Consider the following 57671-nt stretch of genomic DNA (forward strand, 5'->3'; position numbering starts at 1 on the left):
GAAACGTCTCGCGTCGCTGTAAAACGTAAGGCAAGTGGTAGCGCGTCGCGCTTTTTCCAAATCCCACAAAAGCACAGTTTATTTTCATGATGTCTCCTTCCGTTGTTGCCTGCATTTATGCGCTGACCTGCGCAGCATTAACCGGGACTGCGGCTTCTTACTGAGCCAGCTGTTTCTTTTCCATCAGCCGGAAGAAGGGATAATAAATGATTGTCGAAATAATAATCATGACGCCTGACCACAAAGCCGCCGGAATATTGCCGCCGGTGGCGAAATAACCGTTCAGCAAAGGCGGCATCGTCCAGGGGATTTGTAATACCGGGCGACCGATAATATTAAAGGTCATCAGAAAATAGGACATGGTGCATAACAACATCGGCGTGATAATTAACGGCAACATCATCAGCGGGTTAAACACCATCGGAACGCCGAAAATCACCGGCTCATTGATACAAAACAGCGACGGCGCAAATGACATCCGGCCCAGCGATTTGTAATAACGACTTTTCGACACCATCATCGCCAGCACCAGTCCCATTGTCGCGCCGGACCCGCCGGTACAGATGAAGAAGTTATAGAAGCCTTCGGCGAAGATATGCGGTATCGGCTGGTGGCTGAGATAGGCCTGGGTATTTTCCACAATAAACTTCAGGAATATCGGCGCGGTAATGCCTGACAGCACGTTGGTGCCGTGAATGCCGCAGCACCAGAGCAGTGAGATCAGAAAGACCAGTATTAACATGCCGGGCAGCGTGCCTAAGCCGATAACCAGCGGGCTGAGGATCAGCGTGAAGAATGCGTTGATATCAAAATGCAAAATTACCCGCACAAACCACACCAGCGCCAGACAGACAATCGCCGGTATGACGCTGACAAAGGATTGCAGCACGGCGGGTGGCACGTTGTCCGGGAGCCGGATATAGATCTTATGCTGGATAAAAAAGCGAATGATATAGACGGTGAGGATGGAAAGAATAATGGCGGAGAATAACCCCGCCGCGCCGAGATTATCGACGTTCAGCGTGTAGTCATCATTTAATTGCGCCATCAGGAACACGGCGACGGTAATCGCACAGCAGGTCAGTCCGTCGAGCTTATAATGTTTCGCCAGATTATAACTGATACCCATTGCCGAAATTAAACCAATAATTCCGAAGGTGACCAGCACCGGGGCATTTAATGCCTCACCAAAAGTGCCTAAATATTCCGTCCAGCCGGGAATGGGCAGATTGGCGATAATTAAGAAAATACTGCCGGAAATAATAAACGGCAGTGTCAGCGTAATGCCGTTACGCACCGCGACCAGAATAACGTTATCCCCGACCCTGACCAGACACGGCACCAGCCGTGATTCTATGAATTTCATCATGATGTTTTATGCCCGTTATTGTGGATATTGCGGCAGAAAAGGCCGGTTAACCGCCAGGTATTCGTCGAGAATTTTTTCAGCGATATTCACCGATGGCATCAGCGGATGCACCGAAAGCGCCATTAATGCGGTGGAATAATCGCCGGTCACGGCGGCTTCGATGGTGAGTTCCTCAAAGGCTTTTACGCTCTGGATCAGGCCACGGATTTTCACCGGCAAACGCCCGTAAGCCAGCGGACGCGCGCCCTGACGGTCAATCATGGCGTTGGTTTCTACCACACTGTTTTCGTCGAGATCCGGCGTTGCACCGCGATTGAGCGTATTGACGACGTGGATCTCCTGCTTGTTGTTATAAATTGCGCTGATGATTGAACAGGCGGTATCCGAGTAATATGCGCCGCCCCGGCTTTCCAGTTCTTTGGGTTTGCTCTCAAGTTGCGGGTTCTTATAGATTTCAAAAAGCTGGCGTTCAATTTCCCGCGTCTGTTCACCGCGGGTGCCGTGCGTCTGACTGTCTTTCACGCTGTGCGCCACCATTTCCCGGCGCAGATAGAAATATTTCAGGTAGGAAAGGGGATAAAGCCCGAGCGCGCGGAGAAAGGCCGGTGGCAGGCCGGTTTCGGGAATGTTTTTCAGTTGATTCTGGCCGTTGCCTTGTGCCAGTTTTTCGATAAATTCTTCCGTGACGTCATGGCCGCTGACGGCAATCTGATCGGCAAAAATCAGATGATTCAGCCCCATCACGCGGGCATACACGTCTTCACGCCGGACGTCATACACCTTCGCGATATCCATCATCATGCTGTTCGCACCGCTGCAAATGCCCAGCGTTTTAATGGACGAATATTTTTCGATGGCCTCAGTAACAATCCCTGCCGGATTGGTGAAATTGATCAGCCACGCATCCGGGCACAGTCTTTCCATATCGCGGCACAAATCTAACAGCACGGGGATGGTGCGCTGCGCCTTCATAAAGCCGCCCGCGCCGGTGGTTTCCTGCCCGAGAACGCCGTATTTCAGCGGGATCGCTTCGTCGTGAATACGGGCTTCCTGCTGGCCGACGCGCAGCTGAGTGGTGACGAAATCCGCATCACGCAACGCGGCTTCGCGGTCGGTGGTCAGATGCACCGTCATCGGCAGCCCGGCTTTTTTGACCATCCGCTGTGCCAGCGCACCGACGATTTTCAGCTTTTCCTCTCCGGCTGCGATATCCACCAGCCAGAACTCTGAGACCGGTAATTCGGCGTAACGGCGGATAAAGCCGTCGATCAGTTCCGGGGTGTAGCCTGAGCCGCCGCCCAGCGTGACAATTTTGAGTGTTTTCATTCCCTGCCAACTCCCTGTTTTGTAGAAAAACCATACTGGCGTATGCCAGATGACAGAAAGCTAGCACGAATAACCTTTCTGTAAACAGGGTTTACCGGGCGGGCACAGACAAAGATGAAAATTGCGAGGCAGGTCTTGCTGCAACCTGATAATTCGGACGTGAGTGATTGATAACGTGAATATCTGTGGCGGCCGGGGGAAATCGCCCTCAGCCATTGATTTCCCCGCAACTTGACCGCATGTTAGAAGTTACGTCATCTTTAAGACGACCCGAATTCACGGCGTGGTGCGCCACCGGCGCATCAGCCCCAAACGCTATTACGAAGGACTGGCCCTATGACTGAACAGCAAAACGCGTCGAATCCGCTCTTACAACCGTTCTCCCTGCCTCCTTTCTCTGCGATCAAGCCTGAACATATTGTCCCTGCGATGAAATCCGCGATCGAAGAAAGCCGCCAGACGATTGAACGTGTGGTCGCGCAGGGCGCGCCTTATACCTGGGAAAATCTGTGTCAGCCGCTGGCCGAAAGTGACGATCGCCTGAGCCGCATCTGGTCGCCAGTCGGGCATCTCAATGCCGTCAAAAACAGCCCGGAACTGCGTGAAGCCTACGAGCAGTGCCTGCCTATTTTGTCTGAATTCAGCACCTGGACCGGCCAGCACGCCGGTTTGTATCAGGCATACCGCGATTTAAAAGACAGCGAACATTTCAGCACGCTGTCGGTGGCACAGCAAAAAGCCATTGATAACGCGTTGCGTGATTTCGAACTGTCCGGCATTGGTTTGCCGATGGACAAACAAAAGCGTTACGGCGAAATTTCCGCGCGTCTGTCTGAACTGGGTTCGACCTACAGCAACAACGTGCTCGATGCCACGATGGGCTGGAGCAAATTAATCACTGATGAAAACGACCTGAAAGGTCTGCCGGAAAGCGCACTGGCGGCGGCGAAAGCGCTGGCAGAATCGAAAGAGCAGGAAGGCTGGCTGTTAACGCTGGATATCCCGAGCTATCTGCCGGTGATCACTTACGGCGAAAACCGTGAGCTGCGCGAAGAAATGTACCGCGCGTTTGCGACCCGCGCTTCCGATCAGGGGCCGAATGCCGGTAAGTGGGATAACAGCGAAGTCATGGCCGAAGAACTGGCGCTGCGCCACGAACTGGCACAGCTGTTAGGTTTTGAATCCTACGCGGATATGTCTCTCGCCACCAAAATGGCCGAAAGCCCGAAACAGGTGATCGACTTCCTGAGCGGTCTGGCAAAACGTGCGCGTCCGCAGGGCGAGCAGGAGCTGGCGCAACTGCGTGCCTTCGCCAAAGAACATTTCGGTGTGGATGAGATGGAAGCCTGGGATTTGCCGTTCTACGGTGAAAAACAGAAACAGCATCTGTTCTCCATCAACGACGAGCAGTTACGCCCTTATTTCCCTGAGCAGCGTGCGCTGGAAGGGCTGTTCGAAGTGGTGAAACGCATTTACGGCATCACCGCCAAAGAACGTAAAGACGTCGAAACCTGGCATAAAGACGTACGTTTCTTCGACCTGTTCGATGAAACCGGCGACCTGCGCGGCAGCTTCTATCTCGACCTGTACGCCCGCGAACACAAACGCGGTGGCGCATGGATGAACGACTGCGTCGGCAGTATGCGTAAAGCCGACGGCGAACTGCAAAAACCGGTCGCGTACCTGACCTGTAACTTTAACGGCCCGGTGGGCAACAAACCGGCGCTGTTCACGCATAACGAAGTCACCACGCTGTTCCATGAGTTCGGTCACGGCCTGCATCATATGCTGACCCGCATCGACACCCCGGGCGTTGCCGGTATTTCCGGTGTGCCGTGGGATGCCGTCGAACTGCCAAGCCAGTTTATGGAAAACTGGTGCTGGGAGCCGGACGCACTGGCGTTCATCTCCGGTCATTTCGAAACCGGCGAACCGCTGCCGAAAGAAATGCTGGATAAAATGCTGGCGGCGAAAAACTATCAGGCGGCGCTGTTCATCCTGCGTCAGCTGGAGTTCGGCCTGTTCGATTTCCGCATGCACGCGGAATACGATCCGGCGAAAGGCGCGCAAATCCTGCAAACTTTGGCTGAAATCAAGAAACAGGTTGCCGTGGTGCCGTCACCGTCATGGGGACGTTTCCCGCACGCCTTCAGCCACATTTTTGCAGGCGGTTATGCGGCCGGTTACTACAGTTATCTGTGGGCAGAAGTGCTGTCTGCCGACGCCTATTCCCGCTTCGAAGAAGAAGGGATTTTCAACCGCGAAACCGGTCAGTCGTTCCTGGATAACATCCTGTCGCGTGGTGGTTCCGAAGAGCCAATGGCGCTGTTCAAACGCTTCCGCGGGCGTGAGCCGCAGCTGGATGCTATGCTGCGCCACTACGGAATCAAAGGATAACCTCTGCCTGTGAGTGTGTGTTTACTGTGTGAAGAAGGCGCCGATGAAGGCGCCTTATCTGTTCTGGCGCAGCGCTGGAGCCTGACGTCTGATCCGGATGCCGTGATGGCGCTGGTGCTGACGCCTGAACGTCTGGAATTGCGCAAACGTGACGAGCCAAAACTCGGCGCGATCTATGTCGATTTCGTCGGCGGCACCATGGCGCACCGTCGCAAATTCGGCGGCGGGCGAGGTGAGGCGGTAGCCAAAGCCGTCGGCATCAAAGGCAGCTATCTGCCGGATGTGGTCGATGCGACCGCCGGACTGGGTCGTGATGCGTTTGTGCTGGCGTCGCTGGGCTGCAAGGTGCGGATGCTGGAACGCAATCCGGTGGTTGCGGCGCTGCTCGATGACGGGCTGGCGCGCGGTTATCGCGATGCAGAAATCGGTCCGTGGCTGCGTGAGCGCATGACGCTGCTGCACGCCTCCAGCCTGACCGCGCTGGCGGAACTGTCGCCTAAACCGGAAGTGGTGTATCTCGATCCGATGTATCCGCATAAACAGAAAAGTGCGCTGGTGAAGAAAGAGATGCGGGTATTTCAGGGATTAGTCGGCCCTGACGAAGATGCCGATGGCCTGCTGGAACCGGCACGCCGGTTAGCGACAAAACGCATTGTCGTGAAACGCCCGGACTATGCTCCGCCGATGGCCGACATCGCCGCACAGGCCGCAGTGGTGACCAAGAGCCACCGGTTTGATATCTATACGCCGTTATAGACAGCCGCTGTTGTAAAAATCACAACGAGATGAAACAGAAACCAGAACGCACTGCACATACGTTCTGGTTTCTAATTTTCATGCCTGATTACGCAAATCTTCAATAAACTCAGTGACTGGCACGGTTTTTTCGCGATCACGCTGTGCTTCGTCGATCTTGTTTAGCTGGTCAATCAGGATCTTTTTCATTTCCGCTTCTGCAAAACGCGTAAGCAAATCCCTGACCATTGGCTGGTAGCCAATCTGATGATGTGCCGCGATAGTTTTCAGGTTACTGAGCAGCGATTTTTGCAGCCTGATAGAGATCGCCTGAAGTTCCATCATGTCATCGAACTCAGCCGCAAGAGAGGGGGAGATTGCCTCTGCGTGTTCTTCGGATGCACCCAGATCGCGGTTATCCCACATGTCTGCATTATCCTGAGCGTCGTGGCGGGTTGTCATAATGTCTTCCTCTAAATTATGGGTGTTACTGCCGGTTTTCACAGAGCACCTTTACTGGCGTAAATTCGCCTTTCAATCTCGTTAGGTTCAAAAGCGGACTTCAGCTGTGCCGGAAGCCCGTTGTGGGGTGGGATAAAGCAGATTTTAAGCGTCCTTCCCCTGTTCGTTTCAGCAATAAACCACAAGGTGGGTGGCGTTGTCTGATGCTGCTCGCGGATATCCTTCAGATAATTGCCCTCGCGGTTTGCAAAGCATTCGAAGACTTCTTTTTCCACAACACTGTGTTTTACAAGCAATTTCTCTTTCACTGCCGGTGAAAACTGGATTTTCATAATACATCCTGTATGAAAAGCTTCGTCCGTATATACCCATTATTTTTATTTATTATTCATAATAAACAAATGGATGTGAATTATATCTGAATATAAAAACATACTGTATATACAGGCTACGCGCTTGCTCACAGATTAACCAGTTTTTTGCGGCTAAAAGACAAAAAAAAATGCCCGCCGGTTTTCACCTGCGGGCATTTTTATGTCAGCGTTAACGCAATAATACGTTTTACGCTTCTTCTTCCTCATCACGCAAAGGCACGATCAGCATGTCGATATGAACGGTGTTGATCAGCTGGCGTGCGGAAGACATCAGCTTGCTCCAGAAATCCTGGTGATGGCCGCACAGCACTAAGTCCACGCCATATTTGTTGATGGCATCGACCAGCACCTGCGCCAGATCACCGCTGCCGCTCAGGGTTTCTGAAATCGGATAGCCGGCATTTTGCGACAGTTCATTTAACGCGTGATGCGTTTCTTCGGAAATACGTTTCTGCATGTCACCCAGATTAACGTCGATCAGGCCGGTATACAGGTCTGAATAGTTCACATCGACGTGGATCAGGGACACTTTGGCGTTATACGGACGCGCCATGGAAACGGCTTTTTCGACCAGAACTTTGCTCTCCGGCGACAGGTCCACAGCAATAAGTATGTGTTTGTAAGCCATAAGAAAACTCCTTCCATAAGTCAGTAAATAGCAAGATCAGCATCATGCGAATGTCATGACTTCAGTATAGCGCCAAAATGGCCAAATAAATCAAGCATACAGATCCCATTTCCATATCTGAAAATCTATAGATGCAAATAATATGAACAGTTCCGCATTCATTTCCTACACTGAATAATGCAGGCTTCTCCTGCTTTGGCAATCTTCTGTGATACGAAAAGAGGGCGGGCGCAGGTTGTCCGGAGGTGTGAAATCGCGGAAAGGCAGGGCGAAACGTCGGGTGTGCGCCGGTAAGCAGAGGTGCATTGCGCGGGGTCAGTTCGCCTTGAGGGGGAATCATGATCAGTCCCGTTGCGCTGTTTTGGGCTTTATGTTTTGTGTGTGTAGTGAATATGCTGCGTTATTACTCTTCTTTGCGCGCATTGCTGGTGGTCCTGCGGGGGTGCGATCCGCTGCTGTATCAGTACGTCGATGGCGGGGGATTTTTTACTTCTCACGGTCAGCCCGGCAAGCAAATAAGGTTGGTGCGCTATATTTATGCTCAGCGCTACGTTGAACATCACGATCCTGAGTTTATCCGCCGTTGTGAACGGGTCCGCGGTCAGTTTATCCTGACAACTGCACTGGTCGGATTAATATTGATCAGTATGTTAGCGATGCTGATCTGGTATTAGCATACCCTTAGTACTTGAAGCTGCAGCGGCGTTAGCGGCTCTCGTTCACCCGAATCACTGACCTGTGTCAGCTCATCGGGATTCTCTCGCTTGCTGCCTTGCTGCAACTCCAATTACTTTGGTTATGAATTAGGGAGGATGTGTGGAAAAGGAAACAAAAAAGGCGACCTGCTGAGCAGAGTCGCCTTTTTAATGCCGGTCAGATAAGGATCAGATCAGCTTCAGCGCAATCCAGTACAGCACGCCGGAAAGGACAATCGACACTGGCAGGGTTAAGATCCACGCCATGGCGATGTTTTTCACCGTCTTCGACTGCACACCGCCGCCATCGACAATCATGGTACCTGCAACCGCAGAAGACAGTACGTGCGTGGTGGAAACCGGCATGCCGGTGTAACTGGCCACGCCGATAGACACCGCCGCCGTCAGCTGGGCAGACAGGCCCTGTGCGTAGGTCATGCCTTTCTTACCAATCTTCTCGCCGATAGTGGTCGCCACACGTTTCCAGCCAATCATGGTACCGATGGCCAGTGCGAGCGCCACAGCGATGATGATCCAGATAGGCGCGTATTCGACCGTCTGCAGAATGTCGGTTTTCAGCTCGCCGAGGAAGCGTTTGTCCGCCACGGAGGTTTCCGGCAGCTTCGCGACTTTATCCGCAGTATCAGAAACACACATCAGCAGACGACGCATATGGCTGCGTTCTTCCGGTGACAGGTCGCTGTAGGACTGCAAATTGGTCAGCAGGGTCTGAGCGCGCCCAATGGCGTCAAGTGCGTGGCTGCTGTCGCAGTGGAACACTTTCGGCTCGTCGGTAGGCGCAATGTTGACGTCCGGTGCAGGCACCAGCGGCGTCAGCGCAACGACGTGAGGCACGGCATCCACATGCTGCTGATAGTACTGACCGAGGTGGGTCACGGCATCGCGGGTACGGGTAATGTCGTATCCGGTCGCGCTCATGTTCACCACGAAACCTGCCGGTGCCACACCGATCAAGACCAGCATGATCAGGCCGATACCTTTCTGTCCGTCGTTTGCGCCGTGAGAGAAACTCACGCCGATAGCCGACAGGATCAGGCCAATACGGGTCCAGAATGGCGGCTTCTTCTTGCCGTCTTTCTTTTCACGTTCAGCAGGCGTCAGGTGGATACGGGCATGTTTCTTGTTGCCACTCCAGTAACGGCGCAACAGGAAAATCATGGTGCCTGCCATAATCATCCCGACCAGCGGTGAGATAATCAGAGATGCAAAAATGCCGATCATTTTCGGGATGTTTAACGCATCGACCACAGACGTGTGGGTCATTAATGCATTGGTCAGCCCGACGCCAATGATGGCACCAATCAGCGTGTGGGAACTGGACGCCGGCAGGCCAAAGTACCAGGTGCCGAGGTTCCAGATGATCGCCGCCAGCAACATAGAGAACACCATGGCGAGGCCATGTGCGGAACCCACGTTAAGCAGTAAATCGGTTGGAAGTAAATGGACGATGGCATAGGCCACACTCAAACCACCGAGCAGGACGCCAAAGAAGTTAAATACCCCTGCCATCACGACCGCTAATTGCGAACGCATTGCCCGGGTATAGATGACGGTTGCTACTGCGTTGGCTGTGTCATGGAAACCGTTAATGGCTTCGTAGAACAGAACAAACAGTAACGCGAGAATCAATAAAGAACCGGTATGAATATCCAATCCGGCAAATAGATGCAGCATAATTGTTACGCCAGTTAGTGGTCATGAACGCCGCGCATTATCTGCGAGAACAGGGGGACGGGAAAAGGAAAATATGACATTTTTTTGACTAAAAACAGTTCAATATTTGGCTTTGTTTCAATTAAATTTTTATTTATCAAAACGTTATTCCCTCTTTACTCACAGAAACATTTACTTACGACGTTCAGAAAGCGGACAGTCTGGCTGGTCTAAGCGGCGGCTGTCCCTTACAATCCGCGGCATCATGCGGCCTGAACGCCCATCGGTAAGGGGTAAACCCTATCTAAAACGTAGTTGAATTTTCATAAAGAGAGGCCAAAAGTGGAACAGGTTGATGTGGTAGTCATTGGTGCAGGTGCGGCGGGTATGTTCTGCGCAGCACAGGCCGGACAAGGTGGCTGCCGGGTTCTGCTGCTGGATAACGGGAAAAAAACCGGGCGTAAAATTCTGATGTCAGGCGGCGGACGCTGCAATTTCACTAACCTTTACGCCGAACCCGCTGCCTATCTTTCCGAAAACCCGCATTTTTGTAAATCCGCGCTGGCGCGTTATACCCAGTGGGATTTCATCGATATGGTCAACCGCTACGGCATCGCCTGGCATGAGAAAACCCTCGGTCAGTTGTTCTGTGATGATTCTGCCCAGCAAATTGTGGCAATGCTCGATAAGGAATGCGAACTGGGTCATGTCGATGTGCGTCTGCGCAGCGAGATTTCCGACGTTCAGAAAACCGAAGAGGGCTTTATTATCAAGGTGAACGGCTCAACTGTAAGTACTCACTCACTTGTGATTGCCAGCGGCGGACTTTCCATGCCGGGACTGGGCGCTTCGCCGTTTGGATACCGTCTTGCCGAACAGTTTGGTTTGAAAGTCCTGCCGACCCGCGCCGGTCTGGTGCCTTTTACCCTGCATAAACCGCTGCTGGATCACTTACAGACGCTCTCCGGCGTGTCAGTGCCTGCGGTACTGACGGCGGAAGATGGCACTGTTTTCCGTGAAAGCATCCTGTTCACCCATCGCGGCATGTCCGGCCCGGCGGTTTTACAGCTTTCAAGTTACTGGCTGCCTGGCGAGTTTGTGAGCGTTAACTTACTTCCTGATGTCGATCTGGCGGCGTTTCTGAATGAACAGCGTCAGGCACATCCGAACCAGAGCCTGAAAAATACGCTGGCGATGCAACTGCCAAAACGCCTGGTCGAATGCCTGCAAACCCTCGGTCAGTTACCGGATGTCACGCTGAAGCAGCTGAATGTGCCGCAGCAGGCCGAACTGGTTGAACAACTGCAAAACTGGCAGGTGCAACCGAATGGCACCGAAGGCTACCGCACGGCAGAAGTGACGCTCGGCGGTGTCGATACCAAAGAATTATCCTCAAAAACCATGGCCGCCGCGAAGGTGCCGGGTCTGTATTTCATCGGCGAAGTGGTGGACGTCACCGGCTGGCTGGGCGGTTATAACTTCCAGTGGGCCTGGAGTTCGGCGTGGGCATGCGCGCAGGATCTGATGGCGCGATCGTTTGCGGTGAAATGATTTTTAGCGCCTCCCCCTGCCGAGGGGGTGCCGGGAGGAAATCTGCGTCATATTTATCAGCAACCTACAATCAACAATTCACAAGGAAAGTTATGGACCTCTCACGCCCTAAAGGACTTTATCTGTTCAGCCTCCTGACATTGTCGGGGTTTGCTTCGTCTTCAAATGCGGCTGAACAGGCTGCGGTGGAGACGCCACCGGCCGCGCTCACCGCTCCGGCTGTTGTGGTGCCGGAGAAACCGGTGAAAGCTGATGAGACAGCGCCTGCGCCAGCTCAGGCAGTAAAGCCGGATGCGGTACCGGTTGAGACGTCAGACGCGACGCCGCACGCGGCTGCGGAACCTGCGGCTGCACCGCCGGTGAAAGCGTCGCCTTCTGAAGAGGTGACCGCAGAAAGTATTAAAGCGGCGGGTATTGAACCTGCACCGGCAAACATGCTGGAAAGTGAAGAGCAAAAGCGGGCGTATGCCAGCGGTGTCATGCTGGCGCACTTTATCGAGGAGCAACTCGCGGTGCAGAAAAATCTGCATATCACCCTGAATAAGAATATTTTGCTGGCCGGTATCGCAGATACGTTTAGTCATCAGGGCAAGATGAGCGACGAAGATATCCGTCTCACCATGTCCACGTTTGATGAGCAGGTCAAAGTGCTGACGCAGGCGCAAAATGCGAAAAAACAGGCGGCAGATAAAGCCTATATTGAGGCTTTTGCAAAACAGGAAGGCGTCAAAAAGACGAAGCAGGGTTTATTATATCTGATTGATAATAAGGGTGAAGGTCCGGCGCTGAAGGATACGGATACCGTGCAGATCAATTATAAAGGCACCCTGGTTGATGGCACCGTCATTGACGGGCCGCAGGTCGATAATGCTTATCAGATTTTCCGCATTTCGGAAATGCCGCCTGTGTTGCGTGACAGCGTGAAATTAATTCGTAAAGGGGGGCAGGTAACGGTGGTGATCCCGCCATCCACACTCGAAAACGCGAAAGACGACAAAGGTGCATCGCCGCTCAATACCGTCGTGATTTACACCATTGCTGTGGCGGATGTGAATAAGCCATAAATGAATGTCTGAGCGGCCGGATGATATTTTCTCGCAGGTTATTGCGCTGAAAATGATTATCTACTTTTTCAATAGCTGGATAATTCTTTCCAGCCGCTCATCATTTTTCGCCTTGCTGTGAATATAGGCATAAATATCCAGCGTATCTTCTTCCATCCAGGGGATTTCTACCCTGCGCAGGGCGAGATGTGCCGGGATATGTTTGAGCAGAAACGCCGGGAAAAACATAACAAAATCACTTTTCTCAATGCAATAAAGCATATTGAGCAACGAGTTAGAGCGATAACGGATATTTCTCTGATGGGACAGGCCATAAAGTTTTTCAGGAAGATAAGCATTGGTCTCGGCAGAGCTGAGTACGATATGTTCTTCGGCCATCCATTGCTCGCTGCTGAGCTTATTTTTAATTCGCGGATGCCCGTCACGGCATAAACCAATGATGCGCGACTGGGCGATTTTGGTCGAAATAAACGAATGATTTAGCTTAATGGCGGAACCAATATCAATATCGACTTCCCGCGAGACCAGCGCGGTGACCCGCTGATCTTCGAGCATGATGCGGTTGTTAAATGTAAAATTAAGTTCTTCCGGAAATTTGTTGTTTTCTAATAATTTATCCATCAGATAATATTCAATCATCGTGTTGGTGCGGATAATAACATTAGAGATTTCAGGGGTAACATCCGTCGTGATCATCACGGAATGCGATATTTCTTCGTCAATCTTCTTGAAGGAGGGATAAAGCTGGTTCGCGAGCGGCGTGGCTTTAAGTCCTTTCACGGATTTGAAAAATAACGGATCATTATAATAATCACGCAGTTTATTTAATGCATAGGTCAGTGTGGGCGATGATATGCCCAGCGCCTGTGCGGATTTTGTCATGCTTCTTGTTTCAAAGATCAGGACCAGGGTTTTTATGAGGTTATAGTCAAATTTATTGTTCATATTTTCTTTCTAATCAAAGGCATAAGGTGGGTAATGAAAATATTTCAAATCACGACTTCGAAAAAACTCTATTGTGTATCGGGTAAGTGAAATGCCTAATAACATCTATGGCCGAACTGATGAAAAGAAGGTGTGATGAAAGTCCTGACTGATAAATCCAATTTTGAGAAATGGTTTATGGAAGATTTTTTAAATATCAACCATAACCCTTTGAATGCTTCGATCTTCACTGATGAAGAATTAGAAGAGGTTCTCACTGAATCTGTGCCGGACTCCTTTCCCTGCCTGGCCTTTATTGACGAACAAAGCGTATATTCCGGTGGGAATCAGGTGCGGTTTGTCTATAAAGAAGAAATAAGGGTAATGCAAAAATTGCTGGAAGAAAATGGCGTAATTTACTAAACAAGCGAAAAATCATTACAATAAAATAACCAAAATATGCGGAGAGAATATATTGGTTATATATATTGATGCGGTGAATGGTTTGCCATAAAAAGGGCGCAATTTTTTGCGCCCTTTTTGTTTCTGAATCACGCTGCCAGCAGCGTCAGTGATGCACCCCAATATATCGCTCAAATTTGGCCGGTTTTAACTGGCTGAGATCCACCAGCACCAGCCCGTCGATGCAGTGACTGAACTCAGGATCACTGCCGAAATCAATAAACTGCACGCCGCCGGTTTCGCAAAGTTCGGAATACTGTTTATACAGTGCCGGAATACTGCATCCGAGATTCGCCAGCAGGCGTTTCAGGCGCTGTAAATCTTCCTGATAATTATCACCGCAAAACTGCGCCAGCACGTCGGGCAGCGAGGCCGGATAAGGGCGTCGTGAGGTCGCCAGCGGCAGCGTCGGCGGGAAATAAAGCCGGTAGAACGCCACCAGCAGATCGCGAGCCGGCAACGGCATACCGCCGGAAATCGACACCGGTCCGAACAGATAACGGGTCTGCGGATATTTCGACAGATACGCCCCGATACCAAGCCACAGATAATCCAGCCCGCGCTTGCCCCAGTAGGCGGGCTGAATAAAGCTGCGTCCGAGTTCGATACCCTGCGCCAGGATCGGATCCATCTGATGGCCGTAATGAAACAGGCTCTGGCTGTAGATGCCGTTCAGCCCTTTGCTGGCGACGTGTTCTGCGGTGGGGATAAACCGGTAAGCGCCGACAATTTCCAGCGCCTGCGGATCCCATAACACCAGGTGATAATAATCGTCATCATAGCCGTCGAGATCACGACGGCGGCCGCTGCCTTCGCCTACAGCGCGGAAGGCGATTTCACGTAAACGCCCCAGCTCGCGCAAGATCGGCACGGTGTCTTCGCCGTGGCGGCGGTAGAGATAAATCATCTTGCCGTCGGGCGTCTTGCCCAGCACTTCGCTGGCTTCCAGTGCGTGTTTCAGCACCGCGCGGTCTTCCGCACGGGCAATGGACGTTTCGGTATGGAACAACCCCGGCTTGCCCGCGCCGAGACGGTAAAGATGTTTGCGGAAACGTGCCGCCAGATCGCCCGCCTGCATCTGGCCGTCGTGCCAGCCTGAGTAGGGGATGCGTGCGCCAATTTTGAGTGTCAGGCTGTTGCCGCGCTGACCAAACATCTCATGCACCAGCAGCAGTGTGCTGAGCGGTCGGTAAATCATTGAGCTGAGATAAAACAGCGCGCTGTTGCTGCCGCTGATATGCACCGGCACCACTGGCGCACGGGCTTTGGCGGCGAGGCGGATAAAACCGGTGTGCCATTTGCCGTCGCGCACGCCTTTGCTGCTCATTCGTGAGACTTCGCCTGCCGGAAACACAATCAGCACGCCCTGATTTTCCAGATGCTCCTGCATTTGCGTCACCTGATTGCGCCGCGTGCGGTTGCCCATGTTATCCACCGGGATCATCAGACTGCCGAGCGACGAGACCAGCGACAGCAACTGATTTGCCACCACTTTGACGTCCGGACGCACCGACGCCACGGCGTGCAGAAGCGCCAGTCCGTCCAGCGTTCCGATCGGATGGTTCGCCACAATCACCACCGGGCCGTAACTCGGGATTTGTTCCCGGTCGCGTTCGGTCAGTTCACAGCGGATGGCAAAATGCTCAAGCACCTGCTCGGCCATATCAATCCCTTTCAGGTGCCGGTACTGGTCGGCAAAGCGGTGGAACTCTTTTTCGCGGAACAGGATTTTTAACAGATGGCGTTGCCATGAAGGGGTTTTTTGCTGCGGGTCGAGATCCTGAAACAGGGTATCCATGCTGAACATAGGATGTCCTCCGGTTGAAGTCTCCCGACCATAATCAGGGCGCATGACAGTGATGTGTCACTTTGATGGCAGTACGTCGAAAGCTGAATAAAACAACGGTTCAATTTGTTGCGAAAGTCATCAATTACTAATAAAGTCAAAGACTCATTTACGGCTTCGTAACACGCCTGAACCTTCTTTCGTGAGACGCTGATTTCCATGCCTGAACCTGCTTCGCCCGACCTGACGTCCGCCAGTTCCTCAAAGACCACGCTGCGCATCCTCTCCATTCTGGTGTTTAACTTTGCCAACTATCTGACCATCGGCCTGCCGCTGGCGATCCTGCCGGGTTATGTGCATGAACACCTCGGCTATAGCGCGTTCTGGGCGGGGCTGGTGATCAGCCTGCAATACTTCGCGACGCTGCTGAGCCGTCCGTATGCCGGGCGTTATGCGGATAAAGTCGGGCCAAAAAGGGTGGTGATGTTCGGGCTGAGCGGCTGTCTGCTCAGTGGCGTGTTTTATCTGCTGGCATTGTGGTTTGACGCCTCACCGGCGGTCAGTCTGGCGCTGCTGTGTCTGGGACGGTTGCTGCTCGGTGCCGGGCAAAGTTTTGCCGGCACCGGGTCGACGCTGTGGGGCATCAGCGTGGTCGGATCCCTGCATATCGGCAAGGTGATTTCGTGGAGCGGCGTGGTGACGTACGGCGCGATGGCGATGGGTGCGCCGCTCGGCGTGCTGATTTTCAGCGCCGGTGGCCTGAGCCTGCTGTCACTGTGCATCATTCTGGTGGCGCTGGCGGCATTGATCACAGCGTGGCGTAAACCGCCGGTGACCGGCAAAGCCTCGACGCAAATCCCGTTCCGTCAGGTGTTAGGAAAAATACTGCCCTACGGCATGATGCTGGCGCTGGCTTCCACCGGTTTTGGCGTGATCGCCACCTTCATCACGTTGTTTTACGCCGCCAAAGGCTGGTCGGGCGCGGCGTTCTCCCTGACATTCTTCAGCGTGGCGTTTGTCGGTATGCGGCTGTTATTGCCCAACAGCATCAACCGTTTTGGCGGATTGCGCGTGGCGCTGGCCTGTTTTGTGGTAGAAATCGCCGGGCTGATGATAGTGTTTTTCGCGCCGACGGCGTGGGCGGCGATGGCGGGGGCGTTTATCACCGGCGTCGGGTTCTCGCTGGTTTATCCGGCGCTGGGCGTGGTGGCAGTCAAAAAATTGCCGCAGGAAAATCAGGGCAGCGCGCTGGCGACCTATTCGGCCTTTCTCGATTTATCGCTGGGGATCACCGGGCCGCTGGCCGGGGTGTTGATGACGCAGGCGGGAATCGATGCGATTTATCCCGGCTCGGCGCTGCTGGTGTTAATCGCGATGGCGCTGGTGGTGCGGTTGCTGTTACGTCAGCCCGCGCAGGACACCCGCGCCACGGTCAGTACAGATTAAGCCGGTGAGCGGACGCCGTGGATGCGCCCCATATGCAGCGTATCCACCAGTTCGCCGTCGCGCATCGCGTAGCACGGGCTGAGGCCTTCAACGCTGAATCCGAACTTTTTATACAGCCCGATCGCCACGTCATTATCGGCATAGACCGTCAGCTCGACGCGGGTCACATGCAGCCATTTGTCGCACAGCTCCAGGGCGGCGGCGATAAGCGCGCTGCCGACGCCTCTTCCCTGAAATTGCGTATCCACACCAATACCGAATGTGGCCACATGGCGGCGTCGCCAGGGCTGCTCGACCATCAGGGTCAGATTGCCCACCAGTTTGCCGTCGATACAGGCCACCAGCGCGAACCGGCCGGGCGCGGCATTGGCGAGCCGGTCTTCCCATAGCGTGGCAGGCGGGTAAGGGAGTTGCAGGGTGTCGCTGAAAACAGGAACCTGAGCGTATAGGTGTTGAAGCGCCTCTGCATCCCGGGCTTCAGCGTGACGAATGACTATTTCGCTCATGGCGACACTCCTCTTTTTGTGGTTACTGTTTGAATATCCTCTACATTTATCAGGAAAAGGAAAACTGTCAATCGAATGTTCGGTGAAAAATAATGCTTTACAAGTGCGAATGATAATGATTATTATTGCCATGCGTTCCGGGGATGGCCTCACACCAAGGTCAAACGGGTCCCCAATGAGCGCACGACATTGCTCACATTGCTTCCAGTATTACTTAGCCAGCCTTATGTGCTGGCTTTTTTTTCTTCATATTTTGAGCTGTGGATGCGTTGGCTGCGTTCGCTCACCCCGGTCACATACTTGTGTATGCTCCCGGGGATTCGCTTACTTGCCGCCTTACTCGGCCCATCCTTGGGCCTCGCCCCTGAAGGGGCCGCTGCAAGCAGCGTTCAAATCTGCTCCCGGCAGATTTGTCCACAACTCAAACTATTTCGAAAAAATTTCCTTTCATATTATGGGGTCGCTCGCTGGCCGCGTTCCTGCGACTCACATTCTTTCGAAAAATCCTGCTTCAGGGAAAACTCATATTCTGCTGCCATATCACCCGATCTCCGGCGGGCGGTTGGGCGATGACGGTGCTGCCGGATAGGCGGTTGTTGAGAAACATCAGTGAGCTGGCGGGTTGGGCGGTGACGTCGGTGAAATCCAATGTCGCCTGCGTCAGCGTTGAGGAAAGAATATCGATTTGCTTCGGCGCGGTGCCGGAGAGGGTGAAGCCAACCTGATTAAACTGTGACGCCTGAACCGACAGCGTGGCGGATTTCAGGATGAGCGGGGCAAATTCCGGGGTGGCATTGAAGATACAGCGGACAAAATTCAGCGGCGCGGTGCTGTCAAATGAATGCCCGTTGATGTCGTTAAACACCGTATCGGTAAAGGTGATTGCAGCGATCACGTTGCTCTGCACCATTGGCGCACCGTCCTCTTGCAGGGAAAACTGACACTGACGGATAACGTTCGGGCGCGCCGCGCGTTGCGATGCCTGACTGATGATCAGCGTGCGATCGGCGGTGCAGCCGGTCATCTGCAACCCGTCGGCATTCACCCACAACATCCCGGATTGCGGGATTGTCTCATTGGCGATCACCACCAGATCTTCCAGCGTCAGTTCGCTGACGGCAGAACGCGCGACAAACCACGGGCAGACGTGCTTGCGTACATTGATACGTTTGGCGCTGCCTCCCCAGGTGGCACCGGAGTTGGCGAAGGTCATCAGGCCGGAGTTGCCGGTATAGGTGAGATCATGTTCGTACTGACCGTGCGTGACGAACGGGCCTTTTTCCGCGCTCTGTCCGCTGGCGTGACAGTTTTCGACCAGGCAGTACGCCGATGCGGTGAAATCATTTAAATGCCGCGCGTTTGCGACGCTGCAATCACTGACATGACCGTACAGGCAATAGATTTGCTGCGTCAGATAACCGGCACCGCCAAAAGCGGTATTTGGCGGATTGATAAGGGAACATTGCTGCGTCAGATAATGGGTATTCCAGCGGCGCATCACCACCGGCCAGAAAGAACCTGTTGAATGAATGCCTGCCACATTGGCGTACACCGCGTATTCAAATGCCACCGGATGACTGCCGGTCAGCTGATCCTCTCCCGCGCCGGAGAACTGCATATTTTTGATGGTGACGAATTCCACCGGCTCGACTTTTTGCCAGCTGATCACCCTGCCCGCCAGCAGTTCCCAGCCGTTGTAATAGCTAATCTGAATATGCGTGCTGTCAGGAATGGCGATGATTTCCACCAGCTTTTGCAGCTCGCGCTCTGCCGCGCCTTTCACCGGTGCCACCTGAACCGCATACCAGTCGCCCACACTGAACAGTGACGAGTCGGCGACCGGGAAAATATCCGTCTGCTCCTGCAACGTTTCTGTCAGCGTGAAGGTGACGGGGGCGCCGGTGACGCTGCCCTGGAAAAACAGCACGGCAGCAAACGGATCATTGGCCGGTGCGCTGGCAATGCCGGTGGTGAAAACGCGGTTGTTCTGAAAATCCAGCGTGATATCTGAACGGGAGAAACGATGGCGGCGCTGAAAGAGCAAATCCGTGAACGCAAGAATCTGTGTAATTGCCGGATCATTCACTAACGCATCCAGCGCATCGTCGGCGGGTTGATCGGCATTGAGAATGCCGAAAGTACGGAAATCGCCCACGCCCTGATGAATAAGCCGCCAGCGCCCGTTGGCCGAATGGTCAGAACTGATCACGGTGCCGTTATTGGCGGGCAGATCGCAGTTATTGTCCCAGTGATAATGGCCGCCGCCGCCGTCACCGGCCTGAAAATAACCATTAACAAAAATATTATGATCCAGATGATTTTTGAGATTCTTCAATGCGGAGACAGAATTGACTGTTTTCATGAGGGGATCCTTTTGAGGCTCAGGGGTGAGCCACTTTATTTTGTTATATCTCCGTGTTTTCAACCACAATATGCGGCCCTGTACGGGCTGGCACAACGGATGCTGTATTTATCAGGAGGTTATTCTGCTCGATATTTTCTTCAAATCCTTTGGAATGCGCCGCCTGCATTTGTTCATATTTTTTGAACAGAGGAGTGAAGTTTTTACGCTTTCTTATTCTCAGCCGTTGACTAGACTAGAGAAAACATTGAGGAGAGTTGAACATGATTTACTTACGCAAAGCACAAGAACGCGGTCACGCAAGTCACGGCTGGCTGGAAAGCTGGCATACCTTCTCTTTCGCCGATTACTACGATGCCCAGTTTATGGGGTTCTCCGCGCTGCGGGTGATCAATGAAGATTTCATCGACGCGGGGCAGGGTTTTGGTAAGCATCCGCATAAAGACATGGAAATTCTGACCTACGTGCTGGAAGGCACCGTGGAACATCAGGACAGCATGGGCAACAAAGAGCAGATTCAGGCCGGTGAATTCCAGATTATGAGCGCCGGTACCGGCGTGACGCACTCTGAGTACAACGGCAACAGCGACCGTAAACTGCACCTGTATCAGATCTGGATTATCCCGAACCAGAAAGGGCTGGAACCGCGTTATGAACAACGCATGTTCGATGCGCCGCAGGGTCGCCAGCTGGTGCTTTCACCGGATGCCCGTGATGGCTCGCTGAAAGTGTTCCAGGATATGGAATTGTCCCGCTGGGCGCTGAAAAAAGACGAACAGTCTGTTTATCAGATCCAGGCTGAACGCCGCGTGTGGATCCAGGTGGTGAAAGGCACGGTTTCCATTAACGGCCAGAAAGCCGGGGCGAGCGATGCGCTGGCGATCTGGGATGAAACGGCACTGTCGGTTCACGCCGATGAGGACAGCGAAATCCTGCTGTTTGACCTGCCGCCGGTCTGATCACAGGTGATTCAAAACGTAAGGCGATGCAATGGCATCGCCTTTTTTGCGTCCTGAATTCATTATTTAAAGCTGACATTAATGCCGATATTGCCCCGGTAACCTTCCTGTTTACCGTCAAAGCCCCGCGTATAACTCACACTGGTATAAAACGTGGCGTTTTTGCTCACCGGCGCGGTGATCCCGCCGCCCGCCTTCCAGGTGCTTTGCGTGAAATCAGGCGAAATGCGGGTACTGCCGATGGTGACGGCCGGCGCATCGCTGAATGTCGATACCGCATCAAGGTTCAGGTACGGCGTTATGTTGGGCTGACCGGCCTGTGGCTGATGCGAAAGCCGCAAGCCGCCCCGCGCCTGAACGCTGTTGTCCGTGGTTTTGTTTACCGTGGCAATGCCGTCATTAAACCCTTTCATATGCAAATACTGATAAATCACCTGCACCTGCGGTTCGAGTCGCCAGCTTTGAGTTATCGCCAACGGAATGCCGCTCTCGGCTGACAACGCCACGCCGTACCCGTCCTGTTTGGCATCGTTTTCACTGTGGAAATCGGTGTGGTAATCGGTAATCTGTCCGACAAAATCCAGATACGCGCCGTCGTTGGTTTTCAGGGTGTAATAGCCCCCGACGCCGTAAGCATCGGTCGACACATCTCCGGTATCGGCGGATTCCCCGACCAGCCTGCGTGCGCTGTCCGAACTGCCGGTTTTCTGGTCGCCCAGCGAAATCATCACCCCGGCATGCACCGTGTTGCCGCGCGGCGTGTCATCCTGATACAAATCCTTGCCGATCTGGATATAGCGAATGTCGCTGTCAAAACTGAAACGACCGACATCATAATTATCATGCGACCCGCCGACGCGCCCCCAGGTCCCGTCCTGACTGCGTTTCACACTGTCGCCGGTACGTTCATGGTAAGACCCCATCGAGTTAAAACCGTACTGCCGGTTAAGGAAGGGCGAAGCAATATATCCGACGACATCCGTCCGGTAGGCGATCACCGGCTTAGGCGTGGGCTGCGGTGTCGGGTCGGGCGTCGGATCCGGGTCAGGTGTCGGATCAGGCACCGGTTCCGGCGGCGGCACCGGCTCGAGATAAGTGCGTAAATACCAGTCTTTCGACGAGGTCGGGCTGCCTTTATACAGGTAATAATCAAACGCCCCTGCGCTGACTTTTTTCAGCAGTTTCAGCGAGGACGTATCAGCGCCATCGACCTGCACCAGCCGGATGCCGTCGCCCTGCGTCAGCGCACCGCTGCCGCCGGTATTGCGGACCAGCACGCCAAATTGTCCGCTGGCGTTGCCGGTAATGTGCAGTAAATCGGTCGGGGAATCATCACTGCCAAGCCGGGTATTCAGGTTCAATGCCCCGTTGCCGGACAGCGTATTCGCGGTCAGCGTGCGAAAACTGTCCTGCTGAGGCTGAGTGAAGTTCAGCAGACTGTTATCCATCGAGACATTACCCAGCACGGAATCGCCGGTCAGATTCCACACCGACTGATTATTCAGCGCCAGCGAACTGAGGTTTTGCACCGCGCCGGTCAGTACGGAGGCGTCCAGCGTCATGTTCGTTTTCGCGGTGGTGGCATTGATAATGTTGCCGATAATCTGGCTTTGATCACTGACATTCACCGTGGTGGTGCCGTTGCCGGCAAAGGTCATGGCCGCGTTAATGCCTGAAATACGGGTGGCGTTATCGATGACCAATTGAGCATTACCGTCGTAAATCTTGCTGATGCCGACATTGCCGCTGGTGATGGTTGAATTATCAAGGCGAAGTTTTTGTAATTCATTCTCCGTCATCGGAGCGGCTTGCAGGTCGATACCCTTAGAAGTATCACCTGGCGTAGAAATACGCATTCCATTTTCCAGTATCAGATCATTGGCACCGATCACGGTTATCCCGTTAGTCATGGGGGCCTGAGTGGTGATGGAGCCACCGCTGATCTGCACATTACTGCCGTTTTCTACCATCATGCCGTTGGCATATTGCCCGGATGTTTCGATATCGACATCGCTCATTTTCAGGTTACCGAAGTCCACTATCACGGCATTGCTTTGATCACTCTTTGTGATGATGGTGCCGCGCTCATAAGTGACATTTGAAAAACGTTCATTGGAACCTTCGATCGTTATTCCCTGACGAACCTGAGACAAAAGTGACGTATTCAGTAATGTTGCATCAGAATTACTGATAACAATGGCCGAACTATTGGACGTTCCCCCCAGATGATTCACCGTTAAACCAACGGCATTCAGTGTGGACTCATTATTCACTTCCAAGGCATTGTCCGCATTACGGGCATTAACGGTGGCATTAATCATATTCGCCGTGGCGTTACTATTAATCACCACTGCCGCACTGTTAGAATTAAGGGTCGCGTCGTTGATATTTAAAACACTGCCTGCATCTTGTATCGTTACCGCATGGGAAATTTCCCCGGACTGACTGTTGTGATTAATCACGGAATCTTTTCCGATATTAATGACACCGCCATTTTGCGCGACAAGCGAGGAGCCAAGCTGGCTGCCGGACGCGTTGAACGTGTTAGCCAGGAACGTCAGTTGTGCACCGTTATTGACCATGATTCCGTATTTTATCAGCGGGTTATCAGCAACGATGTTTTCGTTATCCTTGGTGGAAAAGGTCAGCTTTTGATTGTTCGTCAGCAGCAATGGCAGGGTGTAATTTGCCGCACTGGCGCTCATGACGGCAATATTGGGCAGGCAACACGCCAGCAGAATACATCGTGTTATTTTACAGGTGTTAAACGCCGGCATCAGGCATTCCTTAAAGATAATAAGCGGTGAATGCCGGACAATGTATTCATTAATCCTCAGGGCATAAAATCATTCAATATCAATTTTTCATTGTTTTTCGCCGGTGAGATTAATAGGGTTTTATGTTGTTTATTGGCGGAATAAATCAGAGGGATGATACCCGGTGTGAGAGTGCGGTGATAATTGTGAGGCGGCATTTTCCCTTAGCTGCTCTTTTTCTCTCTGCGAAAGACATTTACGCAAAATGTGAAACATTTCACATCGCCGGACAAACGGCATGAAATTTTATGAACAGGCTCGCACATTTCCCCTGAAGGCATGGAAACCGGTTTCCATAACGCCTCAAATACCCTCAGCAAGAAGAAACGGGCAGAACATAAATCATCTGGGAGTGAAGCAAAATGAAAAGAATCATGCTTTGTTGTTCGGCGGGGATGTCGACCAGTTTGTTGGTGCGCAAAATGAAAGAAGTGGCGGCAGAGCGCGGCGAAGAAGTGCAGATCGATGCCTTCGGTGCCAGCGAATTTGACGAAAAATTCCGTGATTATCAGGTGGTGTTGCTCGGGCCGCAGGTGCGTTACATGCAGGCTGATTTATCCAAAAGAGCCGCAGAATTTAATATTCCGGTCGAGACCATCAACATGATGGATTATGGCATGCAGCGCGGCGACAACGTGCTGGACTTCGCTTACGGCCTGATCGCACGGGAAGGAAGCCGCGTATGAGTGGTCTCTATCAGGCGATGGTTAACGTCATCGAAAAACACATCACGCCACTGGCGGGCAGCGTCGGCCAACAGCGGCATGTCATTGCCATCCGCGACGGCTTTATCGCGGCGCTGCCGTTTATGATTATCGGCTCGTTCATGCTGGTGTTTATCTTCCCGCCTTTCTCGCCGGACACCACCTGGAGCTTCGCGCGCGGCTGGCTGGACCTGTCGCTGAAATACCGCGAACAGCTGATGCTGCCGTGGTATCTGAGCATGGGCGTGATGACCTTCTTCATCTCCGTTGGCATCGGGGCGAGTCTCGGCAAGCATTACAAACTCGACCCGATCATGACCGGTTTGCTGGCCTTTATGGCGTTCCTGCTGGTCGCCGCGCCGTACCATGACAAGCAAATCTCCACCCAATATTTCTCCGGCGAAGGTATCTTCACCGCCATTCTGACGGCGATTTATGCCGCCGAAGTGTATGCGCTGCTCAAACGCCGCAACATCACTATCCGCCTGCCGAAAGAAGTGCCGACCGGCGTGGCGCGTTCGTTTGAAATCCTGATCCCGGTGGTGGTGATTGTCGCCACATTACATCCGCTGAACCTGTTTATTCAGTCGACAACCGGCATGATTATTCCTGAAGCGATCATGCATTTGCTGGCACCGCTGGTGTCCGCCTCGGATTCCCTGCCGGCGATTTTGATCTCGGTATTTATCTGCCAGGTGCTGTGGTTTGCCGGTATTCACGGTGCGCTGATTGTTACCGGCATCATGAACCCGTTCTGGATGACTAATCTGGCGCTCAATCAGACCGCATTGCAGGCCGGTGCGCCGCTGCCACACATTTATCTGCAAGGATTCTGGGATCACTATCTGCTGATTGGTGGCGTCGGTTCGACCCTGCCGCTGGCGATTTTACTGCTGTGCAGCAAAGCCGTGCACCTGCGCACCATTGGCCGCATGGGCGTGGTGCCAAGCTTCTTTAACATCAACGAACCGATCCTGTTCGGCACGCCGATTATCATGAATCCGGTGTTCTTCCTGCCGTTCACGCTGGTGCCGATGCTTAACGCTGTCTTTGCCTACACCGCCACCAAACTGGGCTGGGTTGCACAAGTGGTCTCGCTCACACCCTGGACAACACCTGCGCCGATTGGTGCGTCATGGGCCGCAAACTGGGCATTCAGTCCGGTAATTATGTGCCTGTTCTGTATGGTGTTATCAGCCGTAATGTACTACCCGTTCCTGAAAGCCTATGAACGTACGTTGCTGAAACAGGAAGCGGAAAAAGCCACGGCACAGACGGCGGGCAATGCCGTGCCGGCGAATTCTTAACCATTCACAGTTAAAAACGTAAAGCTAACGGACAGCGAGGATGACGATGAAATACGCATTTCCAAAAGAATTCTGGTGGGGCAGTGCCAGCTCAGCGCCGCAGACGGAAGGTGAAACACTGAGCCACGGCAAAAGCGCGACGGTATGGGATCACTGGTATTCACAGCAGCCAACACGTTTTCACAACGACGTCGGCCCGCAGGAGACCTCCACGTTTTACAAGAACTGGCGTGAAGATATCGCCCTGCTGAAACAGCTGAATCACAACACGTTTCGCACCTCGATTTCCTGGGCGCGTTTGATCCCCAACGGAAGGGGTGACGTGAATCAGGAAGCGGTGACGTTTTATAATCAGGTGATCGACGAAATGCTGGCGCAGGGCGTGCAGCCGTTTATCAATCTGTTCCACTTCGATATGCCGATGGCGATGCAGGAAATCGGCGGCTGGGAAAACCGCGACGTGGTGCAGGCGTATGAAAAATATGCCGATACCTGTTTTGAACTGTTCGGCGACCGCGTGAAGCACTGGTTTACCTTCAACGAACCGGTCGTGCCGGTGGAAGGTGGCTATCTGTATGATTTCCATTACCCGAACGTGGTGGATTTCAAACGGGCGGCCACCGTGGCGTATCACACCATGCTGGCGCATTCGCTGGCGGTGAAAGCTTATCGCGCCCGTCATCTCAGCGGCGAAATCGGCATTATCCTCAACCTGACGCCGTCTTATCCGCGTTCGCAAAACCCGGCTGACCTGAAAGCCGCCAACATTGCAGACCTGATGTTTAACCGCAGTTTCCTCGATCCGGCGCTGCGCGGTGAATATCCGCAGGAACTGGTGGAATTGCTGAAAAAACACGATCAGCTTCCGGCGTGTCAGCAGGGCGATAAAGAACTGCTGCAGCAGGGCGTGGTGGATTTACTCGGCATCAACTATTACCAGCCGCGCCGCATTCAGTGTCGCGACAGTATGGTCAATCCGGAAAGTCCGTTTATGCCGGAATGGTTCTTCGATAACTACGTGATGCCGGGACGTAAAATGAACCCGCACCGTGGCTGGGAAATCTACGAGCAGGGCATTTACGATATCCTCACCAATCTGCGTGAAAACTACGGCAATCCGCGCTGTTTCATTTCCGAAAATGGCATGGGCGTGGAGCATGAATTGCGCTTTGAAAAGGATGGCCGCATTGAGGATGATTACCGCATTGAGTTCGTCAGCGGGCATCTGAAATGGCTGCATCGTGCTTTACAGGAAGGCAGCGGTTGTCTGGGTTATCACATGTGGACATTTATTGATTGCTGGTCATGGATGAATGCCTATAAAAACCGGTATGGTTTCATTCAGCTGGATCTGGAAACGCAGAAACGTACTGTGAAGAAAAGCGGCGAATGGTTTGCGGCGGTGTCTAAAAATAACGGTTTCGATTAACACAAGGAAAGACATGGCAAACATTAACGACGTTTCGCGGCTGGCGAAGGTGTCGAAAGCGACGGTGTCCCGTGTCCTGAGTGGCAGCCGCGGTGTGAAAGAGGAAAGCCGCCTGGCCGTAATGCAGGCGGTGGAAATGCTGCAATACAAACCGAGCGTGATCGCGCAGTCGCTGTCCACGCAATCCACCGGCTGTATCGGGGTGATTTGTGCGACGGAAAACATTAACCAGTCCACCGGTTATCTGCACGCGCTGGAAAAAGAGTTACGGCTGAACCAGAAATATCTGTTGCTGCGCTTTGCCACCGACGCGGCGAGCCTGACGCACTCTGTGGACGAAATTGGCCGCGGCCTGTGCGATGCGATGATTGTGATCGGCGCGCGTTTTGCGTTGCCAAAACTGCCCGAAAACGTCATCACCATTGACTGTCTCGATGCGGATTCAGAGCGCAGCATTCATTTTGACCGCAGCTTCGCGGCCGAAACTGCCTGTCAGTATGTGCTGAAACAAGGGCGCAGACAGATTGCCCTGATCAATCCGGAAAGTCAGGAAGCGGCAGGGCAGATCCTTCAGGGGTATCATCTGGCGCTGGAGAAATTTCTGCTGCCTTATGACCGGCGGCTGGTGCACAGCGGCGCACAGGCGCTGACGCAGTTGCTGGCGCAGAACGTGCCGTTCAACGCGCTGCTGGTGCCGGACGACGCCATCGCGCAGGATGCGCTTCGTCAGCTGATGCAGCACGGGCGCAGCGTTCCCGAAAACGTGATGGTCGTCAGCCTCGGCAGCACGTTGCCACCGGGGGGTTCGGCGGTTCCGGCGATTGCGTATCCGCTGGAGACACTGGCGCAACGTGCCATGGCGCTGCTGGCCGGGCAGTTTTCTGCCAGCCTCAGCGCACCGGTTCGCGGCCAGCTTTCCCTCCCTTCCTGACAAACCTCTCATGTCGCGCAGCAACGGATATCCGCCTGCGCGATTGTTTGCTAACATCACAGTCTGATCCCTTAACCTTTCAGCGGCACCATCTCATTGATGAATATCAAGAAAAAAAGACCCGTACTCCAGGATGTTGCCGATAAAGTGGGCGTCACCAAAATGACGGTCAGCCGTTATTTGCGCAATCCTGAACAGGTTTCCGGCGCGTTGCAGGAAAAGATTTCTGCGGCGCTCGATGAGCTGGGTTACATCCCCAACCGCGCACCGGACATTCTTTCGAACGCCAAAAGCCGCGCCATCGGCGTGCTGCTGCCGTCGCTGACTAACCAGGTGTTCGCGGAAGTGCTGCGCGGCATCGAAAGCGTGACCGATATTCACGGCTACCAGACCATGCTGGCGCACTACGGCTACAGTCAGGAGCGCGAAGAACAGCGTCTGACCTCGCTGCTTTCCTACAATATTGACGGGCTTATTCTTTCCGAACGCCATCACACGGCGCGAACGCTGAAGATGATTGAAGTGGCCGGTATTCCGGTGGTGGAAATGATGGACTGCGTGTCGCCGTGTGTGGATCTGGCGGTGGGTTTTAATAACTTCGAAGCGGCACGGCAGATGACCCAGCAAATTATCGCGCACGGGCACCGCCATGTGGTGTACTTCGGCGCCCGTCAGGACGAACGAACCATCATCAAACAGCAGGGGTACGAGCAGGCGATGCGCGAATCCGGGCTGGAACCGTACAGCGTGATGACCAGCCGTTCCTCAAGTTACAGCGGTGGCGCGGAATTACTGCGTCAGGCTCAAAAAGACTGGCCGCAAATCGACAGTATTTTCTGCACCAACGATGACCTCGCGGCGGGCGCATTCTTTGAATGCCAGCGTCAGGGGCTGAAAATCCCGTCCCAAATGGCGATTGCCGGTTTCCACGGACACAACATGGGACAGGCGATGGAGCCGCCGCTGGCCAGCGTGCTCACACCACGCGAAAGAATGGGGCAGATTTCTGCTGAACGCCTGCTGGCAAGATTACGTGGCGAAGAAGTAGTGCCGAGGATGGTGGATGTCGGGTTCACCATCTCGGCAGGCCGAAGCATCTAATCTTTTACTCCTTCCCCTCTCACGAGGGGAAGGCTGGGATGGGGTGTGGGTTTTGCAGAAGACAGCGCTGCCATTAAAACCCCCTCCCGACCTCCCCCTTCGCAGGGGGAGGAGAAAGTCTTACTTCTGTACCGTCTTCAAAGCCGCGATACAACGATCCACCACACCTTCAAACTTGTGATCGATATTCACGCGCAACACATCCGGCTCATCTTCGCCCGGCTCTTCGAGGGCATCGAACTGGCTGCGCAGTAAATCGGTCGGCATGAAATGTCCGGCGCGGGCTTTCAGGCGCTCAGCAATCACATCAAAACTGCCTTTCATGTAGATGAACACCATGCCTTCGTTGTCTTTACGCAGCGCGTCGCGGTAGCGGCGTTTCAGCGCAGAACAGACAATAATGCCGGTTTCATTTTTATGGCGCAGGCTGTAGGCCGCGTCATTCAGGCGCAATAACCACGGCGCACGGTCGTCGTCGTTCAGTGGCGTGCCGCTGGCCATTTTCTGAATATTGGCGCGGGGATGAAGATCATCGCCGTCGATAAATTTCGCGTTAATTTCACGGGCCAGTGCCGCGCCGACGGTGGATTTACCGCTGCCTGACACGCCCATCAGAATGATGCTTTGTCCTGCCATAAGTATGATCTCTATCCCAAAATGAACATTTTGACTGCGTAGTGAGTCCTAATATTAGCATGTTACCGGTATCATGATACCGGTAACAAATGGAGATGTGACTAATATCACAAAGGAATGCACTGCTGTTTTAGCGGTCGCGGTCTGTACCCGTTGCACTGTTAATTCCTACAACATCTTGAAAATTAAAAACAATGCGTCACCCGGTTTTTTGACATACCGCCGTGACAGCATGAGGGGAAAAATATGCCATTAGTTATTGTAGCGGTGGGTGTCGCACTGCTGTTGTTACTTATGATCCGATTCAAGCTTAATGGCTTCATTGCACTGATTCTCGTCGCGCTGGCGGTGGGGATCATGCAGGGAATGCCGGTCGATAAAGTCATCACCTCGATCAAAAACGGGGTGGGCGGCACGCTGGGAAGTCTGGCGCTGATCATGGGCTTCGGGGCCATGCTCGGTAAAATGCTGGCGGATTGCGGGGGCGCACAACGTATCGCCACCACGCTTATCGAAAAATTTGGTCGCGAACACATTCAGTGGGCGATCGTGCTGACCGGTTTCATCGTCGGTTTTGCGCTGTTCTATGAAGTCGGGTTCGTGCTGATGCTGCCGCTGGTCTTCACCGTGGCAGCGGCGGCGCGTCTGCCACTGCTGTACGTCGGTGTGCCGATGGCGGCGGCGTTATCCGTCACCCACGGTTTCCTGCCTCCGCACCCTGGCCCGACGGCGATTGCCACCATTTTCCATGCCGATATGGGTAAAACCCTGTTGTTCGGTTCACTGCTGGCGGTGCCGACCGTGATCCTGGCCGGTCCGGTTTATGCACGCTTCCTGAAAGGTATCGACAAACCGGTGCCGGAAGGTCTGTTCAATCCGAAAACCTTCACGGAAGAAGAGATGCCGGGCTTTGGCGTCAGCGTCGCGACGTCACTGGTGCCGGTTATCCTGATGGCATTCCGCGCGGTCTGCGAAATGATCCTGCCGAAAGGCCATCCGGTGCTGGCGTATGCTGAGTTCTTCGGCGACCCGGTAATGGCCACGCTGATTGCGGTGCTGATCGCTATCTTCACCTTCGGCCTGAACCGTGGCCGTAAGATGGATGAAGTGATGGCGACCGTGAGCGATTCCATCAAAATCATCGCGATGATGTTGTTAATCATTGGCGGTGGCGGGGCGTTCAAACAGGTGCTGGTAGACAGCGGGATTGAAAAATATATCGCTGCCCTGATGCACGGCAGCAACCTGTCGCCGATCCTGCTGGCCTGGTCCATTGCCGCTGTGCTGCGTATCGCACTGGGTTCCGCCACCGTGGCGGCCATTACCGCAGGCGGTATCGCCGCGCCACTGATCGCCACGACCGGCGTCAGTCCTGAGCTGATGGTGATCGCCGTCGGTTCAGGCAGCGTGATTTTCTCGCACGTCAACGATCCGGGTTTCTGGCTGTTCAAGGAGTACTTCAACCTGAGCATCGTCGAAACCTTCAAATCCTGGTCGGTGCTGGAAACCATCATCTCCCTGTGTGGTCTGGGCGGATGCCTGCTGCTGTCGATGGTCGTCTGACGGCATATTGTTAGCATAAAAAAGGCGAGCCAGATGGCTCGCCTTTTTCGTTTCCTGTTGTCGCTAAATCTTCAAATACGCCCTGATCCCGTCGAGGAACATTTGCGTTGAGAGCATGACCAGAATCAGGCCCATCAGGCGTTCGAGGGCGCTGACGCCTTTGTCGCCGAGCAGGCGCAGGAACAGGTTGGACAGCAACAGGATGGCCATCGACAGTCCCCAGGCGATAAACAGGGCCAGCGTCAGGTGGCTCATCTGATTCGGGTACTGGTGCGAAAGCAACATCAGCGTGGCGAGGATCGACGGACCGGCGACCAGCGGGATCGCCATCGGCACCAGGAAGGGTTCTTCACCGGCAGGCAGGCCGCTGCTGCTTTTCTCTTCCGACGGGAAAATCATTTTGATGGCAATCAGGAACAGAATAATACCGCCGGAAATCGACACGGTTTCGGTGCGCAGATTCAGGAACGACAGGATTTTTTCCCCGGCGAACAGAAAAATCAGCATCAGGATCAGGGCGATCAGCATTTCGCGGATCAACACCACACGGCGGCGTTTCGGGTCGAGATGTTTTAATACCGACATGAAAATCGGTAAGTTGCCCAGCGGATCCATAATTAAAAACAGCAATATGGTTGCTGAAATCATTTCGGTCATGACTACCTCAGAATAATTCGGCTTAAAACGCCTGTTATAAGTCGTGCTGCTATTAAAGGCTGCACTATTGATTAAATTCACTTGCCACTTTTGGTGCATTTTGTAAGGTGGTAGACCCGCGCGTTAACGGGGCACAGTGCAGCAAAACAGGCACTCTCTTAGTGCAGGCGCGCGTTCGAGCCGTTTTAAGCAGTTATCACCCTCAGGGCAGGACAGATATTATGAAAAATGTAGGTTTCGTTGGCTGGCGTGGAATGGTCGGTTCTGTACTCATGCAACGCATGATTGAAGAACGCGATTTCGACGCTATCCGTCCGGTATTCTTCTCCACCTCTCAGCACGGTCAGGCCGCGCCTTCTTTCACGGGTCAGTCTGGAACCTTGCAGGATGCCTATGATCTGGACGCTCTGAGCGCACTGGACATTATCATCACCTGTCAGGGCGGCGATTATACCAATGAAATCTATCCGAAGCTGCGTGAAATCGGTTGGTCCGGCTACTGGATTGACGCAGCATCCTCTCTGAGAATGGAAGATGACGCGATAATCATCCTCGACCCGGTGAACAGCGCCTTGATCCACCAGGGCATCGACAAAGGCATTAAAACTTTTGTGGGCGGTAACTGTACCGTCAGCCTGATGCTGATGTCGCTCGGCGGCCTGTTTGCCAATGACCTGATCGAGTGGGCGTCTGTCGCCACCTATCAGGCGGCGTCCGGCGGCGGTGCGCGTCACATGCGTGAACTGCTGACCCAGATGGGCATGCTGCATAACAGCGTGGCGAAAGAGCTGGAAAACCCGGCATCGGCCATTCTGGATATCGAACGTAACGTGACGGCGCTGACCCGCAGCGGCACGTTGCCGACCGATAACTTCGGTGTTCCGCTGGCGGGCGGTCTGATCCCGTGGATCGACAAACAGCTCGATAACGGCCAGACCAAAGAAGAATGGAAAGGTCAGGCGGAAACCAACAAAATCCTCGGCACTTCCGGCATTATTCCGGTGGATGGCCTGTGTGTGCGCATCGGCGCGCTGCGTTGCCACAGCCAGGCGTTCACGCTGAAACTGAAAAAAGACGTGTCGATCCCGGAAATCGAACAGATGCTGGCATCGCACAATGACTGGGTTCGCGTGATCCCGAATGACCGTGAACTGTCGATGCGTGAACTGACACCGGCAGCAGTCACCGGCACCATGAACACCCCGGTGGGCCGTCTGCGTAAACTGAATATGGGCCCGCAATATCTGTCTGCGTTCACCGTCGGTGACCAGCTGCTGTGGGGCGCGGCAGAGCCGTTGCGCCGCATGTTAAGGATCTTACTCTGACGGGAAAACTGCCCTGTTTTCTTTGAGATGATTTCCCACGGGACACCAGCACGGTGTCCCGTTTTTGTATCTGCCATCCCTCACTTCACCCTTTATCCGCCTTTTTCCAGCGCAACTCTCTGAATTTCATTTTGCGAAAAATTCCTCGGTTTCTTCACGCTGATTTTTCGAACCTTTGTCTATGCTTAGTAGAAGAGCTCTGCCTCTTTGAGAAGCTGAAATAAGCACTTATTTGGAAATTGTGAGCGTAAGCGTCATCGCGCACCTTTTGGCAAAACTGAAACATAGCCGGATCACAAAGCGGCGATAAAAAGGGGAGCACACTGGGATCACGTTTCGTATTGAATACCTGAATGATTTTATTGGATTTATTGATTTAATTAATCATAGGACGAAATACATGTCTGTACTTCCCGATCAGCACGTTATTAATCAAATTATATCTGGCCACTACGCTGATCCTTTTTCTCTTTTGGGCATGCATTCTGTGGCCGCCGGGCTGGAAGTGCGTGCCCTGTTGCCGGATGCCGATCAGATCTGGGTCATCGATGTAGAAAAGGGTAAGCAGGTGGCGGAACTGCGTCGTTATGACGATCGCGGTTTCTTCGTCGGCCTGATCCCGCGCCGTAAAAATGCGTTTCGCTACAAACTGGAAGTCCGCTGGGGCGAAAATCTCCATGTGATTGACGACCCGTACCGCTTCGGCACGCTGTTGCAGGAGCTGGATATCTGGCTGCTGGCGGAAGGCACGCACCTGCGGCCCTACGAAAAACTCGGCGCGCATCTGCAAACGCTGGATGACGTCGATGGCGTCAGTTTTGCGGTCTGGGCACCGAACGCCACGCGGGTTTCCGTGGTCGGTGAATTCAACTTCTGGGACGGCCGCCGCCACCCGATGCGTCAGCGCCGCGAAAACGGCATCTGGGAATTGTTCATTCCTGCCGTCAGCGAAGGTCAGCTGTATAAATTCGAAATTATCGACTGCCGCGGGCATGTCAGCCTGCGCGCCGACCCTTATGCCTTTGAGGCGCAGATGCGTCCGGACACCGCCTCGTGCGTGCGTAAATTACCGGACGTTGTGCCGCATTCAGAAAGCAGAAAGAAAGCCAATGCGCTGAATCAGCCGGTTTCTGTCTATGAAGTGCATCTGGGATCCTGGCGTCGTCATACCGACGACAATTTCTGGCTCAGTTATGGCGAGCTGGCCGAACAACTGGTGTCGTACGCCAAATGGATGGGCTTCACGCATATCGAACTGATGCCGGTCAACGAACATCCGTTCGACGGCAGCTGGGGTTATCAGCCGCTCGGCATGTATGCGCCGACCCGCCGCTTTGGCACGCCGATGGAGTTCAAGGCGTTTGTCGATGCCGCGCATAACGCCGGTCTGAACGTCATTCTCGACTGGGTGCCGGGGCATTTCCCGAGCGATGCCTACGGGCTGGCCCAGTTCGACGGCACCGCGCTGTACGAATATGCCGATCCGCGCGAAGGCTACCATCAGGACTGGAATACCCTGATCTACAACTATGGCCGTCATGAGGTACGAAACTATCTGGCGGGCAATGGCTTTTACTGGATAGAACGCTTCGGCATCGACGGTCTGCGCGTGGACGCGGTGGCGTCGATGATTTACCGCGATTACAGCCGCAAAGCCGGCGAGTGGATCCCCAATTATTACGGTGGCCGCGAAAACCTCGAAGCCATTTCCTTCCTGAAATACACCAACCATACGATTGGCCGTGAACTCGGCGGCGCAGTGACGTTAGCGGAAGAATCCACTGATTATCCGGGCGTCACCATGCCGCCGGATGCCAACGGGCTGGGTTTCCATTACAAATGGAATCTGGGCTGGATGCATGATTCGCTGGCGTATATGCAGCTCGATCCGGTTCACCGCAAATACCATCACAATCTCATGACGTTCGGCGTGCTTTACGCCTACAGCGAGAACTTCATGCTGCCGCTTTCGCACGATGAAGTGGTGCATGGCAAAAAATCCCTGCTGGATAAAATGCCCGGCGACGTCTGGCAGAAGTTTGCCAACCTGCGCGCCTATTACGGCTTTATGTGGGCGCATCCGGGCAAAAAACTGCTGTTTATGGGCGGCGAATTTGCGCAGGGGCGCGAGTGGAATTTTGACGCCAGCCTCGACTGGCATCTGCTCGATGACCCGGCAGGCTGGCACAGCGGCGTGCAACATCTGGTGCGCGACCTGAATCTGACCTATCAGGCTAATGCGCCGCTGTATGAACTGGATTACAACCCGCGCGGCTTTGAATGGCTGGTGGTCGACGACCACGAAAACTCGATTTTCGCCTTTGCTCGTCGCGACGAAAACGGCGGTGAAATCATCGTTATCAGCAATTTCACGCCGGTGCCGCGTGAGCACTACCGCATCGGCATCAGTCAGCCGGGCCGTTATCGTGAAATTCTCAACACCGATTCGCATTACTACCGTGGCAGCAATGTCGGCAACGGCGGCGATGTTTACAGTGAAAATATTGGCCACCATCAGCGCGATCACTCCATCAGCGTGGTGATCCCGCCGCTGGCCACTGTGTATCTGCGAAGGGAGGCGTAATGAAACAACCCGGGCCCGGTCTGCCTGCACCTTTTGGTGCGCATCTCAGAGATAACGGCGTCAATTTTTGCCTGTATTCCGCCCATGCGGAAAAAGTCGATTTGTGCCTTTTTGATGAGAGCGGCAGCGAGCAGCATCTGCCTTTAACCGGCCGCACCGGCAATCTGTGGCACGGGTTTGTGCCGGATCTGAAAGCCGGACAACGCTATGGTTACCGGGTTTACGGACCGTTCGATGCGAAAAACGGCCATCGTTTTAACCCGAAAAAAGTGCTGATCGACCCCAGCGCCCGGGCGATAGACGGCGTGCTGCTTGATAACGCACGTTTTACCGGCGGCACCGATGCGCCGGACGATAAAGACAGCGCCGTGGTTGCGCCGAAATCCGTGGTGGTCGCCGGGAATTTCGACTGGGGCGATGATAAACCGCCTGCCAGACCGTGGGGCGAAACGGTGATTTACGAGGCGCATGTGCGCGGGCTGACCCGTCAGCATCCGCATATTCCCGCCGCCCTGCGCGGTACCTACGCCGGGCTGGCGCATCCGGTCATGCTGGAATATTTGCAGCATCTGGGTGTGACGGCGATAGAACTTTTGCCGGTACAACATCATGCCGACGAGCCGCGTCTGCAACGACTCGGGCTGAGTAATTACTGGGGCTACAACGTGCTGGCACCCTGCGCCGTGGAACCGCGTTACGCCAGCGGACAGGGCGGCGTGTCGGCGCTGAATGAGTTTAAATCGGCGGTCAAAGCCCTGCATCAGGCGGGCATCGAAGTGATCCTCGACGTGGTGTTCAACCACAGCGCGGAACTGGATATCGACGGGCCGTTTATTTCGTTTCGCGGCATCGATAACGCCAGCTGGTACTGGCTCAACGATGACGGCTCAGACAACAACATGACCGGCTGCGGCAACACGATGAGGCTGGTGGATGAAGAGGTGATCGCCTGGACACTCGACTGCCTGCATTACTGGGTTCGCGAATGTCACGTCGATGGCTTCCGCTTTGATCTGGCGTCTGTTCTCGGCAGAACGCCGGAGTTCACTGCGCAATCGCCGCTGTTTGAAGCCATTAAAAACGATGAAATCCTGTCAAAAACCAAACTGATTGCCGAGCCGTGGGATATCGGCACCGGCGGCTATCAGCTCGGGAATTTCCCGGCACCTTTTGCCGAATGGAGCGATATCTGGCGCGACGATATGCGTCAGTTCTGGCTGCATGGCGACACCTCCCTCGGTCAGTTTGCCGGACGTTTTGCCGCTTCTGCGGACAAATTCAATCCCGCACAGCGCGAACCTTACGCCAGCATCAACATGCTGACGGCACACGACGGCTTTACGCTGCGCGATCTCGTGAGTTTTAACCAGAAACACAACCAGGCCAACGGCGAAGAAAACCGCGACGGCCATAACGAAAATTTCAGCCAAAACCACGGCGAAGAAGGGCTGGAGGCGTCTGCGGAGGTCTTACAGCAGCGGCGTCTCAGCCAGCGGGCCTTACTGGCGACGCTGTTTCTGTCACAAGGCACGCCGATGTTGCTGGCCGGTGACGAACTCGGTAACAGCCAGTCGGGCAACAACAACGCCTATTGTCAGGACAATCCGCTGACCTGGCTCGACTGGGAAAATGCCGATGACAGCCTGATGGCCTACACCAGCGCGCTGATTGCCCTGCGCCGGAAAATTCCGGCACTGACGCAAAACCGCAGGTGGCAGGCAGGCAGCGACGACGTGCAATGGCTGAATCAACAGGGGCAACCGATGAGCCACGGCGACTGGGAGCAGGGGCCGCAGCAATGGCTGCAAATCTGTCTCTCCCGGCGCTGGCTGCTGATCGTGAATGCCTCGCTGCACGAGGTGGATATGCACCTGCCGCCGGGAAACTGGCAGCCGGTCGCACCGTTCAATAGTGTGCTTTTTGATGAGGAACCCCGGCGTGTCATGGACGGCTCGCAATGGCGGGCAGCAGCAAAAACCCTCTGTGTCCTACAAGATTTCACTCCACAGAGCCGGTAATAATAAAAACGAAGGAGTCAGATATGGCGACATTAGATAACCGGGACCCGGTCATGCTGGCACGACAGTTGCCGCTCAAATCCGTGGCATTGATCCTTGCCGGTGGCCGGGGTTCCAGGCTGAAAGATTTGACCGCAACCCGGGCAAAACCCGCCGTTCACTTTGGCGGTAAATTTCGCATCATTGATTTCGCCCTGTCGAATTGCCTGAATTCCGGCATTCGCCGCATCGGTGTGATCACGCAATATCAGTCGCACACGCTGGTTCAGCACATTCAGCGCGGCTGGTCTTTCCTTAACGAAGAAATGAACGAGTTCGTGGATTTGCTCCCGGCGCAGCAACGCCACAGTACCGAGCACTGGTACAAAGGCACCGCCGATGCGGTCTATCAGAATCTGGATATTATCCGCCGCTATGACGCCGAGTTTGTGGTGATCCTGGCCGGGGATCATATCTACAAGATGGACTACTCGCGCATGCTGATCGACCACGTGCAGAAGGGCGGTGAATGTACCGTCGCCTGTCTGGAAGTCCCGCGCGCCGAGGCCAGCGAATTCGGGGTTATCGGCGTGACTGAGGATTATCACATCACCAGTTTTGTCGAAAAACCGCAAGATCCGCCTGCCATGCCCGGCAATCCTGATATGGCGCTGGCGAGCATGGGCATCTACATTTTTAATGCAGACTATCTGTTTCGCATGCTCGAAGAAGACATGGCAAGTGAGGAATCCAGTCATGATTTCGGCAAAGACCTGATCCCAAAACTGACCCGTCAGGGCGTCGCCCGCGCGCATCCGTTTGGTCTTTCCTGCGTGACTCAAAATGATGAATTGCCGCCGTACTGGCGTGATGTCGGGACGCTGGATGCCTACTGGCGCGCCAATCTGGATCTGGCATCGGTCACGCCGGAACTGGATATGTACGACCGCGACTGGCCGATCCGCACCCACATGGAGCCGCTGCCGCCAGCCAAATTTGTGCAGGACCGCTCAGGCAGCCACGGCATGACCATGAACTCGCTGGTGGCGGGCGGTGTGATTGTCTCGGGTTCCGTGGTGGTGCACTCCGTATTGTTCCCGCGGGTGCGCATCAATTCTTTCTGCAATATCGACTCAACGATTATTTTGCCGGATGTGAACGTGGGGCGTTCATGCCGCTTACGCAAATGTGTTATTGACCGCGCCTGCCAAATCCCCGAAGGGATGGTGATTGGCGAGAATGCGGATGAAGACAGCCGCCGGTTCTACCGCTCGGAAGGGGGCGTGGTACTGGTGACGCGCGCGATGCTGGCGAAACTATAAACAGACGTTAGAAAGCACGACTTTTCGTCATCCCGCTGAACGCCGGGATGACCGGGATAATCAGGAGCGCGAATGCAGGTTTTACATGTTTGTTCCGAGCTGTTTCCGCTGTTAAAAACGGGCGGCCTTGCTGACGTCGCCGGTGCACTGCCCGCCGCTCAGATTGCGGAGGGCGCGGATGTCCGCGTGCTCATTCCAGGTTTTCCTGATGTCAAAAAAGGACTGGGAGAAACGCAGGTCATCGGCACGCTGGCGACCTTTGCCGGGCATGTCACCCTTTCACTGGGTTACTTTGATGGCGTGGGTATTTATGTGATTGATGTGCCCGGTTTGTACGATCGTCCCGGCAGCCCGTATCACGATCAATCGTCTTTTGCCTACCCGGATAACCATCTGCGCTTTGCGTTGCTGAGCTGGATGGCCTGCGAGCTGGCACTGAATTTTGACCCGCACTGGAAGCCGGATATCGTCCATTCTCACGACTGGCACGCCGGGCTGTGTTCCGCCTATATCCGCGCCCGTAACGCGCCGGTGAAGACCGTTTTCACGGTGCATAATCTGGCGTTTCAGGGATTGTTCTTCGCGCATCATCTCGATGAGCTGTATATCCCGCGCGAATTCTTCCAGATGCACGGGCTGGAATTCTACGGCCAGATTTCTTTCCTGAAAGCCGGTCTGTTCTATTCCGACCATGTGACGACGGTCAGCCCGACCTACGCGAAAGAAATCACCCGGCCGGAATTTGGTTACGGCATGGAATCTCTGCTGCTGGAACGCGAAATGCAGGGGCGGCTGACGGGTATCCTCAACGGTGTCGATGAAGCTATCTGGCAGCCGCGTGATGACGTCTTGTTGTCGGCGCGTTACGACGCTGATGATTTGCGTTCGAAAGCGGTCAACAAAGCTTATCTGCAACGGGCGATGGGGCTGGATGTGGATGACTCGCGTCTGGTGTTCGCGGTGGTCAGCCGCCTGACCAGCCAGAAAGGGCTGGATCTGGTGCTGGAAGCCTTGCCGGATCTGCTCGAACGTGGCGGCCAGCTGGCGCTGTTAGGCGCAGGTGACGCGGTGCTGCAACAGGCATTTCTGGCGGCGGCGGCGGACAATCCGGGGCAGGTCGGCGTACAGCTGGGTTATCACGAAGCGTTTTCCCACCGCATCATCGGCGGGGCGGACGTCATCATGGTGCCGAGCCGTTTCGAGCCGTGCGGATTAACCCAGTTGTATGGCCTGAAATACGGCACCCTGCCGCTGGTGCGCCGTACCGGCGGGCTGGCCGACACGGTGGTCGACTGTGCGCTGGAAAATCTGGCTGACGGAACCGCCAGCGGGTTTGTCTTTGAAGACGCAACGGGGAAATCGCTCGGAAGTGCGATCCGCCGGGCATTTGTTTTGTGGAGCCGACCGAAACACTGGCGACACGTCCAACAACACGCCATGGGTATTGATTTCGGCTGGAAGGTAGCTGCACAGGAATATCTCGTCCTGTACAACCGCCTGCTGTCCTGACCCTGAACGTAGCTAACTTGATCGGGAATGTAACGTTATGACTTCACCGTTTAATTACAACTCACCGACAGTCAGTGTCGAAGCGCTTAAGCATTCTATTGCCTATAAACTGATGTTTATCATCGGCAAAGATCCGTCTATTGCGACACAACATGACTGGCTTAATGCCACATTGTTTGCGGTGCGCGATCGCATGGTGGAACGCTGGCTGCGTTCTAACCGGGCGCAAACCTCACAGGATGTCCGGCAGGTGTATTACCTGTCGATGGAGTTTCTGATTGGACGGACACTCTCCAACGCGCTGCTGGCGATGGGGATTTATGACGACCTGAAAAGCGCCCTCGATGAAATGGGCTTTGACCTCGAAGAACTGATCGGCGAAGAAAATGACCCCGGTTTAGGCAACGGCGGCCTCGGACGACTGGCGGCCTGTTTCCTGGATTCACTGGCCACGCTGGCGCTGCCGGGGCGCGGTTACGGCATCCGTTATGAATACGGCATGTTCGCGCAAAGCATTATCAACGGTGAGCAGAAAGAAGCGCCGGATTACTGGCTGGAATACGGTAATCCGTGGGAATTCCAGCGCTACAACACCCGTTATAAAGTGCGTTTCGGTGGCCGTGTGCAGCATGAAGGCGTCAAAACCCGCTGGCTGGAAACCGAAGAAGTTATCGCCTGCGCCTACGATCAGGTGATCCCCGGTTACGACACGGACGCCACCAACACGCTGCGGTTGTGGGGTGCTCAGGCCAGTAACGAAATCAATCTGGGTAAGTTTAACCAGGGCGATTATTTCGCGGCGGTGGAAGATAAAAACCATTCCGAGAACGTATCCCGCGTGTTGTATCCCGATGACTCGACCTATTCCGGCCGCGAACTGCGTCTGCGTCAGGAATATTTCCTGGTGTCAGCGACCGTGCAGGATATCCTCAACCGCCATTACACCACGCACCATACTTACGACAATCTGGCCGACAAAATTGCTATTCACCTCAACGACACGCACCCGGTGCTGTCGATCCCGGAGCTGATGCGTTTACTGATCGACGAGCATAAATTCGCGTGGCAGACCGCGTGGGAAACGGTGTGCAGCGTGTTCTCTTACACCAACCACACGCTGATGAGCGAAGCCCTGGAAACCTGGCCGGTGGACATGATCGGCAAGATCCTGCCGCGTCATCTGGAGATTATTTTCCAGATCAACGATCACTTCCTGAAAGAAGTGGCGGAGAAGATCCCCGACGATAACGGCCTGCTGTCGCGCGTCTCAATTATCGACGAAGGCCACGGCCGCAAAGTGCGTATGGCATGGCTGGCGGTGATCGCCAGCCACAAAGTGAACGGCGTTTCCGAACTGCATTCCGAGCTGATGGTGCAGTCGCTGTTCGCGGATTTCGCCCGCGTTTATCCGGACCGTTTCATCAATAAAACCAATGGCGTGACGCCGCGCCGCTGGCTGGCGCTGGCCAATAAACCGCTGTCGGCGGTGATTGACGATGCCATCGGTCAGACCTGGCGTTCGGATCTGAGCCAGCTGGCGGAACTGAAACAGAATCTGGATTACCTGAGTTTCCTGCAGGCGATCCGCAAGGCCAAGCTGGACAACAAAAAGCGGCTGGCGCTGTTTATCGCCCAGAAGCTGAACATTGTGGTGGATCCGAAAAGCCTGTTCGATGTGCAGATCAAACGCATCCATGAATACAAACGCCAGCTGATGAACGTGCTGCATGTCATCACCCGTTATAACCGTATTCTGGAAGAGCCGGATGCCGAATGGGTACCGCGCACGGTGATTTTCGCCGGTAAAGCGGCATCGGCCTATTATGCGGCGAAACAGATCATCCGGCTGATCAACGACGTGGCGGCGGTGATCAACAGCGATCCGCGTATCGGCAACAAACTGAAGGTGGTGTTCATTCCGAACTACAGTGTCAGTCTGGCGCAGCTGATCATTCCGGCGGCGGATCTTTCCGAGCAAATCTCGCTGGCGGGTACCGAAGCCTCCGGCACCAGTAACATGAAATTTGCCCTGAACGGTGCGCTGACCATCGGCACGCTGGACGGTGCCAACGTCGAAATGCTCGAACATGTGGGCGAGGAGAATATCTTTATTTTCGGCAACACCACGCCGCAGGTCGAGGAATTACGCCAGAAAGGTTACAACCCGCATACGTATTTTGAGCAGGACACCGAGCTGCATCAGGTGCTGACGCAAATCGCCACCGGCGTTTTCAGCCCGACCGAGCCGAAGCGTTATACCAATCTGTTCGACACGCTGGTTAATCTCGGCGATCACTATCAGGTGCTGGCGGATTACCGCAGTTATGTCGATACACAGGATAAAGTCGATGAGCTGTATAAACTGCCGGAAGAGTGGACGCGCCGCACGCTGCATAACATCGCCAACATGGGCTATTTCTCCTCGGATCGTACCATTCAGGAATACGCCGATGAGATCTGGAACATTAAACCGGTGAGGTTGTAAAGCGGGAATAGAGGTGGGACTTTCAGCTCCTCCCCCTGCGAAGGGGGATTCAGAAGCGACTTCAATCAGATCCCTCCCCTGCGAAGGGGAGGGTTGGGGTGGGGTATTAAGGTCAAAAACAAGATGTTAAGTGTGCATAACCACTTGTTTTGTCTGTTAAACCCCCTCCTGGCCTCCCCCTTCGCAGGGGGAGGAGCTAACTAATTTAAGACGCCAGCGACAAATGTTTCTTCTGCTGTTTGTGTGTTTCCAGCCATTCGGCGACGCGTTGTTGCTGGGCTTTATCCAGCCACATACCGAGTTTGGTACGGCGCCAGATGGCATCATCGAGCTGTGACACCCACTCTTTTTCCACCAGATAACGCAGTTCCGCTTCGTAGAACCCGTGACCGAAATCTTCGCCCAGCGATTCCAGGCTGGTCGCATCATTCAGGAACAACTCCGTCTGGCTGCCGTAAGTCCGCGCATAACGGCGTGCCAGCGATTCCGGCAACCATTTGAAACGGGTACGCAGATTGGCGCTGTAGGTATCGCGGTCACCGTTGAGTTTCCCGCCCGGCAATACGGCCGTTTTGGTCCACGCCGGACCGGCTTTCGGATAATACTTCACCAGTTTTTCCAGCGCGTGTTCCGCCAGTTTACGGTAAGTGGTCAGCTTGCCGCCGAACACAGAAAGCAGCGGCGCTTTGCCATCCTGATCGTGCACGTCGAGTGTGTAATCACGGGTCACCGCCTGCGGTGAATCGGATTCGTCATCGCACAGCGGACGCACACCGGAATAGGTCCAGACGATGTCTTCGGTGGTCAGCTGTTTCTTAAAGTGGTCGTTATACACTTTCAGCAGATAACCCACTTCTTTGTCATCGATTTTCACGTCTTTCGGATCGCCGTGATATTCCACGTCGGTGGTGCCGATGATCGAGAATTCATCCATCCACGGGATCACAAACACAATGCGGTGATCTTCGTTTTGCAGAATGTAGGCCTGCGGCTGATTGTGCGCGCGTGGCACCACAATATGGCTGCCTTTGATCAGACGGATGCCGTATGGCGATTTCAGCTTCAGGCCGTCGTCGAAGAAATGTTTGACCCACGGACCGGTGGCGTTCACCAGACCTTTGGCGCGCCAGGTGAAGGTTTTGCCGGTATCGATATCTTCGGCTTCCACCATCCACAAACCGTCTTCACGCCATGCGCGGGTGACGCGGGTGCGGGTACGGACTTCGCCGCCACGCTCTTCCACTTCCTGTGCGTTGACGACCACTAAACGCGCGTCGTCCACCCAGCAGTCCGAGTATTCAAAACCTTTGGTCAGTTCCGGTTTCAGCACGGATTCGCTGCCAAATTTCAGGCCCTTACTGGCCGGCAGGCTGGTGCGTTTGCCCAGATGGTCGTACAGGAACAAACCGGCGCGGATCATCCAGGCCGGGCGCAAATGCGGCTGATGCGGTAAACGGAAACGCATCGGGAAGGCAATATGCGGTGCCATTTTCAACAGCACTTCACGTTCAGCCAGCGCTTCGCTGACCAGACGGAATTCGTAATGTTCCAGATAGCGCAGGCCACCGTGGATTAATTTAGAACTGGCCGAAGAGGTCGCGCAGGCCAAGTCTTGCGCTTCAAGCAGCAGAACAGACAGCCCGCGGCCAGCTGCATCTACTGCGATGCCGGTACCATTAATACCGCCACCAATTACGATCAAGTCTTTGGTTTCCACGTCATCTTCCTCCAGATGTTCGCAATAGCTCTTTTATGTTCGTTTTCGCTCACGATTGTAATCGAGAATCGACAAACAAGCCAAGCGTTAACCAAATAAAAACAATTATGCGTGATGAAGGTAACATTTTTGTGTCGGTTTCGAGCAAAACGGCAAGAGGGAATCGAAACCGAGCGCCTTGAAGGGCGGATTTTTTCGCAATTGTTCGTTTTGGGATGTGTCGGGGAGAGGAATACAGGAGCGCCTGAGCGGCGCTCCGCAACAGCAGGAAAATCAGCAGAGTTCGAGATGCACGTCGTATTTGTCGATGATTTGCTTCACGCTTTCCGGCGGCTGTTTATCGGTGAACAGATAGTGGATCAGATCCATTTTTCCGAGGTTCACCATCGCGTTACGGCCAAATTTGGAATGGTCGGTCACCAGCATCACACAGCGGGAATTTTCGATAATCGCGCGTTTGGTGCGTGCTTCGTGATAGTCGAATTCGAGCAGCGAGCCGTCCATATCGATACCGCTGATGCCGAGAATGCCGTAATCGAGGCGGAACTGGGAGATAAAATCGAGCGTCGCCTCGCCCATGATACCGCCGTCGCGGGCGCGCACTTCGCCGCCCGCCAGGAACAGACGGAAATCTTCTTTGGCGGTCAGCAGCGTGGCGACGTTCAGGTTGTTGGTCACAATGCGCAGGTTTTTATGGTTAAGCAGCGCATGGGCGACGGCTTCCGGCGTGGTGCCGATGTCGATGAACAACGTCGAGCCGTCGGGGATCTGGCTGGCGACACGTTCGGCGATGCGCGCTTTCGCTTCCGACCACATCACTTTACGGTCGTTATAGGCCGCGTTGACGGAGCTGGATGGCAATGCCGCACCGCCGTGGTGACGGTGAATTTTGTTCTGCTCCGCCAGATCGTTGAGATCGCGGCGGATAGTTTGCGGGCTGACTGCAAAATGCTCCACCAGCTCTTCGGTGCTGACATAACCCTGCTGGCGGACTAAATCGATAATCGCATCATGGCGTTGTGTTTGTTTCACCCGGATCCCCTACTTACTTTTTTTGCGCGGAGTGCGCGTATCAACAAATGCCATCATCAGGCCGAGGCCCAGACCAAATGCATGGGCGGCATTCGACACGGCAGCGCCACCTGTTGCATATCCAATAAACATGAAAATCAGCGAGATGACCAGCAATCCGCCCGGTACGTACAAACGGCTTTCCGGTTTCAGCTGGCCGGTCAGCCAGGCATAACCCATCAGCGCATAGACCACGCCGGACAATCCGCCGAACCAGGAACCGTTGACCATCGACTGGCCCCAGCCGCTGATCAGCGCAGAAATTAATGTCACGGTGAACAGCTTGCCGCTGCCCAGATGCATCTCTACCTGACTGGCGAGATACCACCACCACGCCAGATTAATCAGCAGGGCAATAAAGGAAAAATTCATCAGGGCAGGGGTGAACCAGCGCCATAACTGGAAAACGCGCGAACTGTCCGGCCACGCCAGCCAGCTCATCACCAGCTGGTCACCGACCATCTGTTGCAGAATAAACACCGCCAGACTCAGCACAATCATGCCGATGGTCAGCGGTCCGGCGCGGCTGCGCAGGGTTTTCAGAAACGGCGTATGCGACATGCGTAAATTCGGCTGCGCCTTGCCGGTTTTCCAGCTGGCTTCCTGATAGCGAGGATGCAGCGGATCGCGGACAAACAGCGCCACCTGCTTCTCGGCCTCTTCCAGACGGGATTCATCCTCCAGCCAGAGCTGCACTTCCTGACTTTCAAGTTTTATCGTCAGCGTAAAACCCTGCGTTGCCATGTAATCGACAAACGCCTGAGCGAGGCGGGGGTTGTTCAGGTTAAGAATGCGCACCATAGCGTTAAGCGATTTCCCTAATTGTTTGACTGCGGTAATTCATTGTTATGTAGACAGGCGATAACGGTATCGCCCGATTATCTGTCAGCAGGCGTCTGGTTAACAGTGTCATGCTAACCTAAATGCTGACGACATCGCACTTTGCTCGCGTGCAGAGAGGCCAATTTTGCTGGCAATTGTTGGCCACTGCCTGACGATTTGCCGGCAGCGCCAGATGATATCCTGCGCATCGCTGTCTGAAATGCGAAAAACTGGCGCGACGGAAAGCGCTAAATCGAGATCCATCGCATTATCAGATTCGCTGATATTCAGTTTCAGTCCTGTGCTTTGTGCCACCGGATTCATGTCGTAGGCCGGTGCAAGACGCCATCCTTTTCCCGGCTCCAGCAGAAAGCCGTGATTACGCAGATGATCGTCGGTATTGGATACCAGTAAGTTGAAAACGATGCGCGACCAGAGTTCGCATAAATCCTGATTGGGTTGTGCGCCCTGATTAATAAGTACCGCTGCCAGCTCAAGGTAGCTGACACCGGAAGAGGCGTCATCGCCATCCTGGTGGCCGGTCAGTGTCATGGCCGAGGCAAAATGTTTACGCTGACCCTCTGCCGTCCGGTCAAAACGCTTCACTAAAAAACAGTGGTGAGGATTGGCATAGCGGCGGGCAAGGCTTTCAGGCACATTCAGACCACAAGCTTTTGCCAGCGTATTGACCACCAGTTCCCAGGCGCCGATATCATATTCGTCATTAATGCTGGGGAATTTGGCTATCCAAAGATGACCATCTGGTGCGCTGACGCTGGCTTTCGGTCGGGCGCCGCCAAGCGATCCGCCCGGTGCAATCAGTAAACGTAACCATTCATCACCCGCGGCATCCTGATTTTCACTGTCCTTTTCCAGCGCCCGGCTGGCGGCTTCGAGTTCGCGGATCTGAATGAAAGGAGGAGCCGCGACATCATGACGGTCATCCAGAAAATTGCCTTCATCATTGAGCCGAAAACGCAGCGCGCCGATACGAAAATTGTCATGAACGCCCAGCAGGTAATCAGATTCATGCAGACGTTGAGTTGCAGGGGCCACGCCTGCGCGTTTTTCCCGTTCCAGCCGTCTTTTCATCAACAACCGTCCCCAGCGATCCGGACTGGTATCCGCGAAGGCACCAAAAATATCCTGCCCTTGTGCCGGATATAGGGGGCCAGTGAATAAACCTATCCGTGGATCAAGCTGAAGATTGGCAAAATCAGGATGCTCCAGCGCAGCCTGATCATATTCAAAGGCAAAAATTTCACGACCTGCGGCCTGATGCACATTGAGATAACCGATGCGCAAAGCTGCAGGGAGGGGGTTCCAGTCGGCATATACGGCAATCCTTACCGTCATTTCTTCGTCCTTTTAGGGGTTTTTTTACCGGTATCTTCACCCTCCTGAAGCAGTGACGCTAATGAACCGGCACTTAAAAAATCATCCCTGGCCCAGTCAGTTTCGGTATCCGTTTCCTCAGATTTTAAAGAAGGACTCTCTGAGGGCGCAGATGAAGGCGTCCGTTTTGAACGGGAATTGCGTGAGATGGGTTTACGGGGAATTAATGTGGCGTCCTGTAACTGGCGGCCGAACGGATCATCTTTGAGCAACAAATTGAGATCTTGTTCTACGCCCAGAACCTGCATTACCGCCAGACACGCACCGAGAGTGACGCCTGTGTTGCCGCGTTCAAGATTGCGCAATGTCATGGGAACCATACCTGCGCGTTCTGCGACCTGTGCTGCCGTCAGTTTGCGGCGCAGCCTCGCCAGACGAAGACGATCGCCAAATTCAGTTAATAGCGATTCAGTTGCCGGGAGCAAAGGTGACGTTTTACGGGGCATAGTAGCAGCCAATGTGAAGTGTAAACTGAAAGTATTATGGCGATATATGCTCAATATCGCCATAATAATTACACTTTAGCATGCAGGAGATGTGATGCTCAGCGCGATTTCCGGGTCTTTTACACCCCTTCCAGCGCCTGTTGCAGATCGGCAATCAGGTCTTCGGTGTCTTCAATTCCAATGCTGATGCGCACCAGTCCGTCGGTAATACCGCTCTGACGGCGAATTTCCGGCGCGACGGCGCTGTGCGTGGTGGACGCCGGATGGCAGGCCAGCGAATCGGTGTCTCCCAGAGAAACCGCCTGCGTGATGATGCTCAGCTTATCGAGGAAAGTTCGTGCCGCGTTCAGCCCGCCTTTCAGCTCAATGGCCATAATCCCGCCAAACAGTTTCATTTGTTTAGATGCCGTAGCGTGACCCGGATGCTGTTTCAGTCCCGGATAAAACACGGTGTCTACCGCGCTGTGCCCGTCGAGGAATTCCGCCACCGCCTGTGCGCTCAGCGAGCTGGCTTCCACGCGCAGCGGCAGGGTTTTCAGGCCGCGGATCAGCAGACTGGCTTCGAACGGGCTGAGGTTGCCGCCGAACTGTTTCAGGCCCAGGGTGCGGATGGGCGTGATGAGTGCCGCCGAACCCGCCACCACGCCGCCGGTCGCATCGCCGTGACCGCTGATGTATTTGGTCGCGGAATGCAGAACGATATCAATCCCCAGTTCCAGCGGGCGCGTCAGGTACGGCGTGGCAAAGGTGTTGTCCGCCACACTGACGGCTCCGGCGGCTTTGGACAGACGGGCGATTTCCGCCAGATCGGCAATATCCAGCCCCGGGTTGGCCGGGGTTTCCACCAGTACCACTTTGGTATTTTGGGTGAATGCGGCTTCCAGTTCTTTCACATTCGCGACGTGCACCGGTTTGATGCCATAACGTGGCAGCAGGTTACGCACCACGCCTTCGGTGCCGCCATACAGCGTGCCGATATGAATGATTTCATCGCCGGGCACCAGCAGCGCAAACAACGTGGCGCTGATCGCCGCCATGCCGCTGGCACAGGCTACGGCGGTTTCTGCCCCTTCGAGCGCCGCCAGTTTCTGTTCGAAAACGGCCACCGTCGGATTGGCGAAACGGCTGTAAATATAGCCGGGTTCTTCACCGCTGAAACGGCGTGCGCCGCTGTCAAAATCCGGGTATGAAAATGCGGATGCGGCGGTGATCGGCGTCGCAATGGCACCGGTCAGGGCATCAGGTTGTTGTCCGCCATGAACGGCGAGGGTACGCATGCCTAAAGAACGTGAAGTGTTCAGATGTTTCATCTTGAAATCCTGTCGATAGTAGGCGGAAATTATATCAACACTGGAGAACGGTAGCTTTTTCGGCTTAAGAACATTTTCGGCGCAGACCGGATAGCCTGGTTATAAAGACTATAGCGTGCGCCGGAGGCAAATAAAGGCAGGATCAGGCTTCGATGTCTTGCGGGAAGGTTTTTGCCCAGGCTTCGAAACCGCCGTCAACGCTGTAAACGGATTCGAATCCCTGGCCGATCAGGAACTGCGCGGCGCCACGGCTGCTGATGCCGTGATAACACATCACCAGCACCGGCGTTTTGGCATCGGCCTGCTCAATGAACGCAGGCAGGCTGTCGTTGCTCAGGTGATAAGCGCCCGGCGCGTGTGCGGCGGTGAAGCTTTGCGGGTCACGGATATCCACCATCACGGCTTCGCCGGACGTCAGGCGGGTATGGGCTTGTTCAACGCTGATTGCTTCAAATTGTTCCATTCTGGTCGTGCCTCATAAAAGGTGATGCCACCATTCTACCCAATAATTGCGCGACGAAGACCAGACGAAAAGTAGGGATAAGGGTTAAACCAGGATCACCTGCACGCCTTTCTGGCGTAACTGCGCGATGATTTCTTCGTTCGCTTCTTTCCCGGTGATCAGCACATTGATTTGTTCGGTGCGACTGAACAGCATGCCTGCGCGCTGGCCGATTTTGCTGCTGTCGACCAGCACCGCCAGTTTCCCGACATAATTCAGCATCTTCTGTTCAGCCATCGCGGTGAGCATATCGGTTTTGTACAACCCGTCGGGGGTCAGCCCCGCGCCGCTGGTGAACATCCAGTGTCCGGCATACAGGCTGGCGTCGCCGTCTTGCGGCGCTAAGGTAATGGACTGACTTTTATTGTACTGACCGCCCATGATCACCACGCTGTCGTGCTCCTGCTCAATCAGATAATTGGCCAGCGGCAGATAATTGGTGATGACCTGAATGTCTTTTCCGCACATCTCACGGCCCAGCAGAAACGCCGTCGAACCGCAGTTAATCACCACACTCTCACCCGACTGGCACAACTGGGCCGCCGCTTTGGCGATACGCATTTTCTCGTTGAGATTGTGCGTCTGATGGATATTCAGCGGTGTCCAGTTCTGGCGTGGCTGATTGACCGCTTCTGCCCCGTTGCGTACTTTGCGCAGTTTGCCGAGTTCGTTGAGCTTGGTGATGTCACGACGCGCCGTGGCGGGTGAAATATCAAACTGATCAATCACATCAGCGACGGAAATCTGCCCCTGACGTTGCAGCAGATCGAGAATAGCATTGTGGCGTTGTGGCTCAGTCATGGTGGCTCCGGGCAAAATCGTTAAATGATTATTCCATGATTATAAACGAGCAGTAATGCGAAATGCATTGTTTATGAAGACGCAAATTAACCGGCCTCAATCAATACCCTAAATAATTCGGGTTGCAGCAAGGCGACAAGCTCAGGAAGCCCCGGGAGCTTAGTTAACTAAGTGACCGGGGTGAGTGAGCGCAGTCAACGCATCTGCAACTTGAAGTATGACGGGTATTTATAAGAAGGATTTAAACGGCAGGTCGGTTTCTGTGGTAAAGCAGTCGTCAAAGCCACGCGGATAATGATACTCGAAGTTATCCTTATCATTTGGATACGTGAATTTACCGCCAACCTGCCAGATAAACGGCTTGAAGCCGTATTTCAGGCGATCTTTTTTCATCTCCCACAGCACGCGGATTTCCTGCGGATCGGCCTGGAAATTCGACCAGATATCGTGGTGGAACGGAATAACGACTTTGGTGTTGAGGGATTCCGCCATGCGCAGCATATCCACGCTGGTCATTTTATCGGTCACACCGCGCGGGTTCTCACCGTAAGAGCCGAGCGCCACATCAATCTGGTACTCGTTGCCGTGTTTGGCGTAATAGTTGGAATAATGCGAGTCGCCACTGTGATACAGGTTTCCGCCCGGCGTTTTGAACAGATAATTCACCGCGCGCTGATCCATCATGTCCGGCAATACGCCTGCGGCTTTCTGCTCTGCGGGCAGGGTGATCAGCACCGTGCGGTCGAAAGAATCCAGCGCGTGAATTTCCACGTCTTTGATCCGCACCACTTTGCCCGGCGTCATCACGATGCAACGGCTTGCTGGCACGCCCCAGCTCATCCACAAATCCACGCAGGTTTGCGGACCGATAAATGGTACGTCGGCAGCACAGTTTTGCATGACGGCGGCGGCCACGTTCACATCGATATGATCGTTGTGATCGTGGGTGGATAACACCGCGTCGATCTCCCTGATCGCAAAAGGATCGAGCACAAACGGCGTGGTGCGCAGGTTAGGCTGAAGCTTCTTCACACCGGCCATGCGCTGCATCTGGTGGCCGGTTTTCATCAGCGGGCTGCTGTGATTTTGCTTGCCGACGCCGCACCACAAATCGACACAAATATTTGCGCCGCCCTCAGACTTCAGCCAGATCCCCGTACAGCCCAGCCACCACATGGCGAAGGTGCCCGGCGCGACGTTTTCCTGCTCGATCTCTTCGTTTAACCAGGTGCCCCATTCCGGAAAAGTGCTGAGGATCCAGGATTCGCGGCTGATCGTTTCTACTTTGCTCATAGTATTCCCTCATCTGAGTTGGCGTTAAAATGACGTCACAATAAATCATTTAATGATTATATGTGATTCGATGGTGAGAAAGTTATCACCGAAAACTCATCGTGACAATGATTATAAGCAGGTGATTTTTAGCGTTAAGAAGGGGTGAGCAAAGCAGGATGGAAGGGTTTCAGGGGTTTTTTGCCGGTGTTATTTCATAATATCTGACTGATATTTATCATAAATTGAGTGGGTTTTAGTGAGTTAGCTCATTGTGCCTGTGACGATATCTTGCGAGACTGCTCACAAATAATCATTATGAATCTTTATCTGATTTAATGTGAGCATTAGAGTGCGTCTGTCCCTCACTGTTTAGCGCGGAGTTTGCTCGTTAAGCGCGTTGAAGAGATCCAACAAGGTCAGACGGAGAGTCTTATGGAATTCCTCTACACCATCTTCACCGTATTTTTTAATCAGGTCATGACCAACGCGCCGTTGCTGCTGGGTATTGTGACCATGCTCGGTTACATCCTGCTCAGAAAAAGCGCCACGGTGATCATCAAGGGCACCATCAAAACCATTATCGGCTTTATGTTGCTACAGGCAGGGTCCGGCATTCTGACCGGCACCTTTAAACCCGTGGTGGCGAAGCTTTCTGAAGTCTATGGCATTAACGGCGCAATATCAGACACCTACGCCTCGATGATGGCGACGGTCGAACGCATGGGCGAAGCCTACAGCTGGGTCGGTTATGCGGTACTGATTGCCCTCGCGCTGAATATCCTGATGGTGGTATTCCGCCGGATAACCGGCATCCGCACCATCATGCTCACCGGCCACATCATGTTTCAGCAGGCGGGGCTGATTGCGGTGTTCTTCTTCATCATGGGTTACCCGATGTGGACCACCATCTGGCTGACGGCGATCCTGGTGTCGCTGTACTGGGGCATCACCTCGAACATGATGTATAAACCGACGCAGGCCGTGACTGAAAACAGCGGCTTTTCGATTGGTCATCAGCAGCAATTTGCCTCGTGGATTGCCTGTAAAATCGCGCCCGCTCTCGGTAAAAAAGAAGAGAGTGTGGAAGACCTGAAACTGCCGGGCTGGCTGAATATTTTCCACGACAATATCGTCTCTACCGCCATCGTGATGACCGTGTTCTTCGGCATTATTCTGTGTTCCTTTGGCCTCGATACGCTGCAACAAATGGCCGGAAAAACGCACTGGACGATCTACATCCTGCAAACCGGTCTGATGTTTGCGGTGGCGATTTTCATCATTATTCAGGGCGTGCGGATGTTCGTCGCTGAACTGACCGAAGCCTTTAACGGCATCTCCCAACGCCTGATCCCCGGTGCGGTGCTGGCAATCGACTGCGCGGCGATATACAGCTTTGCGCCGAACGCCGTGGTCTGGGGCTTTATGTGGGGCACCATCGGCCAGCTGATTGCCGTCGCCATTCTGTTTGGCATGGGCTCGTCCATCATGATCATTCCCGGTTTCATCCCGATGTTCTTCTCCAACGCCACCATCGGCGTGTTTGCCAACCACTTCGGCGGCTGGCGCGCGGCGCTGAAAATCTGTCTGGTGATGGGCATGATCGAAATCTTCGGCTGCGTCTGGGCCATCAAACTCACCGGCCTCAGCGCCTGGATGGGCATGGCTGACTGGTCAATTCTGGCCCCGCCAATGATGCAGGGCTTCTTCAGTATCGGCATCGCCTTTATGGGCGTTATCGCGGTGATCGCGCTGCTGTATATGTTCTTCGCCGGTCGTACGTTGCGTGCGGAAGAAGACGCCGAAAAACAGGCGCTTAGCCAATCCACTTCTCATTAATGACTTCACACCAATGACGTCTCACAAACCAAGGAGATTCCCATGACAGTACGAATTCTGGCGGTATGCGGTTGCGGGCAGGGCAGTTCGATGATCATGAAGATGAAGATCGGCCAGTTTCTGACGCAGGAAGGCGTGGATCACACCATGAACAGCTGCGCGGTGGGGGAATACAAATCAGAACTGGGCGGTGCCGACATCATTGTCGCCTCCACGCATGTGGCGGATGAAATCACCGTCAGCGGCAACAAATACGTGGTTGGCGTGCGCAACATGCTGTCAGCAGCAGATTTCGGTCCGAAAGTGATGGACGTGATCAACGCGCACTTTTCCGCTGACCTGAAAAAGTAAGGAGCGATGTATGAAGTTGCGAGATTCGCTGGCTGAAAATAATTCTATTTGCCTGAACGCGGACGCTGAAACCTGGCAGGACGCGGTGAAAATTGGCGTCGATATGCTGGTCAGCGCCGGTGTGGTCGAGCCGCGCTATTACCAGGCGATCCTCGATGGCGTCGAACGATTCGGGCCGTATTTCGTGATCGCGCCGGGGCTGGCGATGCCCCACGGTCGCCCGGAAGAGGGCGTGATCAAAACCGGTTTTGCGCTGGTGACGCTGAAAAAGCCGCTGGTGTTTAACCATGAAGATAACGATCCGGTGGATATCCTCATCACGCTGGCGGCGGTGGATGCCAACGCGCATCAGGAAGTGGGCATCATGCAGGTCGTGAACCTGTTTGATGATGAAGCCAATTTTGACCGCCTGCGCGCCTGTACCACCGCGCAACAGGTGCTGGATTTAATCGACCTGACCTCCGCCACGGCGGTTCACTAACTCATTATCTGAGAAGGAATTCATTATGTCTCATTCATTACCGATGTTGCAGGTGGCGCTGGATAACCAGTCGATGGACGACGCTTATAAAACCACGCGCCTGATCGCCAGCGAAGTCGACATCATCGAAGTCGGCACCATTTTGTGCGTTGCCGAAGGGGTGCGCGCAGTGCGTGATCTCAAGGCGCTGTATCCGGAAAAAATCGTGCTGGCGGATGCCAAAATCGCCGACGCCGGAAAAATCCTCTCGCGCATGTGTTTTGAAGCCAACGCCGACTGGGTGACGGTGATTTGCTGCGCCGACATCAACACCACCAAAGGCGCGCTGGAAGTGGCGAAGGAATTTAACGGTGATGTACAGATTGAACTGACCGGTTACTGGACGTGGGAACAGGCGCAGGAATGGCACGACGCCGGTATCCTGCAGGTGGTTTATCACCGCAGCCGCGACGCGCAGGCCGCCGGTGTGGCGTGGAGCGATGCCGATATCACCGCAATCAAACGCCTTTCCGGCATGGGCTTCAAAGTGACCATTACCGGCGGGCTGGCGCTGGAAGATTTGCCGCTGTTTAAAGACATTCCGGTGCATGTCTTCATCGCCGGTCGCAGTATCCGCGATGCGAAAGATCCGGTTGATGCGGCGCGTCAGTTCAAAAAATCCATCCGCCAGTTCTGGGGCTAAGGAACATCGCATGATGCACAAAGCCGTTCCGCTCGGTATCTATGAAAAGGCCCTGCCTGCGGGCGAAGACTGGCTGGCGCGCCTGACCATGGCGAAAGCGCTGGGCTTCGATTTCGTTGAGATGTCGGTGGATGAAACCGACCACCGGCTGGCGCGGCTTGACTGGTCACGTGAGCAGCGTTTGCAGGTCGTCGATGCGATTTCGCGCACCGGCATCCGTATTCCGTCGATGTGCCTGAGCGCGCACCGGCGGTTCCCGCTCGGCGCAGAAGACGATGAAACCCGCAATCAGGGGCTGGAAATCATGCGCAAAGCTATCGTGCTGGCACAGGATTTGGGTATCCGCGTGATCCAGCTCGCCGGTTATGACGTCTGGTATCAACAGGCCAATGAAAATACCCGCGAGCGTTTTCGCGATGGCTTGCAGGAATCCGTCGAAATGGCCAGCCGCGCGCAGGTCACGCTGGCGATGGAAATCATGGATTACCCGCTGATGAATTCGATCAGCAAAGCACTTGGCTATACGCATTATCTGAACAACCCGTGGTTTCAGCTTTATCCGGACATCGGCAATTTGTCGGCGTGGGACAACGACGTGCAGATGGAACTGGCGAGTGGCGCGGGGCATATCGTCGCCGTGCATGTTAAAGACACCCAGCCCGGCGTATTTAAAAACGTGCCGTTTGGCAGCGGGGTGGTGGAGTTTGAACGCTGCTTTGAAACCCTGCAAAAAAGCGGTTATCGCGGGCCGTATCTGATCGAAATGTGGAGCGAAACCGCCGCCGACCCGATGCAGGAAGTGCGCAACGCCCGCGCCTGGGTGGTGGATAAAATGCAGAAAGCCGGGCTGAACATGGAGGCAACCGCATGACGGAAGCACTGAAACAACGTGTATTTGACGCCAACATGGCGCTGCCGGCTTTTGGTCTGGTGACCTTCACCTGGGGCAACGTCAGCGGCATCGACCGCGAGCGCGGGCTGATGGTCATCAAACCGAGCGGCGTGGAATACGAAAAAATGCAGGCCAGCGACATGGTGGTGCTGAACCTGCAAGGCCGGGTGGTGGAAGGGCATTACAAACCCTCTTCGGATACCGCCACGCACCTCGAACTTTACGCCCGTTTCCCGCAGCTTGGCGGCATCGTGCATACCCATTCGACTTATGCGACGTCATGGGCGCAGGCCGGCGTCGCCATCCCGCCGCTCGGCACCACGCACGCGGATTATTTTGCCGGAGCCATTCCGTGCACGCGGCCGTTGTCGCGTCAGGAAGTCGGCGGTGAATACGAACTGGAAACCGGTAAAGTGATCGCCGCGTCGCTGAGCGGCATCGACCCCCTGCATATGCCCGGCATTCTGGTCGCCCAGCACGGCCCGTTCTGCTGGGGCACCACGCCGGAACAGGCCGTTCACAACGCCGTCGTGCTGGAAGAAGTCGCCAAAATGGCATGGATCACCGGTTCCATCCGCTGTAACCAAACCCCGATGGATGATTACCTGCTGCAAAAACACTTCCGCCGCAAGCACGGGCCGGATGCGTATTACGGGCAGAAATAATCACGTCTGAGATGCCATTAAAACCCCCTCCCCGCCTCCCCCTTCGCAGGGGGAGGAGCAAAGCCCGATATGCTCACACCCTGCGAATAAGCGTGGGGTTTTAACGGTATCGCCCCCCTCCCTACGACATGATTTCATGCATTTTTCCTCATCCCCGCAGTGAGCATTTTTCCAGCATAGGGTTTATACATAGATAGCGAGATCACACTTTTTCTCACGGAAGCATTCCGTCCCCTCAGACAGAAAAGAGACTGCCCTATGTCGAAGATCACGTTCAAGCAGGATGTTTTTTTGGCGGCGCTCACCCGCCAGTGGCAAGCGTTCGGACTCACTTCAGCT

The 57671-nt window shown here is 54.3% G+C and carries 50 protein-coding genes (2 of these 50 only partly in view); 27 read left to right on the forward strand and 23 right to left on the reverse strand.

Features of this window, described 5'->3' with window-relative positions:
- From EDF78_RS10750 to EDF78_RS10760, 3 genes are all read right to left on the reverse strand, one after another.
- Positions 1-88 carry the 5' end (the start) of an oxidoreductase gene (locus EDF78_RS10750; RefSeq protein ID WP_133823081.1) on the reverse strand. 950 nt of this gene lie to the left of the window's left edge, so only the first 88 of its 1038 coding nucleotides appear in the window; the start codon lies at positions 86-88; its stop codon lies off the left edge, out of view.
- 69 nt (positions 89-157) lie between these two features.
- Complete coding sequence (locus EDF78_RS10755; RefSeq protein WP_133823082.1) at positions 158-1369, reverse strand: PTS transporter subunit EIIC; 1212 nt, start codon at positions 1367-1369, stop codon at positions 158-160.
- A 15-nt stretch (positions 1370-1384) separates the two neighbouring features.
- A complete protein-coding gene (locus tag EDF78_RS10760; RefSeq protein WP_133823083.1) occupies positions 1385-2695 on the reverse strand; it encodes a 6-phospho-beta-glucosidase in 1311 nt (436 codons plus the stop codon).
- 336 nt (positions 2696-3031) lie between these two features.
- Here EDF78_RS10760 and prlC point away from each other — a divergent pair, with 336 nt between their 5' ends.
- Positions 3032-5092, forward strand: coding sequence for an oligopeptidase A (prlC, locus tag EDF78_RS10765; protein WP_119825396.1), 2061 nt, complete (start codon positions 3032-3034; stop codon positions 5090-5092).
- 9 nt (positions 5093-5101) lie between these two features.
- Positions 5102-5848, forward strand: a complete 747-nt coding sequence (gene rsmJ, locus EDF78_RS10770) for a 16S rRNA (guanine(1516)-N(2))-methyltransferase RsmJ (RefSeq protein ID WP_095923886.1) — start codon at positions 5102-5104, stop codon at positions 5846-5848.
- A gap of 78 nt (positions 5849-5926) precedes the next feature.
- Here rsmJ and EDF78_RS10775 read toward each other — a convergent pair whose 3' ends face one another.
- From EDF78_RS10775 to uspA, 3 genes are all read right to left on the reverse strand, one after another.
- Positions 5927-6289 carry a hypothetical protein gene (locus tag EDF78_RS10775; RefSeq protein ID WP_014333459.1) on the reverse strand — a complete coding sequence of 121 codons (363 nt, stop codon included), beginning with the start codon at positions 6287-6289 and terminating at the stop codon, positions 5927-5929.
- 38 nt (positions 6290-6327) lie between these two features.
- Positions 6328-6621: a hypothetical protein gene (locus EDF78_RS10780; RefSeq protein WP_047606423.1), complete on the reverse strand. Its 294-nt coding sequence runs from the start codon at positions 6619-6621 to the stop codon at positions 6328-6330.
- 229 nt (positions 6622-6850) lie between these two features.
- Positions 6851-7291, reverse strand: a complete 441-nt coding sequence (gene uspA / locus EDF78_RS10785; protein WP_014333460.1) for a universal stress protein UspA — start codon at positions 7289-7291, stop codon at positions 6851-6853.
- A gap of 338 nt (positions 7292-7629) precedes the next feature.
- Between uspA and uspB the strand changes: the two genes are divergently transcribed.
- Entirely contained in the window at positions 7630-7965 is a 336-nt protein-coding gene (gene uspB / locus EDF78_RS10790; RefSeq protein ID WP_095923883.1) for a universal stress protein UspB, read from the forward strand.
- Positions 7966-8175: 210 nt separating this feature from the next.
- Here uspB and pitA read toward each other — a convergent pair whose 3' ends face one another.
- Positions 8176-9681 (reverse strand): inorganic phosphate transporter PitA, encoded by a 1506-nt coding sequence (gene pitA / locus EDF78_RS10795; protein ID WP_119825394.1) that lies wholly within the window; start codon positions 9679-9681, stop codon positions 8176-8178.
- Between the two features lie 321 nt (positions 9682-10002).
- Here pitA and EDF78_RS10800 point away from each other — a divergent pair, with 321 nt between their 5' ends.
- Together EDF78_RS10800 and EDF78_RS10805 are read left to right on the forward strand one after the other, a co-directional pair.
- Complete coding sequence (locus EDF78_RS10800) at positions 10003-11211, forward strand: NAD(P)/FAD-dependent oxidoreductase (protein ID WP_119825392.1); 1209 nt, start codon at positions 10003-10005, stop codon at positions 11209-11211.
- Between the two features lie 92 nt (positions 11212-11303).
- Complete coding sequence (locus tag EDF78_RS10805; protein WP_166654455.1) at positions 11304-12275, forward strand: FKBP-type peptidyl-prolyl cis-trans isomerase N-terminal domain-containing protein; 972 nt, start codon at positions 11304-11306, stop codon at positions 12273-12275.
- 60 nt (positions 12276-12335) lie between these two features.
- On the opposite strand, the gene EDF78_RS10810 is transcribed toward EDF78_RS10805, so the two are convergent.
- Entirely contained in the window at positions 12336-13220 is an 885-nt protein-coding gene (locus EDF78_RS10810; RefSeq protein ID WP_133823085.1) for a LysR substrate-binding domain-containing protein, read from the reverse strand.
- A gap of 135 nt (positions 13221-13355) precedes the next feature.
- Here EDF78_RS10810 and EDF78_RS10815 point away from each other — a divergent pair, with 135 nt between their 5' ends.
- Entirely contained in the window at positions 13356-13622 is a 267-nt protein-coding gene (locus EDF78_RS10815; RefSeq protein WP_095923878.1) for a hypothetical protein, read from the forward strand.
- A gap of 145 nt (positions 13623-13767) precedes the next feature.
- On the opposite strand, the gene EDF78_RS10820 is transcribed toward EDF78_RS10815, so the two are convergent.
- The gene (locus EDF78_RS10820; protein WP_133823086.1) at positions 13768-15468 is read right to left on the reverse strand and encodes a GNAT family N-acyltransferase; all 1701 of its coding nucleotides are present in this window, start codon (positions 15466-15468) and stop codon (positions 13768-13770) included.
- Between the two features lie 198 nt (positions 15469-15666).
- Between EDF78_RS10820 and EDF78_RS10825 the strand changes: the two genes are divergently transcribed.
- Positions 15667-16893, forward strand: coding sequence for an MFS transporter (locus tag EDF78_RS10825; protein WP_131693664.1), 1227 nt, complete (start codon positions 15667-15669; stop codon positions 16891-16893).
- Here EDF78_RS10825 and EDF78_RS10830 read toward each other — a convergent pair.
- Positions 16890-17399: a GNAT family N-acetyltransferase gene (locus tag EDF78_RS10830; RefSeq protein WP_095923875.1), complete on the reverse strand. Its 510-nt coding sequence runs from the start codon at positions 17397-17399 to the stop codon at positions 16890-16892. The genes EDF78_RS10825 and EDF78_RS10830 overlap by 4 nt on opposite strands.
- A gap of 511 nt (positions 17400-17910) precedes the next feature.
- Positions 17911-19761, reverse strand: coding sequence for a hypothetical protein (locus EDF78_RS10835; RefSeq protein WP_133823087.1), 1851 nt, complete (start codon positions 19759-19761; stop codon positions 17911-17913).
- 263 nt (positions 19762-20024) lie between these two features.
- On the opposite strand from EDF78_RS10835, the gene EDF78_RS10840 reads away from it, so the two are divergent.
- Positions 20025-20720 (forward strand): pirin family protein, encoded by a 696-nt coding sequence (locus EDF78_RS10840; RefSeq protein WP_133823088.1) that lies wholly within the window; start codon positions 20025-20027, stop codon positions 20718-20720.
- A 62-nt stretch (positions 20721-20782) separates the two neighbouring features.
- Here EDF78_RS10840 and EDF78_RS10845 read toward each other — a convergent pair whose 3' ends face one another.
- On the reverse strand, positions 20783-23497 hold the full coding sequence (locus tag EDF78_RS10845) for an autotransporter outer membrane beta-barrel domain-containing protein (RefSeq protein WP_133823089.1): 2715 nt from the start codon (positions 23495-23497) through the stop codon (positions 20783-20785).
- Positions 23498-23898: 401 nt separating this feature from the next.
- On the opposite strand from EDF78_RS10845, the gene EDF78_RS10850 reads away from it, so the two are divergent.
- The 5 genes from EDF78_RS10850 (at position 23899) to gntR (ending at position 29008) form a co-directional block, all read left to right on the forward strand.
- Positions 23899-24222, forward strand: a complete 324-nt coding sequence (locus EDF78_RS10850; protein WP_133823090.1) for a PTS sugar transporter subunit IIB — start codon at positions 23899-23901, stop codon at positions 24220-24222.
- Positions 24219-25547 carry a PTS sugar transporter subunit IIC gene (locus EDF78_RS10855; protein WP_133823091.1) on the forward strand — a complete coding sequence of 443 codons (1329 nt, stop codon included), beginning with the start codon at positions 24219-24221 and terminating at the stop codon, positions 25545-25547. The genes EDF78_RS10850 and EDF78_RS10855 overlap by 4 nt, the downstream gene beginning before the upstream one ends.
- Positions 25548-25593: 46 nt before the next feature.
- Entirely contained in the window at positions 25594-26976 is a 1383-nt protein-coding gene (locus EDF78_RS10860; protein WP_095923868.1) for a glycoside hydrolase family 1 protein, read from the forward strand.
- Between the two features lie 13 nt (positions 26977-26989).
- On the forward strand, positions 26990-27907 hold the full coding sequence (locus tag EDF78_RS10865) for a LacI family DNA-binding transcriptional regulator (RefSeq protein ID WP_133823092.1): 918 nt from the start codon (positions 26990-26992) through the stop codon (positions 27905-27907).
- A 105-nt stretch (positions 27908-28012) separates the two neighbouring features.
- Positions 28013-29008, forward strand: a complete 996-nt coding sequence (gntR, locus tag EDF78_RS10870) for a gluconate operon transcriptional repressor GntR (RefSeq protein WP_095925235.1) — start codon at positions 28013-28015, stop codon at positions 29006-29008.
- A gap of 120 nt (positions 29009-29128) precedes the next feature.
- On the opposite strand, the gene EDF78_RS10875 is transcribed toward gntR, so the two are convergent.
- Complete coding sequence (locus EDF78_RS10875; RefSeq protein ID WP_095923866.1) at positions 29129-29644, reverse strand: gluconokinase; 516 nt, start codon at positions 29642-29644, stop codon at positions 29129-29131.
- A gap of 246 nt (positions 29645-29890) precedes the next feature.
- Between EDF78_RS10875 and gntT the strand changes: the two genes are divergently transcribed.
- Positions 29891-31207 (forward strand): gluconate transporter, encoded by a 1317-nt coding sequence (gene gntT, locus EDF78_RS10880; protein WP_095923865.1) that lies wholly within the window; start codon positions 29891-29893, stop codon positions 31205-31207.
- Between the two features lie 63 nt (positions 31208-31270).
- Here gntT and EDF78_RS10885 read toward each other — a convergent pair whose 3' ends face one another.
- The gene (locus EDF78_RS10885) at positions 31271-31864 is read right to left on the reverse strand and encodes a YhgN family NAAT transporter (protein WP_095923864.1); all 594 of its coding nucleotides are present in this window, start codon (positions 31862-31864) and stop codon (positions 31271-31273) included.
- A gap of 221 nt (positions 31865-32085) precedes the next feature.
- Here EDF78_RS10885 and asd point away from each other — a divergent pair, with 221 nt between their 5' ends.
- The 6 genes from asd (at position 32086) to glgP (ending at position 43086) form a co-directional block, all read left to right on the forward strand.
- Entirely contained in the window at positions 32086-33189 is a 1104-nt protein-coding gene (asd, locus tag EDF78_RS10890) for an aspartate-semialdehyde dehydrogenase (protein ID WP_133823093.1), read from the forward strand.
- 400 nt (positions 33190-33589) lie between these two features.
- Complete coding sequence (glgB, locus tag EDF78_RS10895) at positions 33590-35773, forward strand: 1,4-alpha-glucan branching protein GlgB (RefSeq protein WP_133823094.1); 2184 nt, start codon at positions 33590-33592, stop codon at positions 35771-35773.
- The gene (gene glgX / locus EDF78_RS10900) at positions 35773-37791 is read left to right on the forward strand and encodes a glycogen debranching protein GlgX (RefSeq protein ID WP_133823095.1); all 2019 of its coding nucleotides are present in this window, start codon (positions 35773-35775) and stop codon (positions 37789-37791) included. Before glgB ends, glgX begins: the two co-directional genes overlap by 1 nt.
- Before the next feature lie 23 nt (positions 37792-37814).
- Positions 37815-39092, forward strand: a complete 1278-nt coding sequence (glgC, locus tag EDF78_RS10905; protein ID WP_095923860.1) for a glucose-1-phosphate adenylyltransferase — start codon at positions 37815-37817, stop codon at positions 39090-39092.
- A 72-nt stretch (positions 39093-39164) separates the two neighbouring features.
- The gene (gene glgA, locus EDF78_RS10910; protein ID WP_133823096.1) at positions 39165-40601 is read left to right on the forward strand and encodes a glycogen synthase GlgA; all 1437 of its coding nucleotides are present in this window, start codon (positions 39165-39167) and stop codon (positions 40599-40601) included.
- Positions 40602-40638: 37 nt separating this feature from the next.
- Entirely contained in the window at positions 40639-43086 is a 2448-nt protein-coding gene (gene glgP, locus EDF78_RS10915; protein ID WP_133823097.1) for a glycogen phosphorylase, read from the forward strand.
- Between the two features lie 205 nt (positions 43087-43291).
- Here the strand turns inward: glgP and glpD are convergent, their stop codons facing one another.
- The 9 genes from glpD to ulaG all read right to left on the reverse strand — a co-directional run bounded on the left by glpD (position 43292) and on the right by ulaG (position 52443).
- On the reverse strand, positions 43292-44803 hold the full coding sequence (gene glpD / locus EDF78_RS10920; RefSeq protein ID WP_119825355.1) for a glycerol-3-phosphate dehydrogenase: 1512 nt from the start codon (positions 44801-44803) through the stop codon (positions 43292-43294).
- 273 nt (positions 44804-45076) lie between these two features.
- Positions 45077-45835 carry a DeoR/GlpR family transcriptional regulator gene (locus EDF78_RS10925; protein WP_095923856.1) on the reverse strand — a complete coding sequence of 253 codons (759 nt, stop codon included), beginning with the start codon at positions 45833-45835 and terminating at the stop codon, positions 45077-45079.
- Positions 45836-45844: 9 nt separating this feature from the next.
- Positions 45845-46675: a rhomboid family intramembrane serine protease GlpG gene (gene glpG, locus EDF78_RS10930; RefSeq protein WP_133823098.1), complete on the reverse strand. Its 831-nt coding sequence runs from the start codon at positions 46673-46675 to the stop codon at positions 45845-45847.
- Between the two features lie 108 nt (positions 46676-46783).
- Positions 46784-48052, reverse strand: a complete 1269-nt coding sequence (locus tag EDF78_RS10935; RefSeq protein WP_133823099.1) for a HipA domain-containing protein — start codon at positions 48050-48052, stop codon at positions 46784-46786.
- Positions 48049-48537 (reverse strand): helix-turn-helix transcriptional regulator, encoded by a 489-nt coding sequence (locus tag EDF78_RS10940; RefSeq protein ID WP_119825351.1) that lies wholly within the window; start codon positions 48535-48537, stop codon positions 48049-48051. Before EDF78_RS10940 ends, EDF78_RS10935 begins: the two co-directional genes overlap by 4 nt.
- A 119-nt stretch (positions 48538-48656) precedes the next feature.
- Positions 48657-49847 (reverse strand): PLP-dependent aspartate aminotransferase family protein, encoded by a 1191-nt coding sequence (locus EDF78_RS10945; protein WP_133823100.1) that lies wholly within the window; start codon positions 49845-49847, stop codon positions 48657-48659.
- Positions 49848-49989: 142 nt separating this feature from the next.
- Positions 49990-50310, reverse strand: coding sequence for a thiosulfate sulfurtransferase GlpE (glpE, locus tag EDF78_RS10950; protein WP_095923851.1), 321 nt, complete (start codon positions 50308-50310; stop codon positions 49990-49992).
- 84 nt (positions 50311-50394) lie between these two features.
- On the reverse strand, positions 50395-51150 hold the full coding sequence (ulaR, locus tag EDF78_RS10955; RefSeq protein ID WP_133823101.1) for an HTH-type transcriptional regulator UlaR: 756 nt from the start codon (positions 51148-51150) through the stop codon (positions 50395-50397).
- 228 nt (positions 51151-51378) lie between these two features.
- Positions 51379-52443, reverse strand: coding sequence for an L-ascorbate 6-phosphate lactonase (ulaG, locus tag EDF78_RS10960; RefSeq protein WP_095923849.1), 1065 nt, complete (start codon positions 52441-52443; stop codon positions 51379-51381).
- Between the two features lie 414 nt (positions 52444-52857).
- On the opposite strand from ulaG, the gene ulaA reads away from it, so the two are divergent.
- The 7 genes from ulaA to malP all read left to right on the forward strand — a co-directional run.
- A complete protein-coding gene (gene ulaA / locus EDF78_RS10965) occupies positions 52858-54261 on the forward strand; it encodes a PTS ascorbate transporter subunit IIC (protein ID WP_119825344.1) in 1404 nt (467 codons plus the stop codon).
- Between the two features lie 42 nt (positions 54262-54303).
- Positions 54304-54612, forward strand: a complete 309-nt coding sequence (ulaB, locus tag EDF78_RS10970; protein WP_095923847.1) for a PTS ascorbate transporter subunit IIB — start codon at positions 54304-54306, stop codon at positions 54610-54612.
- A 10-nt stretch (positions 54613-54622) separates the two neighbouring features.
- On the forward strand, positions 54623-55093 hold the full coding sequence (ulaC, locus tag EDF78_RS10975; protein ID WP_095923846.1) for a PTS ascorbate transporter subunit IIA: 471 nt from the start codon (positions 54623-54625) through the stop codon (positions 55091-55093).
- Positions 55094-55118: 25 nt separating this feature from the next.
- On the forward strand, positions 55119-55775 hold the full coding sequence (locus EDF78_RS10980) for a 3-keto-L-gulonate-6-phosphate decarboxylase UlaD (RefSeq protein WP_133823102.1): 657 nt from the start codon (positions 55119-55121) through the stop codon (positions 55773-55775).
- A 10-nt stretch (positions 55776-55785) separates the two neighbouring features.
- A complete protein-coding gene (locus EDF78_RS10985; protein ID WP_095923844.1) occupies positions 55786-56646 on the forward strand; it encodes an L-ribulose-5-phosphate 3-epimerase in 861 nt (286 codons plus the stop codon).
- Entirely contained in the window at positions 56643-57332 is a 690-nt protein-coding gene (locus EDF78_RS10990; protein WP_095923843.1) for an L-ribulose-5-phosphate 4-epimerase, read from the forward strand. Before EDF78_RS10985 ends, EDF78_RS10990 begins: the two co-directional genes overlap by 4 nt.
- Before the next feature lie 258 nt (positions 57333-57590).
- Positions 57591-57671: the 5' portion of a maltodextrin phosphorylase gene (malP, locus tag EDF78_RS10995; RefSeq protein ID WP_133823103.1), read on the forward strand. The gene runs 2334 nt beyond the window's last position; 81 of the gene's 2415 nt are visible here — the first part of the coding sequence; the start codon lies at positions 57591-57593; its stop codon lies off the right edge, out of view.

Source organism: Rahnella sp. BIGb0236, from assembly GCF_004364755.1.
Taxonomy (GTDB): domain Bacteria; phylum Pseudomonadota; class Gammaproteobacteria; order Enterobacterales; family Enterobacteriaceae; genus Rahnella; species Rahnella victoriana.

Bases quoted from the DNA above. Each gene is read 5' to 3' on its own strand.
- EDF78_RS10755 (WP_133823082.1), bottom strand. From the start codon at position 1,369: ATGATGAAATTCATAGAATCACGGCTGGTGCCGTGTCTGGTCAGGGTC.
- EDF78_RS10760 (WP_133823083.1), bottom strand. From the start codon at position 2,695: ATGAAAACACTCAAAATTGTCACGCTGGGCGGCGGCTCAGGCTACACC.
- prlC (WP_119825396.1), top strand. From the start codon at position 3,032: ATGACTGAACAGCAAAACGCGTCGAATCCGCTCTTACAACCGTTCTCC.
- EDF78_RS10775 (WP_014333459.1), bottom strand. From the start codon at position 6,289: ATGACAACCCGCCACGACGCTCAGGATAATGCAGACATGTGGGATAAC.
- EDF78_RS10780 (WP_047606423.1), bottom strand. From the start codon at position 6,621: ATGAAAATCCAGTTTTCACCGGCAGTGAAAGAGAAATTGCTTGTAAAA.
- uspA (WP_014333460.1), bottom strand. From the start codon at position 7,291: ATGGCTTACAAACACATACTTATTGCTGTGGACCTGTCGCCGGAGAGC.
- uspB (WP_095923883.1), top strand. From the start codon at position 7,630: ATGATCAGTCCCGTTGCGCTGTTTTGGGCTTTATGTTTTGTGTGTGTA.
- pitA (WP_119825394.1), bottom strand. From the start codon at position 9,681: ATGCTGCATCTATTTGCCGGATTGGATATTCATACCGGTTCTTTATTG.
- EDF78_RS10805 (WP_166654455.1), top strand. From the start codon at position 11,304: ATGGACCTCTCACGCCCTAAAGGACTTTATCTGTTCAGCCTCCTGACA.
- EDF78_RS10810 (WP_133823085.1), bottom strand. From the start codon at position 13,220: ATGAACAATAAATTTGACTATAACCTCATAAAAACCCTGGTCCTGATC.
- EDF78_RS10815 (WP_095923878.1), top strand. From the start codon at position 13,356: ATGAAAGTCCTGACTGATAAATCCAATTTTGAGAAATGGTTTATGGAA.
- EDF78_RS10820 (WP_133823086.1), bottom strand. From the start codon at position 15,468: ATGTTCAGCATGGATACCCTGTTTCAGGATCTCGACCCGCAGCAAAAA.
- EDF78_RS10825 (WP_131693664.1), top strand. From the start codon at position 15,667: ATGCCTGAACCTGCTTCGCCCGACCTGACGTCCGCCAGTTCCTCAAAG.
- EDF78_RS10830 (WP_095923875.1), bottom strand. From the start codon at position 17,399: ATGAGCGAAATAGTCATTCGTCACGCTGAAGCCCGGGATGCAGAGGCG.
- EDF78_RS10835 (WP_133823087.1), bottom strand. From the start codon at position 19,761: ATGAAAACAGTCAATTCTGTCTCCGCATTGAAGAATCTCAAAAATCAT.
- EDF78_RS10840 (WP_133823088.1), top strand. From the start codon at position 20,025: ATGATTTACTTACGCAAAGCACAAGAACGCGGTCACGCAAGTCACGGC.
- EDF78_RS10845 (WP_133823089.1), bottom strand. From the start codon at position 23,497: ATGCCGGCGTTTAACACCTGTAAAATAACACGATGTATTCTGCTGGCG.
- EDF78_RS10850 (WP_133823090.1), top strand. From the start codon at position 23,899: ATGAAAAGAATCATGCTTTGTTGTTCGGCGGGGATGTCGACCAGTTTG.
- EDF78_RS10855 (WP_133823091.1), top strand. From the start codon at position 24,219: ATGAGTGGTCTCTATCAGGCGATGGTTAACGTCATCGAAAAACACATC.
- EDF78_RS10860 (WP_095923868.1), top strand. From the start codon at position 25,594: ATGAAATACGCATTTCCAAAAGAATTCTGGTGGGGCAGTGCCAGCTCA.
- EDF78_RS10865 (WP_133823092.1), top strand. From the start codon at position 26,990: ATGGCAAACATTAACGACGTTTCGCGGCTGGCGAAGGTGTCGAAAGCG.
- EDF78_RS10875 (WP_095923866.1), bottom strand. From the start codon at position 29,644: ATGGCAGGACAAAGCATCATTCTGATGGGCGTGTCAGGCAGCGGTAAA.
- gntT (WP_095923865.1), top strand. From the start codon at position 29,891: ATGCCATTAGTTATTGTAGCGGTGGGTGTCGCACTGCTGTTGTTACTT.
- EDF78_RS10885 (WP_095923864.1), bottom strand. From the start codon at position 31,864: ATGACCGAAATGATTTCAGCAACCATATTGCTGTTTTTAATTATGGAT.
- asd (WP_133823093.1), top strand. From the start codon at position 32,086: ATGAAAAATGTAGGTTTCGTTGGCTGGCGTGGAATGGTCGGTTCTGTA.
- glgB (WP_133823094.1), top strand. From the start codon at position 33,590: ATGTCTGTACTTCCCGATCAGCACGTTATTAATCAAATTATATCTGGC.
- glgX (WP_133823095.1), top strand. From the start codon at position 35,773: ATGAAACAACCCGGGCCCGGTCTGCCTGCACCTTTTGGTGCGCATCTC.
- glgC (WP_095923860.1), top strand. From the start codon at position 37,815: ATGGCGACATTAGATAACCGGGACCCGGTCATGCTGGCACGACAGTTG.
- glgA (WP_133823096.1), top strand. From the start codon at position 39,165: ATGCAGGTTTTACATGTTTGTTCCGAGCTGTTTCCGCTGTTAAAAACG.
- glgP (WP_133823097.1), top strand. From the start codon at position 40,639: ATGACTTCACCGTTTAATTACAACTCACCGACAGTCAGTGTCGAAGCG.
- glpG (WP_133823098.1), bottom strand. From the start codon at position 46,675: ATGGTGCGCATTCTTAACCTGAACAACCCCCGCCTCGCTCAGGCGTTT.
- EDF78_RS10935 (WP_133823099.1), bottom strand. From the start codon at position 48,052: ATGACGGTAAGGATTGCCGTATATGCCGACTGGAACCCCCTCCCTGCA.
- EDF78_RS10940 (WP_119825351.1), bottom strand. From the start codon at position 48,537: ATGCCCCGTAAAACGTCACCTTTGCTCCCGGCAACTGAATCGCTATTA.
- EDF78_RS10945 (WP_133823100.1), bottom strand. From the start codon at position 49,847: ATGAAACATCTGAACACTTCACGTTCTTTAGGCATGCGTACCCTCGCC.
- glpE (WP_095923851.1), bottom strand. From the start codon at position 50,310: ATGGAACAATTTGAAGCAATCAGCGTTGAACAAGCCCATACCCGCCTG.
- ulaR (WP_133823101.1), bottom strand. From the start codon at position 51,150: ATGACTGAGCCACAACGCCACAATGCTATTCTCGATCTGCTGCAACGT.
- ulaG (WP_095923849.1), bottom strand. From the start codon at position 52,443: ATGAGCAAAGTAGAAACGATCAGCCGCGAATCCTGGATCCTCAGCACT.
- ulaA (WP_119825344.1), top strand. From the start codon at position 52,858: ATGGAATTCCTCTACACCATCTTCACCGTATTTTTTAATCAGGTCATG.
- ulaB (WP_095923847.1), top strand. From the start codon at position 54,304: ATGACAGTACGAATTCTGGCGGTATGCGGTTGCGGGCAGGGCAGTTCG.
- ulaC (WP_095923846.1), top strand. From the start codon at position 54,623: ATGAAGTTGCGAGATTCGCTGGCTGAAAATAATTCTATTTGCCTGAAC.
- EDF78_RS10980 (WP_133823102.1), top strand. From the start codon at position 55,119: ATGTCTCATTCATTACCGATGTTGCAGGTGGCGCTGGATAACCAGTCG.
- EDF78_RS10985 (WP_095923844.1), top strand. From the start codon at position 55,786: ATGATGCACAAAGCCGTTCCGCTCGGTATCTATGAAAAGGCCCTGCCT.
- EDF78_RS10990 (WP_095923843.1), top strand. From the start codon at position 56,643: ATGACGGAAGCACTGAAACAACGTGTATTTGACGCCAACATGGCGCTG.